The following is a 56293-nucleotide window of genomic DNA, read 5'->3' on the forward strand; positions in this document are numbered from 1 at the left end:
TCGGTGACTTCGATCGTGGCGTTGTCCCATGCGAGCGAGTCGGTGCTCTCGAATTCGAATTCGTAGACGTCAGGTTCGACGTCTTCGAATTCGAGTTCGAGTGCGTCACCATCGTCGACACCCTCGAGCGTCAGGGCGTCGTCATCGTAGGCCTCAACGTTGGTGAAGTCACCTTCGTCGATGACGTACTCTTCGAGATCGTCACCATCGAAGTCTTCGCTGGTGACGTTGACGAACATGTCGTCACGGTCGGTCGCGAACTCGATGTCGGCGTCGTCATCCTGTGGGACGGTGTTGACGCCGAAGTCAACAGCGAGGTCTTCCTCGGCAGTCCAGAACTCATCGCCGTGGAAGTCGTACGTGTCTTCGTCCTCGTCTACGTGGAAGTGGTACGCTTCGCCTGGCTCGAGTTCGTCAGTTTCGAACGTACCGTATGGGTGGGGATGGTCATCATCTTCCTGAATTTCGATCGATGCTTCGTGGGTGCGGTCGTCTCCAGAGAGGCTTGCCGGCCCTTCGTAGAGGATGACAGCACTCACGTCATCATTGTCAGGTCCTTCGTCATCTGCGAACTCTTCGGACATGATGGTGATTTCCTGTCCGATGTACGCGTTGTCGCCAGCTTCATCGATCCAGACCGGTCCAGCATCGTCGTATGCCTGCTCTTCGTCGAATGCGTCAGGGTCTTCGACGGTGACAGTTTCGGAGTCAGTGTCGAAGTCAGACCCATCGTCACCGGCGGTTTCCCAAAGTTCGACGTCGATGTTGACGTCACCTGGAGAGTCCTCGTCGATGACGTCAGTGTAGGTGATCGAGTCGTCACCTTCCGCAGCGAGGGCGACTTCTGCCGCGCCAGAGCCGTCGTACTCTACTCCGTCGTCTGCCTCGACGGTTTCACCGCCGATCTCGATATGCGCGTAGACATCGTGCGCGGCGTCTTCAGTGTTATCGATTTCTACCGTAACAGTACCTTGGTCATCGACATCAACCGTCGCCGGCGCGTCGATATCGTCAATTACAACGTTTCCGTCTGGCGTCGCTGCCGCGCTGCCCGCAAATGCTGCGGACATCGCAACGACAGAGACGATCATAATCGCTGCCAGGAACACTGCACGTCCCTTTTCGCGATATGAAGGTTCGCTTGTCATGTGTTGTGTATGTGTTGTGTTTTCGTTCGCTTAGGTTGGTTATCGCGCGATCAGATCGGAAGCGACCGTTATCGGCACGACCTGCACATCGTCGCGTCCCGACACAGCCTTCCGGGTAGGGGTGTTCGATGCAAGATACTACCCCGTAATAAGCTTTCTGTCTGATAGGTCAGAGAAAAGGACGGTTTCAATGTACGTTTTCTCTCGCGTAATTAGTCGTTACGAGCCTCTATGAGACATAGTACGCCGAATATAGACTGAAAACAGATACGTCAGAACCGTAGCGGTTTTTGGTATCACGCCACAAACAAATAGCAGTGCTATCGGTCTCGAACTCGAGTTCTCAGAACACAACGATCGATTACGACAACCGGTGCCGTCGCTACCGGGGACAACGAGCGTCGAAAGAAAAGCGAAATGCGGCGGAAACTGAACGCGGTGTTCAGTTAGTTAGTTAGTTAGTCCTGTCGGCGCAGCGCCAGCATCGCGGCTGCGAGCAGGGCGACGACAGCGACAGCGACACCGAAGCCGGGCGTTCCGTCTTCGTCACCGTCATCGTCGTCGTCATCGTCTTCCGGTTCCGGTTCCGGTTCCGGCTCTTCCTCTTCTTCGGCGACGGTCAGGGTACCGCTGTCGGATTCGTCTCCGGCAGTGACGTCCCAGTCGATGTCGCCTTCCTCGGCGGTGTCGAAGTCGAAGCTCTCGCTCCAGGTGTCACCGGCGTCGAGGGTGATCGTCTCGTCCGTGAGCTCCTCACCGTCGAGCGTGACGACGACATCGACGTCGTCGGCAGCACCGCCGTCGTTGCTGACGGTCACGTCGAGCGCAGCGTCCTCACCGGGCTCGACTTCATCAGGTGCGTCAGCGTTGAGGTTGATCAGCGGGTCCTCGGCATCGACGAGAACGGAACTCATGTCGTCCTCGAGGTCACCTGCGAACTCACCGAACTCCGAACTGTCGTCGTGCTCGGCCTCGAGGTCGAACTCGATACCAGCTTCGTAGTCGCTGAAGTCGTAGACGGCCGTGAAGGTACGGTCGTCGTCGACGACTGCGTCAGCACCGTCGGTGAAGTTACCAGCGGAGGACGCACCCGTGCTGATATCGCTACCAGGCGCGACGGTAGTCGTACCGATCACTTCAGCCTCGTCGCTGTTCGGAATCTCATCGTTGTCGGGGTGGAGGTCGAGTTCGGGTTCGACGACTTCGAAGCTAGATTCGATTTCGATCTCTTCGTCCTCGTCGTCCGCGAACATGCTGTCCTCGCTGATCTCGAGCGTCAGGTCGTAGCCACCGACGTCGAACTCGTCGGCCTCGGTGTAGTCGAGGGTCGCGACGAGGTCGCCGTCGTAGTACTCGAGGTCGGTGTAGACGGCGCTCACGTCGATCGCCTCGTCACCCTCGGCTGCAGTCGACCAGACCTTCGGATCGACGTTCGGACCAGGGTCTTGCTCTTCGACGGTGATCTCCATACCCGCTTCTTCGAGCATCTCGCCGACGTCGTCGGTGGTCATGCCGTCGACGGCACCGGAGAGACCGAAGTCCTCGATGGTGACCACGAGCTCGTCGTGGTAGGCGACTTCGGACGAAGACGTCATGTACGCCTCGTCGTACTCGTCGTAGTCGCCGAGGTCGGTCCCGGCCGGAGCGATCTCGAAGTCGACGTTACTGACCGGTTCCGGTTCGAAGACGCTGAAGAACGACGTGTCGGTCTCGGAGTCTTCCTCGACACCTGCGTGCGTTTCAGCGTCGCCTTCGTCGTACGACGTACCGGCGATAATCTCGTAGTCGTGGACGCCAAGCGGCTCACCCTCTTCGAAGTTGATGGCCGTGTAGCCCTCGAGGATCTCGGCGTCGTATTCGTCTGCGTCGTCGGGGTGGACGGACCAGGAGTCCTCGCCGTCGTTCGGCGCGTACGTGTCGAACCGCAGCGTGATCTCGTCTGCGCTGTAGTCGTCGACGTCGAAGTGGGCGGCAGCCTGGAAGTTGTCCTCGTCGAAGTCACCAATCTGGACGGCACCGGTCTGGACGTGCTCGAGGTCGAGCGTGATGTCGATCACGTCACCGCGCTCGCCACCGATGTCGTCGGCGAAGTCGACGGATGCGTCGTCGTCGACAACCTCGATCGTGGCGTTGTCCCACGCGAGCGAGTCAGTCGTCTCGAACTCGAACTCGTAGTCACCGGGTTCGATGTCGTCGAAGTCAACCTCGATGTCTTCGCCCGCCGAGACGTTCTCGAGCGTCAGGACGTCGTCAGTGTAGTCGTTCTGCCACTCGTCCGTGTAGTTGAACAGATCGTCGAGTTCGCCACCGTCGAACTCCTCACTGGTGACGTTGAGGTGCTGGACGTCGCGCTCGGAGTCGAACTCCAGGTCGACGGTGTCGTCCTGAGTGACGGTGTTGACCTCGAACTCGACGTCGAGTTCTTCTTCAGCCGTCCAGAACTCCTTCTCGTCGAACTCCGAGTCGCCAGCGACGAAGTGGTACGCTTCGCCCGGCTCGAGGTCGGCAGTTTCGAACTCGCCCCAGTGTCGGTCCTCTTCCTGATCGTGGTGGATCTGGATCGAGGCTGCTCGCTCCGGATCGTCGAGCGAGGCGGGGCCTTCGTACAGGATGACGGAGCTTTCACTGGCGAGGCTCTCGTCTTCGATCGTGATTTCCTGGCCGATGTAGACGGTCTCGACGTCACCGTCCGTCCACGTTGGGCCAGCAGCGTCGTATGCTTGGTCGAGCGTTTCTCCTTCGGGGTCCTCTGCCACCGCGGTGCCCGCAAACGCTGCGGACATCGCGAAGACAGAGACGATCATGATCGCTGCAAGGAACACTGCACGTCCCTTTTCGCGATATGATGGGTCGCTTGTCATGTATTGTTGTATTTCGTTCGCGTTGATCGGTTAACGGGCGATTCACTGGAGGGGACCGTTATCGGCACGTCCGACGCCTTCTCGCTAGCCAACTCGGCCTTTCGGGCAGGGGTGTTCGGAGAATATAATCATCCCATAATAAGCTTTCTGTTCAGAAGGTGCTTCTGAGAGTCTAATTAATAGTATATTGTTCGAAATATCCTCTATGGAGTCCTGTAATCCAGAATACTATATTGAAAGTGAATGGCCAAAATATATAAATGAAATAACCTTCTTGAAAAGGCAATCATTGGATGCTACCGCTTCGAAAGCTCAGGGCCCTCCAAGCTGAAACGGACTGCTGTGCTGATTTACCGGCACAACCGCAGGACGGGTCGCGGTTGCGGTAGAAATGACCCACAGTAGTCCGTCTGACCGCAGGCCCGTCATAGACCAGGCGATCTGACGATCGTTGTCGTCGGAGAAAGCAGTGCTACGATCGACTGAAACCCGCAACAAAAAAAGACCAAATATCGGTTCGACCGAGCCTACCACCGCGGTGAACCGTCAGTTTTCGCCGTCGAGCTCTCCGAAGTCGACTTCGAGCGTCTCACCTTCGACAACTGCCGTCTCGGGGACCTCCTGCTGTGTCTCGTACGTTTCGCCTGCCGACTCGACGACGATCTCGTAGTCGTCGATCGTCTCGACGGCACTGTCGGTGTAGCCGTCCTCGACGCCGAGTTCGTCGTTGGTCGCGTACGGCACCGTCAGTTCGAAGCTGCCGTCGGCCTCGAGTTCGACTTCCTGCTCGTAGACCGCGTCTTCGGTCTCGTCGCGGTCGACGCCGGTATCGAGTTCGGCAGTGGCGGTGACCGTCGCGTCGTCGGTAACGTTCGGATCGTCGATCGATCCAGTTAGCGTCGCGCCTTCGACGCGCTCGTAGGTCTTCACCTCGGAGCCGATCCGGTCGTCGAAGATCTCGTAGTCGAGTTGCGGATGCCGGTCGTAGAAGTTGAAACTCGACTGTGCCTGTGCGAAGTCCTGGTTGAGGACCACCTGCGGGGTGCCGTCGTCGACCAGAACGTTGCCGGTCTCCGCGTTGACGATCGCGTAACTGACGAACAACGTCTGGTCGTCGCTCTCGTGGACGAGCCGGTAGTTCTCCATGCCCGACGCGTCGTCGAAGTACAGCTGTGCGACGGTCGTGTTGTAGTACGGCATACCGTCGAGTTGCTGTGGGACCTCGTCACGCGGAATCTGGTCTGTCGGCTCGAAGTCCGGCGGCGTGGTGTAGTGGTCCGGTCCGGGATCGGTCCACGTGGCGATCGCATTGAATTTGCCACCGACCATCGAATCGTCGACCATCACGTACCGGATCTCCTCGCCGGAGTCGCCGTCACCGATCATCGCCTCGAGTTCCTCGTTGGACTCGTTACTCGGCGATTCGCCTTCGGCGATCGCGTCGAGGATCAGTTCGGACCGTTCTTCGTCCTCGGCGGTCAGGAACGCCGAGGACGACGTCGCTCCGGACTGGAACGGGTTCGAGTGTGGAATCCGTTCGGCCTGGGTCGTGATCAGGTGGCCGTAGTCCCACCAGGAGATGACGCCGTAGGTACCTTCGGGATAGTCATAGTTCCCGTCCTCGGGATGGTCGTAGGTGCCGTAGAGCTCGAGCTCGTCGGCGTACTCCGCGTCACCCCAGTTACCGGGTTCGGGGGTATTCTCCTGGAGCCAGTTGTTCGAGTCTTCCCAGGACATGGCCTCGTGATGGGGCTCTGCCGCCGCGCCACGGTCCATCGCAGTTGCACCCGAGGCAGCGACCGGCGGCAGGAGTGGTGCGAACAACAACAGGACGACCATTACCAGGACGATAATCTGGTACGTTTCGACCTGCCGCAGGGAGTCGATGCCGCCACTGACGTCGAAGTCGAAGTCAAAGAATCGAACGACATCCGCGACGAAGACCGCGTTGACGACCGCCACACCCAGCGCGAGATAGTACGCAAACCGGATCTGGGTCGCCGCCATACTCACCAGGAACAGCGACCAAACGATGATGAGCGTATGCTCGGTGCGATACTCACGTCCGAAGAAGGGACGGGCAACGAGCAGGGCGAGGCCGGCCAGCATCGTGTAGAAGGTCGCACCGAACTCCTGGAAGACGTGTGCGCCGAAGTTATCCGGTGGCTGGGCCTCCGAAATAGTCTGTGCACCAGTCCCTGGATCGAGCGGGAGCAGTCGACTCGTGAGATTCCCGACGAACGTACTGTAGAAGTCGGGAAGGACGACTGCCATGGCAGCGAACGCGCCGAGGATCAGCGCGCCGATCGCTGCAGGGTAGTATCGACGATCGACGTCGTACGTATTCCACTGGCGCGCGAACCAGGCCATGAACACACAGCCGGTTGCGACGAGGGCCGCACTGACGGGCTGCAGATAGCCGAAACTCGTCACGCTGGTTCCTGGCTCCTCGATGAGAAGCGCCGTGATGAGGGCCGTCACGCCGAGACTCACGGCTCCGACGTACGCGACGTGGTCCGGCGACACGTTCCGGACGTAGTCGAGACAGAGCTGGACGGTAAAGAACACTGCAAGGATACCGATCAGGACGATACCGGGCGGCCAGACCCAGATGTAGAGAGCGAGGGAAACCCCGGCGAGAACGCTGTAGATCGTTGGCTCCCGGAGCGTCTCCCAGTCGCGGTCGACCACGAGTTCGTAGATCGGCTGGTCACGTTCGGCGACGCGAAGCGCGACCATCATCGCGAGCACGGCGATCGCCATGAACAGAACTTCGGCGACGTGGTGTTGCAGCTGACCTGCCGTCGTCCGCGTGAGGAACTGTCCAGGCACGAGCGCGAGGATAACGACCGAAACGATTCCGCCGATCGTCCCGCCGAGCCGCCGTCCGATGTAGAAGACGGGGATCGCGACGAGGGCAGCCATCGCCGGGACAGCGAACAGCGAGACCATATACAGCGTCTCGGTCGACGGATCGCCGAGACCGACGATCATCGCGACCGTCACGATGATCTGGTCGAACAGGGTCCCGAACTGGCCGACGTATCGGCCCGTCGGGAAACTCGTCCAGACCTCGTAGGGCATCGTGTACGGGTAGTTTTCGGCGGTCCACTGGACAGTACGCCAGTGGTACCACGAGTCGACTCCAGCTAGAGCGGGCGTTCCATCCTCGGTAACGAACCTGTCGTACGACTGGGTTCGCACCCAGAACATAAACAGCATCACGGCCCCGATAACGGGGATGTGATACCAGTCTTCCCACGTCTCGAGGAAGGACGTCTCCGTGTCCTCCTCGACGCGTTCGGTCTCGGTACTCATCAGGTTGCAACAGACCCAAGCCAAGAATAAGCCTTGTCATATGTCTACGGTGTTCCATCGTTGACATTTGGCTCTTTCAGGGGGACCCTACGGCGAACACAGCGTGAGCGGCGAACGAAAAGGCTTATTCGCCGATCCCGGTAATCGATCGGTCAATGAAGATTTCCGTCGTCGTGTGCACGTACGCGATGGATCGGTACGACGTCTTCTCGGAGTGTGTCGACAGCGTCCTCGCACAGACCTACGAGTCACTCGAGGTCGTCCTCGTCGTCGACGGCAACGAGGACGTGTTCGAGCGAGTCCAGGACGATTACGGCGACCTCGAGGACGTCGTCCTCCACTGCAACGACGAGAACCAGGGTATCTCGTACAGTCGGACTCGAGGTGCCGAGATCGCGACCGGCGACGTCGTGGCGTTCATCGACGACGACGCCGTCGCCGAACCGGACTGGGTAGAAGAACTCGCACGAGTGTACGAGGAGACCGACGCGATCGCGGTCGGCGGCCATGTCGCCCCCGACTGGGTGACCGAGAAGCCGGACTTCTTTCCCGAGGAGTTCTACTGGCTCGTCGGCTGTGACGAACGCGGCTTCGGCGAGCACATGGAGGAGTTGCGAAACACCTACGGCTCGAACATCTCCTACCGGCGCGACGTCTTCCTGAACGTCGGCGGCTACGACGAGAACACGGGTCGCAAGGGCGACCGTCACATCCAGGCTCACGAGGCACCCGTCTGCATCCGGATCAACAACCAGTACGGCAAGGGCGTGATCTACAACACCGACGCCGTCGTCCATCACAAACTCTTCGACTACAGAGGCGACTTCCAGTGGCTCGTGAGTCGATCGTTCTGGCAGGGCTACTCGAAGCGGATCATGGACTTGCTGTTACCGGAAGCGTCGGGCGACAAAAACGAATATCTGAAACAGTTGTTACTCGAGTTCGTTCCGGATCGACTGTGGAAGCTCCTGCGGCGGCCGTCGGCGGCGAAGGCGAAACAGCTCGTGACGATCTTCGTCTTCACCGCGGCAGTCGGGTTCGGCTATCTTTACGGGCTGATCAGTGTCGACCAGTCGGAGCTGGTTACCGAACGCGACGCGCCAGTCGAAACCTGACTGCTTCTTACTCGAGTTCCGGAAGTCCGCCCTCGAGACCGTCGTGGCGCTCGCCGGTGGCGTACTCCTGATAGTACCCGAATCCGCGAACGCCGGTGAGAAACCGCGAGAGTACACCGAAGGCGAGTCGATCTTTTCGGGGGAGGTCCCGGTCGGGACGTTTGATCCCGCTCGGACGCGGTGGAATTCCGGGCGTACCGTACCGATCGGGATGGTGGCGCTGGAGCTGACAGAGACCACGGCCGACGCGGCGATCCTTCTTCACGAGTTCGGCGATCGAGTTACGTGTCGGGTGGAACATCGTGACGTCGCTGGCGTAGTGAAGGCCGTACCCTGCCTCGTGAACCCGGTTACCAAACTCCTTGTCGCCGCCGGACTCGAGGCGATGATCGAACACTCCCACGTCCTCGAAGACCTCGCGACGAACGAACAGACAGCAAGTCGGGGCGAACTGCTGGCGCTCGAGATACTGTTGGACGGGAAACCCGGTGTGGTGATCGTACCGGGCCGCGAGCGTGGGTTCGTCGGAAAGCGTGAGTTCGACGTTACAGCCCACGTAGTCGGCGTCCGTGGCGTGAACTGTCTCGAGAACCGACTCGAGCCAGTCCTCTGGGACGGTCATGTCCGCGTCGACGAACGCAAGGAGGTCGCTCGAGGTGTTGCGGATGCCGGTGTTGCGGGCAGCGTAGGAAGACTGGATCTCGGATTCGTGGCAGAGCGTGATCCGGTCGTCGTCGTAACTGCGCACGACCGCTGGGGTTCGGTCGGTGGAATCGTTGTCGACGACGACGATCCGGTAGTCGTCGATGGTTTGAGTGAGCAGCGACTCGAGAGTCGTTGTGATACCGTCGGGATCGTTGTAGACGGGAACGACGATCGAGACTGCTGAGCTTCGTTCGGTCGTCATTGGGGTTCGAACTCTGGAAGCGAGATGTTTTCCAACCGTGTTGCCTGATAGATCCTCGCCGTCAGCGTCTCGGGATCTTCAGTATTCCTATCCAGGCGGTTCGTTTCTGGATTGTAGTGACGCTCGAACTGTTTCGTGATCCAATGCCGGCGCTCCTCGAGCGTCCCGATATCGAACACCTCCATCGCGAACGGAACCTCGAACCCGACCGGATTGTATGGCGACCCGTATTCGTTTTGCCAGACGTTCTCGCGGTACTCGTCGGTCCTGACGTACTCGAGTGCACGCTGCCACTTCTCTGTCTCCCAAAATTCGTGGTCCGGATACTGTCGTTTGAGCAACGCGAACGCATAGAGGTTGAACGCGTGGTAGCCGATCGCCTTCCACTCGAGTTGTCGCCGTCGGGACGGCAGCGGGACGCTGCTCGTCAGAAACGTCAGGCCGATACGTCCTCGTTCGTCGGCACGGACGAGGTGCAAGCGTCGTCTCGTCGAGTCGGGCTTGAGCGGATGAAAGATCAATCCAGAGGGGTAAAGGCGGAGATTGGTCTCGAGTTCGTCGAGGAATCGGCGAACGCGGTCGTCGACTCGTTCGCTGGTCCAGGGAAGATCCGCGAGGATTGCACCGGCAGCCCCGAACCAGAGCTGGTGGTTGAACGTCGCATCGAAAGGTAACGTTTGGCCGTCAACTTCCACTCGCTTCCAGAGACCTGTCCGGCGATCCTGCGAATGCAACAAAAACACATCTTTGGCGAGATCACCGAGCGCCGAGTCACCTAACACGTGAGCAGCCACGGCGAGGCCCTCAATTGTCCAGGCCTGTCCAATGAGGCCGTTACATCTGTCCTTGTCCGTCACTTTTCTATGAAAAAAGGTATGCTCGCCCGGCCGCGCGTCGGAGGTATTCAAATATTCGCTTACTCGTTTTGCTGCTTCCTGGAACCGCCGATCGCCAGTCGACTCATAGAGAAGCGAAAACGTGAGAAGCCAGTGAGACGAGTTTCTGACCGGGGTTTCGTCGTCTCGATACAGACCATTGTGTCCCGAGGGAACCGAACCATCACTTCGGACGGCCTCGAGTTGGGTTTCGGCTATCTGTGAGATGATCGACGAAAGTTCCATAGCCGGTTGGACAGACTGCATGTATAAAATAAACCGTGATTTTCACCTCTGATCCATCGATAGGGAAGAGAGACTGAAAACCGGATAATGATAAAAAAGATTATTGGCACTATCGCTATTGGGTAGATAAATGAATCTCTGTAAACGAGGGCGCCTCTTCTGGGTTAAAGGGTGGGGGCTTCCGAGACGGAAAATCGACGAATTAGGCCAACAACGAGTCCTCGAATTGGCCCATGCCACGAAAGCACGACTTCGTCCGGACAAGTACACACCGATCAGCCCCTACCGGTACATCAAAATCAAACCATCGAGGGTTTCGTACGTTCAAACACTCCCCGTCAATCATCCTCTGGCCGAACACAGAGGACGATTTTACAAGTATAGTCCAGGCAGAATTATTTCGGGAGAGTGGGATCAAAAGATTACACCGATCGAAAAGGTACCGCTGTTTACTGGTCTTCGAGAACACTTCGTAGAAGGAAAAGACTGGGAAGAGACGATTCTACACCCTGAACGGTACGAAATAGACCACCCAAACCTCTCTGAGCGATACCATGAATATACTCTCGATGAATTTCACGAGCGCTGTGAGTATCTCGACGAGTTATACTACTCGCTGCAAGAAAGCGGATACGTCGTGCCGGACAAACGAAGTGCGCTCGACGAGCTTGCAGTTAACGTCGGCCGAAACGGACAGTTTATACGAAATTCAGAGGGGATACACCGACTTGTGCTAGCAAAGCTACTCGACCTCGATCACATCTTTGCACGTATCCACGTCGTCCACCCTGAGGTAGTTACTGAATCCCAATCTAACCTACAAACAAAACCTGGATGACATTATATAGTCCTTCGGCCAGCACTGTTCTGTCAATTATATTATGGTGTTCCCAGGAATTCCCTACTGGAAGAATGAACTCTGGTTGGAGAGAAATACTTTCAAAACGTAAAAACAGACTAACATCTCGTGTCGGAACTTATAGGTGAAATTCACCAGGTCGAGTATCTTTGTCTTAACCAGAGAGATTAAAGACTGAGGAAACATAAATGATAATAATGGATAGCATTTGGAAGTGATTATGTCTGCAATTGGACTCCTACAGCGGGCGCTACGAAAGTACAAGCAGGATGGTGTACGGTCATTCTTGAAGGAGGGCAAATATTCATTCTTCGAATCTAAACCGGTTAGATCCGTTCTCAGATACCAAATTCTCGAGAAAAACGGGATGAAACCGATCGTGTACGACGACCTACCAGAACTTTCACAGCCGGTGGATACGATCTGGGAGGTTTTTGATGACGATCAGCGAGCAGCAGTTCCCGATCCAATCCCTCCCAAGACACGGATTTCGAAAACACGCTCTTTCGATCAGGTCGAAACGCATTCACCCGTCTCTCCAATCGTAATAGAGATCCGTGATTGCAGACTTCTCCATCCTTTTGGTCTTACCCTGTGTGAGCAAGGCGTACTACCGGAGACGATTGCTAAGAGTACGTCACCGTCTTCTAGAGTCGGAAAAGCATTGTCCAAAAGCGTCTCCGATCATGGATACCGTGAAGTCGACAACTTCATTTCTGGACAATATCCGGATTCACTCGAATCACTGCCGGTCGCTACACCACTTCTTCCACTCTGGGGAAACTACTACCACTGGACGATAGAATGTCTCCCACGACTCGCAGGGGTCGAACGACATCAAAACAAAACAGGGGTAAAGCCGACCATCATTATTCCAGAGAATCCCTCCTCGTGGATGCTTGAGTCACTCGAGTTACTCGGTATCGATGACGACCGTCTCCACCCGCTAGAGGATCACTGCACCGTCGATCAACTGGTTGTTCCAACGCATCCCGGCCCAACGGTGGCGGAATGTGAGTGGGTCCGAGATCAAATGCACGACGCTGTCGATTACCCGACTATTGCCAACGACACGGCTAATAATCGGATCTATATTTCCAGACGAAATGCAACGAGGCGGCGGGTAAAAAACGAACGCGAAGTCGCCGATCTGCTTCGTTCCCGGGGATTCGACCGATACGTCCTCGAGGAGTTGTCTGTCTCGGACCAGATAGCGCTGTTCGCAAACGCTGAGGTTATCATAGCTCCACATGGTGCCGGACTCGCAAACATAGTCTATTCCGAGTTTAGCTCAATCATTGAACTATTCGGAGATTCCAAAAAGACGACGTTCTACCGATTAGCCGAACTACTCGGTCACGACTATCAGTATACGCACAATCCGACCAAGTTTGGTGACATCGTCGTCAATCTCGAGCGACTAGAACAGTGTCTTACCAAAGCAGGTCTCGAAGAGTAATCCAGTCAGCGAAAGGAGAAAGAATGGCATGGTACGATTCCTATTTTGCCCTGTCTTGGAAGATAGTAGCGAAAGTTTGCTTAATCAACAAGCTTATTCGTCCAACGAAAGCAGTAGAGAAAGATGGTAGGGATCTGTGGAGCAACAGGCTCAATACACCGTGACATCGATACCACACTCCTTCCTGTCCAAACAGGTAATGTGAAAGAAACGTTTTCAGAAGGAGATATTACAGTCCATACTGCCTTCCACAAATTCCTAGCAGAAGAACAACCAGTTCGAACCGACGATAACACACTCATCTGGCTGTGGGGCGACATCTATGGCCACGAGTCGCCAGATACCTATTTGTCGAAAGCATCGTTCGCCCCGGACGACTCAAACGCCACATACTGTGGGACCCTCTACAATGACTTTGGAGAAGAATTTCCAGAAATCCTAAACGGCGAATTTTGCGGAGTTATGTACCATGCGGACCAAAATACCCTGACTCTCTTCACAGATCACCTATCGAGTCGGCCGCTTTACTATATCAGTAGCAGTGATGGAATCGCCTTCTCGAGTTCGATCACACCTCTGGCTCCGTTTTCCAGGGGATTTTCCGGCGACCGGGTCGCAGAGTACATGCACTTCAGGCGAGTGTTCGGAACGAGAACTGTTTTCGAAGACGTGTGGCAGGTCCCGCCAGCCTCAATTGTTCAGTTCGACGCACAAACCGGCGAAAAGCTTCGAACCGAGACCTACTGGGAACCGACGTACAATTCCACCTCGAAACCGCTCGAAGACTACGTTGACGAGTTCGCCGAACTGTTTTCTGCCGCCCTCGAGGATCGAATGCGCGAAGACGGTGAGTACGGCGTATTTCTCAGTGGTGGAAGCGACTCGAGGTTGTTCGTGGCGAGTTCTGAAAGGCCCATCACCGGCCTTCACATGAACGACTGGATGAACGAGGAGGCCCAGGTCGCAAAGCAGGTCGCAGACACGTCGGGGAACGAATTCGTACTGCTGAAACGGGAACCGGATCACTACCCGTCCATTCTCGATACTGGCCTCCAATATTCGAACTTCAGCGGAGTATACACTGAAGGTCACGTCATCGGTTTCGAAGATAGGTTATGTGAGGCGGTCGACGTAACCTTTTCCGGCCATCTATCCGACGTGTTGTATGGGCGAAACAAAATCCCACAGTACGAGTTCAGGATACCTGGAACCGGCGAAGCAGCCGAGATTCCAATCTATAAAGATGCGAGTACGGAGGAAGAAGTCGTAGAAATCCTGTCCGATAAAGAAGACTATATTTTCGGTCCGACGTATAATGGGACGTTCCGCTCGGGTAATCCAGAGCGAGTTCCCGTCGACAGATCCGTGGAAGAAATTCTTGCGAATGCGTGTCGTATCGAGAATTCCGGCGCAATGCTTGGGGACATCGAATACAACAGTGTCGAAGACATGCTTCTGTACAACTACGTCTATCCGTTGACCAACGCCTGGTCTGCGTTCTGTCACTATGCATACGTTCATACCCACCCATACCGAAACCCGTTCCTCGACCGACGACTGGTAACACTCCAGACGAAAATACCACTCAAATACCGTCTCCGCGGAGAGATCGTAAACAAGGCGATAGCGAAGCTGTCACCAGAGCTGGCAAGCATCCCTCGAGCAGGAACTCGGACGCCACTCGACCGAAGCTTCCCAGTTCGATACGTGTGGCGACACTGGAGCGGTGTCAGACGGCTACTGTTCTCGTCCGAACCCGACGATCATCGGACGCATGGTCCCTGGCCGGACAAAGATATCGTTCGAAACGAGTACATGGACAGAGAACAGCGAATAGCTGGACACAAGGAGAGAATTCAGTCAGTACCGGGGCTGTCCTGGAACGACGTCGAGACGTCCAATGGTGGCACAACGCAGCTTCTAACGCTTATAGAGCATCCAGCAACCGAATTATTAGTCGAGAACGAAGTCTCCTCAGAAGCATAACTGATAGTGATTGTTATGAATGGGTTGTTATCGCGGGCGATTGATCAAATCAAATCAGATGGAGTTTCTGGATTGATAAACGGTGCTCTGAGTTTTGTTAGCAGTGGTGAAGCAAGATACAAAATAATCGGATCGATTCCAGGTACAACATCGATTATTAGATCGTACGTCAGTATCGGTCACGAGATCTTTCCTGGACAGTACACCGATGCTAACCCGTTCAAATTACTGTGGATAAGCCCCACTTGCATCCAGTACGAAATTTCTGGACGTAACCACTATCTTCGCCGTTTTGGACGCGTGTACGACGGCAACTGGGATCAGGATTTAGACGAGATTTCGCACAACACTGTCTACAAAGCTTTTGACAAACGGTTTAACGACGGGAAGGACTGGGAAGAGACCGAATACTACCGAAAGCTTCGGGCCAAAATAGTAGACGGAAAATCGACTCGAGCGGGCCATTCACAGTCAGAGTTACAGCAATACTTCGGCGATCTCGAGACGCTCTACGAAAATATTGTCGACAATGGATATCAAACGCAATCCGAATTGGAAGAGACTGCACCAAAAAGGACTCGAGTGAAGAATATGGATGCCCCGATCCCATCGATGAACGAGATCGGGGTCTGTATCGGTCGGGACGGAACCCTGATCCATCGGTATCGTGGGGCTCACCGACTTGCTGTGGCAAAAACTGCTGGTATCGATGCAGTCCCCGTTCAAGTCCTTTCACGCCACAAACAGTGGCAGTGTATCCGTGATACCTTCCGGGACGCACGAACCCTCGACGATGTGGACCAGGAGTACCGATCGCACTACGGGCATCCCGATCTCGAGGATGTAGCTCCAGAAACTGATTGAGGAACCGTCCGCCGTTGAGGACGCTGTACGATGGAAATAGGAAAAAGGAGTGTTTGCTGCGCTCGTTCGGCCTCAAGTAGCAATACCGACATCGTAGTCCCTGGTGGATGAAAAGGTCTATTTGTAGCACCTGAGTACTGTGAAACTGCTATAGATGCGACTTGGTCAAACGTCCGCTATTTATTTTCTCTCGAAAGTTCTCGCGTCGGTAGTTGGATTTCTCGCCACGATTTATTTTACTAGAACACTCGGAGAGGAGATATACGGCTTCTACTCGGTTACACTCGCTCTCGTCTCTTGGCTTGGACTCGTAAAAACCGTCGGCTTCGGGCAAGCGATCATCAAGCGAATGAGTGAGGAGGATAATCCTCACGCTTATTTTACTGCAGGAATACTCGTGAAAGGAGTGCTTACACTTCCGGTTATTCTGGGCGTTTTTCTCTTCCGTGATCACGTAAATTCATACGTTGGACAACCAGTCGCCGAATTCGTCATACTAATATTAACTGTCTCTGTCTTCAGAGAGTTGGTGAGTGCTGCACTGAAGGGAACACATAGAGTCCACATTTACGCTCCGCTCAATACGGCAAAGCAGGGAGCACAAAGCATCGCGATGGTAGCACTGGTCTTTCTTGGGTGGGAACTCACTGGAATGTTATTCGGGTATGCGATCGGGACGTTCGTAATCGCAATTATTGGATTGTGGATTGCAGGGCCAAAAATCGTGCTGCCACAGTGGAACCATATCGTTCGACTGTTCGATTTCGCCAAGTTCTCCTGGCTCGGGAATATGAGGAAGAAAACATATAGCAACATGGACATAATCATGCTGGGCATATTCGTTCCAGCAGGACCCATTGGGATCTATGCAGTCGCTTATACTATCGGGAGTTTTCTCGGTACGTTCGGAGATGCAATGAGAGGGACACTGTTTCCCGAATTGAGCAAACAGTCCGCGTCAAACGACGTCAGTATGGTGCGATCGCTTACTAACGATGCACTGTCTTACGCCGGATTGCTCCTGATTCCGGGTATCGTCGGTGCAGCAGTTATCGGTGACCGTTTGATGCTCGTATACGGCGATGGATTCGAGGTCGGTGCACAGGTGTTGACGATTTTGATAGTGGGGAAATTGATCTACTCCTACAACAACCAGCTTCTCAATACCCTCAACGCGATAGATCGGCCTGACCTTGCATTCCGTGCTAACGCCGTCTTTATCGCTGGCAACCTCGTTCTCAACGTTGTCCTTATATACAGCATCGGCTGGGTCGGCGCAGCGATTGCTACGGCAAGTTCGGCCGCGATCGGGCTGGTCTTCGGTTTCTACTACACTCGCCGACACGTCGGATTCCGGATTCCGCTGGGAGAAATATCGAGACAGTGCCTCGCTGCTCTGATCATGGGTATAGCAGTCTACGGCGCTCGAGCCGTCGGCGAAACCCATCCCATCGCCGCCTACAACGAGGTGTTCGTCGTGTCACTGGTTGGTCTCGGGGCGGGCATCTATTTCCTCGTCTTGCTCGCAATCTCGAGTGCGTTCCGCACGACGGTCTCGAGAAACCTTCCGTTCGACGTTCCGCTGGCTGGGAACTAACCAGGCCGATAGAGACACGTTAGCGATAGCGGTGGACTGTTATTTGGACTCGTCGTTCTCGAGGTCGTCCGCGTCGAGTTTGCCCTCGAGGTATGCCGCTCCAGTTTCCGTAAGTTGATACAGACCGGTATCGATATCTTCCAACAGTCCTGCTTCCGAGAGGGTCCGACAGCGTTTACTCACGTACTGACGGTCGTACCCGGTGTTTGCTGCGAGTACCCGGGGAGAGACCTGTATTGCATGCTCGTCGAAGAAAAGCATAATCTCGTAGTCGACAGGCGCCATCCAGGGAACCCGCTCAACCATCTATTTACGATGTCGGAGTGGCGAAACGGAAAAATCAGTACTATCCGCCGATGCCTAAACTACGTACGTAGTTTTACAAAATCTACGAACGTAGTAGAATTTATATCAAAGTGGATCATTATCACCTGGCATGGAAGCTATACGCGGCTCACTCGAAAGTAGAGTCACAAAATCTCGGACTCGAGTTCCCAAATACTGATCCGCGACAAGCTTCCGCACCCACCCTGAACCATGGCGAACGACGATTCGCGGGAGACTACGACTCCCGCCCGACAGAACGTATCGACGCCAGCCGACGTGAATTCGATTCGTGACGCCCTCGAGGTCCTCGACCAGCTCACGTACGCGATGCTCGAGCGACTCCACGATCCGTCGGCAGAGATCGATGGCGATCCTCGCTCCCCGGAAACTCGACGGGAGGCTCGCCGACGATGCCGGGAGATCAGGGCCGAGACGAGTCAGCTCGGGCTGTTGCTGTACGGCCCGGAGGCGGCGATCCCGTACCGTCCGGACGACTCGAGCGGGTGTACCGAAACCGACGAGTAGAACGATGACGGTTCGATGACGGCGACTCGTCGTTCGACGATACGAGATCCGTTTCCTGCAGCCGCGTGGCGCACAAAGTATATAGTCGCGGGTCGAAACCAGACGAAACATGCAAGCAGTCGTATTAGCGGCAGGCAAAGGCACACGCCTCCGGCCGCTTACCGAGGACAAGCCGAAAGTCCTCGTCGAGGTCGACGGCAAACCGCTCATCGAGGACGTCTTCGACAACCTGCTCGAGGTCGGCGCGACCGAGTTCATCGTGGTCGTCGGCTACCAGAAAGAACAGATCATCGAACGCTATGGCGACGAGTACGAGGGCGTTCCGATCACGTACTCACACCAGCGCGAACAACTGGGGCTGGCCCACGCGATCCTCCAGGCGGAGCCACACGTCGACGACGACTTCATGCTCATGCTGGGGGACAACGTCTTCCGGTCGAATCTCGGGGACGTCATCAACCGCCAGCAGGAAGACCGTGCGGACGCCGCGTTCCTCGTCGAGGAGGTTCCCTGGGAGGAAGCGAGCCGGTACGGCGTCCTCGACACTAACGAGTACGGCGAGATCGTCGAGGTCATGGAGAAACCCGACGATCCGCCGTCGAACCTCGTGATGACTGGCTTCTACACGTTCACGCCCGCGATCTTCCACGCCTGTCACCTCGTCCAGCCGAGCGATCGGGGTGAGTACGAACTTCCCGACGCGATCGACCTGCTGATCCAGTCCGGGCGGACGATCGACGCTATCCGAATGGACGGCTGGCGGATCGACGTCGGCTACCCCGACGACCGGGATCGGGCCGAGCAGCGACTCGAGGACGGCGACGAAATCGAGGCGACAGAGATCGAAGTCGACGACTGATCGGCCACCGTCGAACGGCGTTTGTACCCGATCGACAACACACGAAACGGCCTATTCGGGATACGAACACCCCACGAAGACCAAAGTACGTTCGACCCGGGGTGGGCGTCTACGAACGAATACGTGCTCGAAACCGAGACGACGAGACGCTCTTCGAGGCGGCCGAACGATTCACGCGGGAGTACTCTCTGGTTCGAGTTTCCAGCGACGAGGGCGCTAACGCACAGGGTGGCCTCCATGGGCGGTTCGAGACTGCCGCACTGGAGGATCGTCGCGAACTTCTCGAGCGGCGCGAAATCGACACCGAGTGTCAACGAGCTCGCTGTCGAACACTACGATCGATAGCTGTCGCTACAGATCGCTGCGCTCCGAACCCAAAACGTCTACCTTCTACCACCATACCTACACTGTATGAACGTCTCTATCGTCGGCAGCGGCTACGTCGGTACCACCGTCGCCGCCTGTCTCGCCGACCTGGGCCACGAGGTCGTCAACGTCGAGATCGACGAGGACGTCGTCGAGACCATCAACGCCGGTGACGCGCCGATCCACGAGTCCGGCCTCGAGCAGCGCATCGCCGACCACGCAGGCACGAATCTCCGTGCCACGACGGACTATGCCGAGGTCCGTGACACGGATGTCACACTCCTCTGTCTCCCGACTCCCCAGAGCGAGGACGGGAGCCTCGACCTCGCGCCGATGCGTGCCGGGACGGAGATGCTCGGTGAGGCCCTCGCCGACAAAGACGGCGACCATCTCGTGGTCGTCAAGAGCACGGTCCTCCCTGGCACCACCGAAGACGTCGTCGCACCGATCCTCGAGGAAGCCGCCGCCACCCCCATCGGCGAGGGAATCGACGTCGCGATGAACCCCGAGTTCCTCCGGATGGGGACTGCAGTAACCGACTTCCTCGAGCCGGACAAGGTCGTTCTCGGAACCCGTACCGACGACGCGGCTGCCACGCTCCGGGAGCTCTACGCCCCCATTCTCGCGAACGACGACACCCACCTCGTCGAGACCGACGTCCGCGAGGCAGAGCTGATCAAGTACGCGAACAACGCCTTCCTCGCGTCCAAAGTATCCCTCGTCAACGAACTCGGCAATATCGCCAAGGAGTACGGCGCGGACGCCTACGAGGTGCTCGAGGCGGTCGGCCTCGACGACCGCATCTCGTCGCGGTTCATGCGCTCGGGACTGGGCTGGGGTGGCTCCTGTTTCCCGAAAGACGTCGCCGCACTGCGAGCCGGCGCGCGCGAGCAAGGATACGATCCCGACCTGCTCGACGCCGTCGTCTCGGTCAACGACGAACAGCCGCGTCGACTCGTCTCCCTGCTTGCCGACCACGTCGACCTCGAGGGAGCCCGCATCGCCGTCCTCGGCCTCTCGTTCAAACCGGGAACGGACGATATTCGAAAGTCCCGCGCCCTAGACGTCCTCGAGCACCTCGAAGAGCGGGGTGCGACGGTCGTCGCCTACGACCCCGTCGCCATGGACAACGTCCGCGAGACGTACCCCGACCTCGATCTCGAGTTCGCCGACTCCCCAAAGGCGGCACTCGAGGGGGCAGACGGCGCGGTCGTCGCGACCGACTGGCCGGCGTTCGACGACCTCGAGTTCGACGGGATGCGCCGGAAGGTCCTCGTCGACGGGCGACGGATCGACGTCGACGAGGACGACTTCGAAGTGTACGAAGGGCTAACCTGGTGATCAGTACGATGTCCAGTCGACGACCGTAACGCCATCCATCCGCTCGAAGTGATCGACGTTTGCCGTCAATACCGGAAGCTGTTCGACTTTCGCGGTCGCAGCCACATAGACGTCGTGAAGGTCGTGAAGTGGCTTTCCGCTCCGTTGTAGCTCGGTAATGATGTCGGCTGCGGCAGTCGCCACTGCTCGATCGATCTCCAGTAGTTCGAATCGAGCGAGTAACCGATCGAGGTCATCGAGCGCATCCTGACGACTCGTTTCGTCCTCGTACCGTTTGTTGACTCCGTGGCGAAGCTCGGTCACCGTAACGCTACTAATTGCGTGGCAGCCTTCGTCGTCGAGCTTGGCTACGCGTTCGTCGACGCCGCCACGATCTATATCGACGAGTACCGACGAGTCACAGAGCTTCATCGGTCCTCGTCGAGTCGCGAGAACGTTCCACGGCTCAGCTGCTCGATGTCATCTTTGACTGCTTCGTGTGTTTCGTGATCAAGTACCCCTTTCCCCGTGACGTCGGCGAGCTTTCGTCGGTCTTCGAGATGGTCTCGAATCACGTCACTGAAACTCCGGTCTCCTTTCTCCTGCTTTAGCTCCCGATACACATCGTCGGAGATGGCGATGTTCTTGCTCATGTATTGTGTATATGTACTCATACGCAAAAATATTGTCGAGGGTCAGTTGCCGACTGATCCGTAAGAGACATCGAACTGATGCGCTCTCGAGTGGGGAACCACCTGCTTACCCTCTTTCGTCTCTCTGTTGAATAGAACCGTTACACCACGACGGCTTTCAGTAACCTTTTGCGGCCCGACGAAGGAGTGACTGGCGATGGAGAATGACGGGACGCTCGCGCACCCGGATCGTCGCGGGGAGGTCGTCGCCATGAGTGAGGCCGAAACGACGCGCGAGATTTCGTCCGAGGAGGTGTGCATACTCATCCCCACCCTGGACGAGGCAGCCACGATCGGCGACGTGATCGACGGCTTCCACGAGCAAGGCTACGGGAACGTCGTCGTGATCGACGGCGGTTCCGAGGACGACACCCAGGAGATCGCGAGCGAACACGGCGCACAGGTACTGGTCCAGTCCGGCAACGGGAAAGGGCAGGCCGTCCGCGAGGCCGTCGACTACATCGACGTCCCCTACGTCCTGATGGTCGACGGCGACGGCACCTACGATCCCGCGGACGCAGACGTGATGCTCGAGCCGCTCTCGAGAGGCTACGAGCACGTGATCGGTAATCGCTTCGCCGACATGGACGACGACGCGATGAAGGCACTGAACGGCTTCGGGAACCGGATGATCAACCGGTCGTTCCGCTTTATCCACGGCGCGGACTACGACGACATCCTCTCGGGCTACCGTGCGTTTACGGTCGACTCGTTCAGGCGACTCTCGCTGGACTCGGACGGCTTTACGATCGAGACCGAACTCGCCGTCGAGTGCGTGAAACACGGGATCGAGACGACCGTCGTCCCGATCAGTTACAGCGCCCGGCCCGAGGAGTCGGAGACGAACCTCCACCCGATCAAAGACGGCGGGACGATCATCCTCGCGCTGTACTCGCTCGCCAAGACGAACAACCCGCTGTTTTATTTCGGGAGTCTCGGTGTCTCGGGTATCGGCGCTGGGAGCGTCGTCGCAGCCTACGTCCTCTGGCAGTGGGTCCAGTACGGCCAGGGTCACGAGATCCTGGCGCTGGTCTCTGCTGCGGGAATTCTACTGGGCGTCCAGTTGCTGATGTTCGGTGTGCTCTCGGACATGCTCGTAACGCTTCACCGCGAACAGCGTCGGCGACTCGAGCAGATCACGCGCGAGCACCGCGAGACGAGATCGGACAGCGAACCCGACGACCGCTAGAAGGGTAGCAACGATCGGACTTGCTGGAAGACGCCGCCGGAGTGTTCTCGGCGGTACTCCTCGAAGGGGCCGTGGAGTTCGTTCAGCAGTTCCTGGCGGGAGCGAAACTCCTCGGCGTCGACTTCTGCCAGCATTTCGCCCAGTGAGACGTCGTTCCCGTGGACGTCGTAGGGAATGCGTTCGCTCCCGAGTTCGGCAGCGACGTCGTCTTTCGAGGCGGGAAAGGAGAGATCAGTACGTTCGAGTCGAGCGTCGACGGCAGCGATGCCGAACTCGACGCTTTCAGGTTCGTCGTCGTCGCCGTTCGATGGTGGCCGGACTCCCATGGCTCCCTATTGACAGTCGGATATAAAAACCGCTACGAAACCCATACCGGTCGCGCCGTCGACACGCATTTGGCGGGCCGTATCCCAACCACAGGTATGACCGAATACACCACGGTTTCGATCCCGAAGGACCTCGCCGAGCGCGTCGACGAGACGATCGAGGGGACGAGCTTCCAGAGCACGAGCGACCTCGTCCGCTTTCTGCTGCGCAGTATCGTCATCCAGCACCAGAAGGAAGGCCAGCTTACGGAGGCCGAGTTCGAAGAGATCACCGAACAGCTCCGGGGACTGGGCTATCTCGAGTAGACGGCGAGTGAATTTTCTAGCTCGAGCGACTAGCCACGACCGGAGGCTGAGCCTATGCCCAGCAACCCGGACTTCCCGTCTCCCGACGACGAGACCGACGACGAAGACCGGAATCGCGGTGGCATCGTCGATCGGATCATCGACGGCGGGTTCCCGACGCCGTCGCGGGGCTGAGCCCCGTCCGACCGCCTCGTTTTTGTACCGAGCGCTCGAGCCGGTAGCGTCACGGCTCGGGACGCTCCCCGCGCCTGAACAGCGTCTCGACGTTGTTCGGATGGAAGTCGTCGGGCCGAACGTCGCCGTCGTGGTCGAGCGCTCGAGCGAGATACGTTACGCTGTTTACCAGCCCGAGGTGGGAAAACGCCTGCGGGTAGTTCCCTAGCAGGGTTCCGTCTTCGGGGTCGATTTTCTCCGAGTAGAGCCCGAGCGGGCTGGCGTACTCGAGGACGTTCTCGAAGTACTCCTCGGCGCGCTCGAGGCGGTTCGAGAGGACGAGCGCATCGACGAGCCAGAACGAACAGAGGACGAACGCCTCCTCTTCGTCGCGGCGGATGTCGGTGTCGACGAACCGGAGTACGAGTCCGTCGTCGGTCGTCAGTCGATCGATGACGGTGTCGATCGTCGCCTGGACGCGGTCGTCCTTGGGTGGGAGAAACTCGTAGATCGGCAGCAAGAGTGCCGTCGCGTCGATCGCCTCGTCGGTCTCGAAATGTTGGACGAAGCTGTTCGCTTCCTCGCTGAAGCCTCGCTCTTCGATGGCCTCGCGGACCGCGTCGCGGTCCTCCCTCCAGGCCTCGAGTGGTGCTTCGAAGTCGTTCTCGGTCGCCAGCGCGATGCCGCGGTCGAGCGCGACCCAGCACAGCAGTTTCGAGTGCAGGAAGTGACGATGCTCGTCGCGGAACTCCCAGATGCCGGGGTCGCGTTCCTCCCAGTGTTCACAGACGTAGTCGACGATGTCGCGGATCGATTCCCACTCGTCTTCCATGAGCTCTCTCGACGCGTCGAACTGGACGGTCTCGTAGACGGCCTGAACGATCGTTCCGTACGCGTCGAGCTGGCGCTGGGGTGCCGCGCCGTTGCCGATCCGGACCGGGCCGGTATCGCGATAGCCCGAGAGATGATCCAGTTCGAGTTCGTCGACGTCGGCCTCGCCGTGAAGTCCGTACAGCGGCTGGATGTCGGCGGGATCCTGTCGGGCGATGTCGGCAAACCAGTCGAAGTACTGTCGGGCTTCCTCCTGATGTCCCGTATCGTGTAACGCCTGGACGGTAAACTTCGCGTCGCGAATCCAGTTGTACCGGTAGTCCCAGGTCCGGTCGGAGCCGATCTCTTCCGGAATCGACGTCGTCGCGGCCGCAGGGATCGCGCCCGTCTCGTGGTGGATGAGTAGTTTCAGGACGAGCTGCGAGCGGACGACCATCTCGGTCCAGCGTTCGGGCATCGTGTCCGTCACGTCGCTGTTCTCACAGACCCAGTCGCGCCAGTAGCGGGTCGTCTCGTCGAGCGTTGTCGCGAGGTCGATCGACGTCAGTGGCTCCCGACCGCCGTACTGGGCGCCGGTCCAGCACCCGTCGCCGGCCTCGAGCGAGACGGTTCCGGTGACGGTCGCGTCGGCGTCGACTACCTCGAGGTCGTCTCCGAGAGCGCCGTCGGCGTACAGATAAAGTGACTCGTCGTCACCGCTCGCCATCACACCGCCATCGGCGCGTTCGAACGTCGGCTCCGTCCGGGCGTAGTCGAACCGCGGCGCGAACTCGAGTTCGAGGTCGACGCTTCCCCGGTCGCACTCGAGGCGCCGGTACAGTGCCTGCTGGAAGTCCCCGCCGCCCTCGTCTCCGTTTCGAATGGGCATGAAGTCGGTGACTGTCGCCTGGCCGTCCGCCGTCTCGAACGTCGTCTCGAGGACGTTCGTCCGGTCGCGATAGTCGTGGCTCGACTCGTACGCCGCGGCTGGCGAGACGGCGAACTGACCACCTCTGTCGACGTCGAGGATTCGCGCGAAGACGCTGGCGTCCTCGAGGTGGGGGAAACAACACCAGTCGATCGATCCGTCTCTACTGACGAGGGCACACCGGTCGTCGTTGCCGACGATCCCGTAGTCCCGAAGCGGCGGGTACTCCATCGACTGGAAGACTATCGGACGCTCGAGGCAAGAAGCGTCGGCCGGCAGCCTCCGGGGGACGACCCCTGCGCTGTTCCGAGTGTGACGACACCCCTGGAGACGCCCCTGCCGGTGTCGGTTTTATGGCCCTCGTCGGGGTGGAACCCCGCGTGACGCCAGCCCCGAACCAGCGCAGCCGCAGAGAACTATTACGGACGGCCACGGCGACCGCAGTGGGCGTCGGCATCGTCGGCTCGAGCGTCGCGCTCGACGGCGACGAAAACGACAGCGATGCGGGCAACGAGACGGAAACGAACGGCGGCGAGGAACCGTACGCCGGACTCTACGAGGACAGCATCGACGACGTCGTCCTCGTCACGGTCTCGGGCGTCGACGAGGAGACGCCCGGCGGATTCGGTTCCGGGTTCGTCGTCGACGAGACCATCGTGACGAACGCACACGTCGTCAGGGACGCGGACGAGGTCGAACTCCAGTTTACCGACGAACAGTGGCGAACCGGGACGGTCCTCGGGACGGACGTCCACAGCGACCTCGCCGCGATCGAGGTCGACGACGGGGATCTTCCGGAACTCGTCGACGGCTTCTCGCTCGCCGACGAGACGCCCGCAATCGGTCAGGAGGTCGTCGCGCTCGGCAACCCGCTCGGTCTCGACGCCTCGATCACCCAGGGAATCGTCAGCGGCGTCGACCGCTCGCTGCCAAGCCCGACCGGGTTCTCGATCCCGGCAGCCATCCAGACCGACGCGCCCGTCAACCCCGGCAACAGCGGCGGCCCGCTCGTCGACCTCGAGGGTGAGGTGCAGGGCGTGGTCTTCGCGGGTATCGGCCAGACGATCGGATTCGCGATCTCCTCGCAACTCGCGAATCGGGTCGTCCCGGCACTCGTCGACGACGGCGAGTACCAGCACGCCTACGTCGGCGTCGGCGTCGACCCCGTCGGTCCACACGTCGCGGAGGCGAACGATCTCGCGGAGCCACGCGGCGTTCTGGTCCTCGAGGTCACGCCGAACTCGCCGGCCGACGGCGTCCTCGAACCGGCCGACGGGCTGGCGACGGTCGAGGATGCTCCCGGTCCCGTCCCAGTCGGCGGCGACGTGATCGTCGCCATCGACGGCGAGGAGATCCCGAACCAGGAACGACTCACGTCGTACCTCGCGCTTGAGACATCCCCTGGCGAGACGATCGAGATCGAAGTCGTCCGCGACGGCAATCTGGAGACGGGCGAACTGACGCTCGAGGAGCGGCCGGACGTCGACGGGCCTGAAGCGGACGGTCCGATGCCGTGAGCTTCGAACTGTAGTGTTTGTCTCCGAGCAGGTGTGATAGACTCTCGCGTCAGTCTTCGTCGGATCCTTCTAGGTCTTCCTCGGCGTCCTCCAGGTCCTCGATCTCCTCGTCGTCCGCTCGCGGAGCGTTCTGCGTGCCCAGGTCGTCGTCCCCGGCGTCGACCTCGTCGGGGTCGCGGCCGACCCGCTCGAGTTCGTCCTCGATTTCGGCTTCCCGTTCGGCTTCGATCTCGTCTGCCCGGTCGGTGTTGTCTTCGGCCATACCCGGCGCTACAGCAGCGAGCGGTTTGGGGACCGGGCCGTCGCCTGCAACGTTTCGACCTCCGCCAGCGAGAGATAGTGACGGAAACACGAAAGACAGATAAAAGGGCCCGCGCTGTAAATAGGTAGATATGGACGTTCCGTACGACCTCACCTCGTACGTCAGGGTGCTGAAGATGGCGACGACACCCACGACGAACGAGTTCCTACAAGTGTCGAAGATCGCCGGTGCTGGCATCCTGCTCGTCGGATTCATCGGGTTCATCATCGGCGCGATCATGCTCGTGCTGACCGGTGGAGCCGGTGGTGGCTTCTGATGGGCATCTTCGCCGTAAAGACGACCGCGAGCCAGGAGCGAACGGTCGCGGACATGATCATCAACCGTGAGGAGCCAGAGATCCATGCCGCACTCGCGCCGGACTCGCTTACCTCCTACGTGATGGTCGAGTCCGACGGCGACGCCGTCCTCGAGCGGGTACTCGAGGACATTCCCCACGCACAGAGCATCGTCCCCGGTAAGTCAGACATCTCGGAAGTCGAACACTTCCTCTCGCCGAAGCCGGACGTCGAAGGGATCGCCGAGGGCGACCTCGTCGAACTCATCGCCGGCCCGTTCAAAGGCGAGAAGGCACAGGTCCAGCGCATCGACGAAGGCAAAGATCAGGTAACCGTCGAACTGTACGAAGCGACGGTTCCAATCCCGGTGACGGTGCGAGGGGACCAGATCCGCGTGCTCGACAGTGACGAGCGCTAACGCGCTCGTCAAGCAGTCAGCGCGGCGCAGCCGCGCTGAATATAGCGACGAGCGATAGCGAGTCGGTTCGGCGCGACCGATTCCCGGCACTCATACGAGCGACGCCGTCTCCGTTCTTCTCGAGTCTTCGAACCCTCGAGCGACAGGTAGAACGTTCGAAATCGAATCGCAGATCTCAGCGTTTCAGTTCGCTGGCAATCGCCTTGATGTCCGCCTCGTCCTCGATTTCGTCCATCAGTTCCTCGCGTTCGCGGACGTCCTCGGCGTTTGCGCCGTAGGAACGGACGTACTCGGCGCGAGTGTGCTCGGAGAAGGCGTGGCGAATCGCGAGATAGCCGTCGGGAACGATAGTACCACAGACCTTACACTCGAGTCGTTCGTGTTCGGTTGCTTGATGGACGACGGCCGACTCGACGTCAGCGAACACTTCACTGCAGTCGTCGATTCCGCATTCCCAGACCATTTTCGGGAACTGGGTCGTCCGCCCTATTGGTCTTTTCGTCGGAACGGTCGTCGATACAACCACCTGTCAGTCACGAGAAATCGTTGGCGAGAGCGACGTCGTCAGCACGTCCACGCGAACCGTCACGATCAGATGAAGATCAGAATTACTATCTCACCTGTCCCATAACGACAGTCCGTGAGCGAACGCGATGGAGTGACGGGAAACGTCGACTGCCACGTGAAGGTCCTCGACGACTCGGTCGTCGAGCGAGCGAAACGCGCAGGCCTCGATGCGATCGTCTACGCACCACACTTCACTCGCCTGCCCGAGATCCGAGAGCAGGCGGAAGCCTACTCGAGCGACGACTTGCTCGTCGTCCCGGCCAGAGAGGTCTTTACCGGCACCTGGCACGACCGCAAACACGTCCTCGCGCTCGGCCTCGAGGAGCCGGTGCCCGATTTCATCCCGCTCGAGGCGGCGATGGCCGAGTTCGAACGCCAGGACGCGACCGTCCTGGCACCACACCCCGAATTCCTCACGGTGAGTCTCACCGAGCACGACGTCGAACGCTACGCGGACGTGATCGACGCCGTCGAGATCTTCAACCCGAAGCATCTGCCGTCCCACAACCGGCGAGCACGCGAAATCGCCGACCGTGTGGAACTGCCGCCGTTTACCTCGTCGTACGCCCACCTCCCGCGGACGGTCGGCGTCTGCCACACCGTCTTCGACACCGACATCGAGACGGAAGCCGATCTACTGGCCGCGCTCGAGGACGGCGTGGGACGGCGCGTCGTCTACGAGAACGGGTTCAGACGGTGGTCGACGACGGCAACCGAACTCGCCCATCTCGTCTACGAGAACACCTGGAAGAAAGGCGATCGACTGTTCCTGTCGGGTATCGAACCGACCCACCCCCGTCACATCGCCTACGACGGGCGATTCGACGACGAGGCCGTCTACTGAGGAAAGCGACGCAAGACTATTCGTCTCCGCATTCGACTCTCGAGAGCGTTCGCTCGACCCGATCCCAGTGGCTTCCCCGCCAGAAATATTGTCCACACGAGCGACAGCGTCGGACGTCGACTGCGTTCGTGTCGGGGACGTACTCAGGTGAATCGGACGATTCGTCGACGGCCTCGAGCGGGCCGTTGCACCGTCCACAAAATCGCGGCTCCGCGGCCAACTCGAGCGAGACGCCCGCCGTGGCGAGTTCCGATAGCTGTTCCTCCACGTTGCGGGACTCGAGCAGGATCGATCCCGGTTCCTCGACCGCCCGGTTCGCGAGCGCGACGTCACGCGTCACGACCGTTCGCTCCTCCTCGCGAGCGGTCTCGAGAAGGGCGTCGTCTTCCTCGAGGCCCCGATCCCCGGCGTAGGCGGTGTCGTGGTTGCACATCCGGAGATAGGAGACGACCCCGCCGCACATGACGTCGAGGAGGAGTTCCATTAGTGAAGGAACGCTCGCAACTGCTCGAGGTCCCAGGTGTTGATCACGTCTTCTGGTTCTGCCCAGCCGCGACGGGCAGTGTGGACGCCCCAGCGAACGAACTCGAGCGTCGTCGTCCGGTGGGCGTCGGTGTTGATCGCGATCGGTGCGCCCTGTTCGATTGCAGCTTGGACGGCGCTCCCCCACAGGTCGAGTCGGTGCGGGTTGCTGTTGACCTCGAGGGCGGTGTCGTGGTCGGCCGCGACCCGGCCGAGTTCGGCGGTGTCGAACTCGAGCCCTGAGCGTTCGTTGAGCAGCCGGCCGCTGGGATGGCCGAGCACGTCGATTGCTGGGTTCTCGAGCGCACGGACGAGACGCTCGGTCGCCGTCTCCGCGTCCTGGTCGAGACCGCTGTGGGGCGAAGCGACGACGACGTCGAGCGCGTCGATCACTTCCTCCGAGAGACCGATCTCGCCGCTGGCGTCGACGTTCGCCTCGATCCCCGCGAAGACCTCGATCTCGCTGTCGGTGTCGACCTCGCGGACGACCTCGACCTGTTCCAGGATTTCCTCCTCCGAGAGCCCCATGCCGCCGACGACGCCGGGACCTTCAGCGTGGTCCGCGATCCCGAAGTAGTCGTAGCCGCGTTCCTCGGCGGCTGCGACCATCTCCGCGACGGTATTGTTCCCGTCCGACCACTCGGTATGGGTGTGGAGGTCGCCCCGAATGTCCTCCCGGGTCAGCAGGTCCGGCAGCTCGCCGTTTTCCGCAGCTGCGATCTCCCCGCGATCCTCGCGGAGTTCCGGTGGAATCCAGGGGAGGCCGAGCGCCTCGTACATCCCTTCCTCGGTGTCGCCGGCGACGCGGTCGCCGACCCGCTGGCCTTCCTGGGCATCCTCGAGGTCGCTGACGTCGAACGCACCGTACTCGTTCAACTTCATCTCGCGGTCGATCGCGTAGTTGCGAAGCCGAACGTTGTGGTCCTTGCTGCCCGTAAAGTACTGCAGCGCGGAGCCGAACTCCTCCGGCGCGACGACTCGCAGATCGATCCGGATCTCGCCGACGCGGACGCTGGCCTTCGCAGGGCCGGACTCGATCTCGCTGTCGACGGAATCCCAGTCGACGAACGCCTCGACCACGTCCTCCGGCGAGTCGGTCGCCGCGAGCACGTCCACGTCGCCGATCGTCTCGCGCCACCGCCGGATCGAACCTGCGACCTCACATCGGTCGACAGTCTCGAGTCCCTCGAGAAAGGCGAGCACGTCGTCCGCGAGCGGTCGAGCCTCACCCAGTAAGTGTCGCTGTCCGACCTCGCGGGCGAACTCGAGGTTGTCGCGGATATTCTCCTCTGTCTTGGGACCGAACCCCTTGACCTCCTGAATCTCGCCGTTCTCGGCGGCTTCCTCGAGGTCGTCTAACGTCTCGATTCCGAGTTCCCGATACAGTTTCCCGGCCGTCTTCGGGCCGACGCCCTCGATCCGCGTGACGTCCGCGATGTCGATCGGCAACTCAGCGCGCAGTTCCTCGAGTTCCTCGATCGCGCCGGTCTCGACGTACTCGACGATCTTCGAGGCGATGGCGTCGCCGATTCCCTCGATCCCCTCGATGGCCTCGCGGTCGCCGTCGGCGACGTAGTCCGCGATCGGCGTCGGATGCGAGCGGACGTTCTCCGCCGCACGGCGGTACGCCCGGGGCTTGTACTCGACGTCGTCGGCCTCGAGCAGGTCGGCGAACTCCTCGAATCGGCCGGCAATTTCGGCGTTCGTCGCCATCAGCGACCCCTCCGTTTGCCCTGATCGTCGTCCTGTCCCAGCGCCTTCTTCAGGAACGACATCCAGCGTTTGCGATCCTGGGCCTGCTTCGCCTGCTGCTCGCGCTCTAAGTCGGTCGGCCCGAGACTCTCGAGAGCGTTCAGCGCGCGATCGATGCCGATGATACTGCCGGCGAGTTCCTCGCCTCTCTCTCGGGAGATGTCCCCCTCCTCGATTTGCTCGAGGCGCTCGAGCCGTTCGCGACGCAGGTTCTTTTTGGCCTGCTCGACGCGGTCGCGTTCCCCGGGCGGCACCGTCTCACGGCGCTTGATCTCGAAGACGAACGTCCTGAGATCAATCTCCTCCTCCTGGACCTCGATGGTCTCGGGAATGTCCGCGCCGACGGTCGCGCCCTCGCGCTCGACGCGCTCGAGCAGTTGCTTGCGCTCGTACTCTTGCACGCCTCGATATGGGTTCCGGGGAGCCAAAAGTGTACAGTACGCGGCAGGTCGGCGTGTCGGCCTCGAGGCAACGCGAACCCCAAATCCCTTAGCAACTCACCACTTACCCCAGCCCAATGGCCCAGTGCGACGTGTGTGGGAAAGACGAAAACATGCCGTACAACTGTCGGCACTGTGGCGGAACCCACTGTGCCGACCATCGGCTCCCGGAGAATCACAACTGCTCCGGGCTCGAGAACTGGAACGACCCCGGTGGCGTCTTCGGTAGCGGCTTCGACGAAAGCGTCCAGTCCGGGAGTTCGGGGACATCGAAGTCGGTCAGCTCGAGAGTCCTCGACGCGTTGCCGATCGACACCGGTCCGGGCGGCCCGCTGGCGTACTTCCGCGGGAACATGACCTACACGGTGTTGCTACTGATGTGGGTGACGTTCATCCTCCAGTGGCTGTCGATCCTGTTTGGCGGCGTGCTCGGAATACCGAACCTCCACCGGATGCTGTTCGTCCTGACGCCGCAGAATCCCGAGTACGTCTGGACGTGGGTGACGTCGATCTTCGCCCACGATCCGGAGTGGATCTTCCACATCGTCTTCAACAGCATCGTGATATTCTTCTTCGGCCCGATAGTCGAGCGGTACGTCGGATCGAAGAAGTTCGCGATCCTGTTCGTCGTCAGTGGTGCACTGGCGGGCCTCAGCCAGATCGCGGTCCAGATCGGCCAGGGTTTCGCACAGATCCCTGGCGTCGGCGGCGTCGTCGGAGCCAGTGGCGCCGCACTCGCGATTATGGGCGTCGTCACCGTCCTGAACCCGAAACTTCGGGTCTACCTGATGTTCATGATCCCGATGCCGATCTGGGTACTCACCGCAGGGATCGCCCTCATCAGCATCTTCTTCGTCGGTACCGGCGGCGGTGGCACTATCGCACACGCAGCACATCTCGTCGGCCTGCTCATCGGCCTCGGCTACGGCGAGTACGTCAAGCGAACCCAGAACGTCCGCACGCCGAATCAGTTGCAACTCGGCGGCGGTCCCGGTGGACCGGGTGGACCGGGCGGACCCGGCGGTCGACGTCGGTTCTAATCGAGACCGTCGTAGACCGATCCGCACGCTCTTTCTGTGCTTTCTGATAACTGGTACACGTAGGCCACGGATTGGGCAGATGACGGTCGATAGCTGTTCAGTTCAGCCGGATTTCGTTTCACGAACGACGAGTAGAACGGTCCCGATCGCGACAACGACGCCGATAGTTAGACGCATCGTTGGCGTAACGTCGACAGTTTGACCGACGGCGACACCTGCAGCGACAGAAACGAGGACCAGGAATGCCACGCCCAGTTTTTTCGCATCCATGGGGCGGAAGTACACGACGTTCGTCTTTGAATGTTAGGTAGCCAACATCAATACTGCGTTCAGTTCACGGAACAGCGAGAACCAGTCTCCGACACCCACACACCCTGCAACTGATTTTCCTCGAGCGGCAACGCCTCGGCAATGACCACACGCCCCGACCTCGCGCCCGAACCCGGACTCTCGCGCGACGAGATGGAGGCCCTCCAGCGCGAGATTGCCACTGCCGCCGTCTTCGAGGACGACTTCGCGTTCGACGACGAGGCCATCGCGCCGTCACGACGAGACGACCAGCAGTCGACCCTCTCCGACTCGTCGGCCGCGGCCGCGAGTCCCGACGACGACGACCGGCACGCGCTCGAGAACCCACCCATCGTCGCCGGCGTCGACCAGTCCTTCATCGACGACGACCGCGCGCTCTCCGCCGTCGTCGCAATGCAAGCCGGCGAGGTGATCGAACGCGTCCACGCCGTGACGCCCCTCGAGATCCCCTACGTTCCCGGCCTGCTCGCCTTCCGCGAGGGTGGGCCGATCCTGGCGGCACTCGAGGAACTGTCCGTCGATCCCGACCTCCTGTTGTTCGACGGCAGCGGCCGCATCCACTTTCGGCAGGCCGGGATCGCGACCCACGTCGGCGTCGTCCGCGACGTCCCCAGCGTCGGCGTCGCGAAGAGCCTGCTCTGTGGCGAACCAGCCGACTCCACCGAGAACCTCCCCGCAGGAACCCGCGTCCCGATCGAAGCGAACTCGAGGGTAGACGCCCCTGACGGCACCCTGCTAGGATACGCCGTCCAGACGCGCCAGTACGACTCCCCGGACCGGTACATCAATCCGCTCTACGTCAGCCCCGGCCACCGCGTCGGCCCGGAGACCGCCGCCGACGTCGTGCAGGCGCTTTCCTCACAGTACAAGCTTCCCGAACCCGTCCGACTGGCCGACAGCTACGCCGACGAGGCGAAGTCCCTCGTGGAGTAGCGCTCGAGAGCGTGCCAGAAATGCTGGACGTTGGTTGATGGAGGCCTCCGAGGAAGGAGTGGAACCAGGACGCCTCCGAAAGCCCCCAGCACGCTCGAGGGCTGTGATACGGACTGCTATAAGTCATTGACGGCGCAACCGCGAACCGTCTTGCGGTTGCGCCAGGAAATCGTTATAGCAGACCGTATGACTCGCTGCGCGCTTCGCTCGCGACGCTCGCTCCAGTGCTTGCATCGTCTCGCACCTCGAGCGTCCCGGCCCCTTTCAGTCCCACCCACAGATCCGCTTCCTCCCCAGCCGACTCGTTCGCTCCCTCCGGTCACTCACTCGACCACCGGGAGACGTAACCGTCTCCCGAGCCTTCGCTCGTTCCACTCACGAAGACCTCGCGCAGTGTAAGCGACGCGCCCTCGCAGTGCTCGAGCGCGTCGTCAGCGCGCGCCACGAGGCCGGGAGCGGGGCTCGAGCACCGCGAGAGCCGCGCGACCCGGGGAAGGGCAGGCTGCTACCGTCGGGCGGGACTGAAAGGGGCCGATCCGGTCGGGGAGCGTGCCGGCCGAAGCACCGCAGCGACCATCGGGAGCGAGGAGCGCACGTCGGCAGGCGACTCGAGCGGATCGGGGGCTTTCGGGTTGTTCGACTCCGCGCCATCTCGAGCGACAAACGGGTCACGATAGACGTGGGACTCGAGCGGAGAGAGGACTTTCGAGGTATTCGAACCCTTGCTGTCTTGAGCAACGAACGAGTCACGACGTCCATTCGAGAGTGAGTTTACGCGTAGCGCGACAAACCGTCGATACTTAGGTATCGTCTCACGAACGTATCGGATATGGCCACCGCTGACGACGAGGGGACCGACGACTCCGTCGGCGACGATCCGGGTGCAGAGAGCGAGGACCGCTACACTCGCAAGCGGTCCGTCCTGATCACCGGCTGTTCGTCCGGTATCGGCCGCGCGACGGCCGCAGCCTTCCTCGAGGAGAACTGGCAGGTGTTCGCGACCGCGCGCAACGTCGAGGACATCGAAGACCTCGAGGAGGCGGGCTGTACGACGCTCGAACTCGACGTCACCGACCCCGACCAGATCGCACGAGCGGTCGAGCGAACGGTCGACGTCGCCGGGGCGATCGACTGTCTGGTGAACAACGCCGGCTACGCCCAGATGGGGCCGCTCGAGGACGTCTCCACCGCTGACCTGCATCGGCAGTTCGACGTCAACGTCTACGGGCCCCACCGACTCGTGCGCGCTGCATTACCCCACATGCGCGCTCAGGGTGCGGGCCGGATCGTCAACGTCTCGAGCGTCAACGGCCGGATCGCCGTGCCGGGAACTGGCGCGTACGCTGGGTCGAAACACGCGCTCGAGGCGATGAGCGACGCGCTGCGGGCGGAAGTCGAGGAGTTCGGGATCGACGTGGTCGTCGTCGAACCCGGCCCGGTCGAGACGGAGTTCGTGGACCGGGTCGACGAGGAGCTGCCGGAGAACGAGCGGACGCCGGCTTACGAGACGCTGTACGAACTGATCGGCGAACTACAGCTGGTCGGCGGCGGAAAGGGTGGCCCGTTCGCCTCCAAACCGGAAGACGTCGCGAAGGCGATTCTGACCGCGAGCACGACGCCCGAGCCGCCGGCACGGTATCCGGTCGGGCCGCTCGCTCAGTACGGCGTCTACGCTCGGTTCCTCCCGGAACGGCTTCGCGACGCCGGTTACGCCGTTCTCCGAAAGCTCGTCTGAGCGCGGTCGTCTCCCCGAACTCGCCCACATCGACACCACTCGAGCGCGACAGAACGTTCTTGGTAGCGGAACGAAAACGACGGTGTAAGCGTGCCCTCCGATTCAGATTCTCCGTCCGGCGTCGTCGCCCTCGCGGATACCGTCTCGGACCTGCTGTACGGCATCACCGGCTGGTCGCTGGTCGTCCTCGCACTCATGATCGCCATCGCCGGCGTTCAGGTTCTCGTCTCGCTCGAGACGGCCACGACAGCGGTGATCGGCGCGACAATCCTGTTCGTCCTCGCGTTCGTCACCGCCGCGTTCGGCATCTTCGTCAATCCCCGGTTCCGAACGCGACTCGAGCGCCGACACGGACTCTCGACGTTCGGCCGCGTCCACAGCGTCGACCGGCGCACCATCAAGCCCGACGAGGAGTGCCACGAGCGATGTGTCTCCTGCCAGAAGCGAGTCGAGAAGGGGCTCGTCCGCCGCTACCGCGAGGAGTTCGCGCTCGCGGGCATTCCAGTCTACACGAGTTCCGTGGGGTACAACCACTACTGTCTCGAGTGTGCCTCGAGCGAGGTGCTCGGCGAACCACGGATCGACGAGTCCCGGGAATCGACGCCGTCGGTCGACGCCGAAGACGGCGAGAAAGAGCAGGCCCTCGGTACGGAGTAGCGCCGGTCAGTCGCTCGCGGCGTGGGTATCCAGGCCGGATTCGGGCCGTACGAGCGAGTCGGACGTCCGGGCGCGGTCGGTCGGCACGACCTTGCCGCCCGTACAGTGGCGAACGTATCCGTCCTTCTGTAGCGCGAGACAGCGTCGTTCGATCGTCGCGGGGTGAGTCTCGAGTCGCGCGGCTAGCTCCGGGATCGTCGCTGGGCTGGACGTCAGGAGGACCTCGAGGAGATGCGCTCGCTTTCCGTCCGGCGGTTCGTCGGTCGGCATCGGATGTGTGAACGGTTACCGTTCGTCGGTATCAAGCACGGCTTCGGTTCTCACTCGCTGGGAGCGTGATTTCCAGTGGTCATCGCTGGTGTGTCCCGTCCACGAGATCGGTGGAGGAATCCGCCGGAGAATCTCAGGGGTCGGTCGCTTGCCGTATTCGCTTCTCGCCGCGACCGGGAATGGGGCCGAACGCGCGCCAGACGACGCGCGGGCGAAACAGGACGGACGGCGGCCGCTCGAGCATGAAGACCGACCACAGGACGTCCGCCAGCCGAACGTCCGTGTGCGCCCGGCGAATCAGGCGGTTCACGTACCAGTCGTACGCGGCTGCCCCGCGAGGGAGTTCCCCCTCCGTCTGCGAAAAGGCGAGATCGCCCCCGACCGACAGATTCCACGCGACGTCGACGACGGCGGCAGCGTCGTCGAAAAACTCGAGTTCCAGCCCGTCACGCCCCGTTTTCACGAGCGCGTGGTGGAGGAGCAACGCCTCGAGCGCCGCCACCGACATTCCCTGCCCGTTGACGGGGTTGAAGCTGGCGATGGCGTCGCCGACGACGACCAGCCCGTCCGGAAACCGATCGAGTTTCTCGTACCTGTACCGACGATTCGACGGGAAGGGGTAGAACGCGACGTCTCCGTCGGTCATCGGGTGATCGCTCAGAATCTCGCTCACGATCGGGAACGGGAGCGTCGCCGCGAACGCTTCGAACCCGTCGGGATCGGTCGGCGGATGATCACCGTGGACCCCGTGCAGGTTGACGAGCCAGCGATCGCCCTCGACCGGGACGAGGAACGCACCCCGGGTTCGCGGTGCCTCCGCTTCCAGAGACACGCCGCGACGGTCGTCCGGCGGTCGCTCGACGAACGTCGAGGCGTACCCGATGTCAATTTCGACCTCGTCGACGGGTGGGCGGTCGTATCCGTGCGTCTCGAGCCATTCCGGTGTTCGGCTTGTCCGACCCGTGGCGTCGACGACGAGGTCGGCCACGAGCCGTTCTCGGTCGGACTCGCGATTCCGGATCGTCACTCCCTCGACGGCCGTCGACTCCCCGTCGGCGACGTAGTCGACGAACTGACAGCCCGACCGCATCTCGACCCCCTCGAGCGAGGCGACGCGCCGCCGAACTGTGTGTTCGTACAGGGCTCGCGTGGCGAGGTGTAACGACTGGTGGTCCGTCCTGAGCGTATCACCCTGGACGTAGATCCGGAACTCCGTCCCGCTCGTGATCACGCCACCGCTGGCCGTCACGTCATCGCTGAACCCTGGACACAGGTCGTCTATCGCTGCCCGCCCACCTTCCAGAAGGACGTGGACGTGATTTCCCTGTGGAACGCCGCGACGTGGCTCGGCGACGTCGGGTAAGGGATCGCGTTCGATCACCGTGACCGCCTCGAACGCGTCCGCGAGGACTCGAGCGGCCAGCAGTCCTGCGACTCCTGCACCGAGCACTACCGCGCGCCCGTCTCGGTCGGGGATTCGTTCGCCGTCGTAGGACGGAACGGTCGACAGGGTCATGTCGGTCCAACTGCTGTGCCGTCCGTTCTCGCTTCCGGGAGTTCGAGTACCATCGGGTACGCCCGGCGCTGTGGTACGATCCCGACGAGTAGATAGTCATCCGATGACGATCCGGCAACCCCTGCAACGGTTTCGGACGTCGGACGGGGGCCGAAACCGTCGCTCAGTCCGCGGTACTCTCCGAGACCGGGCCGTCGACGTCGTCCTCGTCGATGTACTTCTCTTTCCAGGTGCCGCGTGCGAACCAGGCCGCGCCGACGATCGCACCGAGGACGTTGCCGACGGCCATCCCGACCCAGACGCCGGTTTCGCCCCAGCCGAAGACGAACACGAGGGCAAAGACCGTCCCGACGCGGCCGACCCACAGCGTGAGAATCGAGATGATCATGGCGGTGGTCGTGTTACCCGCACCGCGGAACGCGCCGAGCATCACCTGCGAGACGCCGATGAAGGCGAACTCGACCGATCGAATCCGCACGTACTCGACACCATAGGCGATCGTCGCCGGCGCATCGGGGACGTCGCCGAGGAATGCGCTTACGATCGGTTCGGTGAACGTCACCGCGATCACGGCGACGAGCAACATGACGCCCGCTCCCGTCGAGGCGGCAAGCCAGGCCGACCGTTCCGCCCGATCCGCTCTGTCGGCACCGAGGTTCTGTCCGACCATCGTGTCGATGGCCCGCCCGAGCCCCATCGCCGGCAGGAACACCAGCGAGATCAGCCGGTTACCCAGGCCGTACGCGGAGACGACCGGCGGCGAGAAGGTGACGACCATCGCCGTCAGCGTGATCATCGCCAGCGCGCTCGTACTCTGTTCGACCATGCTCGGCGTTCCGAGGCGGACGATGTCCCCGATGATCTCGAAGTCGGGTCGAAGATGCTCGAGGCGAACCTCCGGCCCCAGTTCGGTCGCGAACAGCAGCCAGAGACCGATCCCGGTGCCGACGCCGCGGGCGACGACCGTCGCGATCGCTGCACCCTCGATTCCCCAGCCGGTAAAGCCGACCGTCGCGAACAGCGTGGCCTCGAGACTCGTCAGTCCGAGCCACGCGAACAGCGGGTTGTCCTGGAACCCGAAGATGAGAAACGGGTCGAGGACGACGTTGACGACGACGGAGACGACCATCACGAGCATCGGCGTTCGCGTGTCGCCGTAGCCGCGCATGAGCGCGGAGAAGACGAAGAAACCGAACATCAGGGGCAGGCCGAGGAAGATGACCTCCATGTAGTCGGCCGCAAGCGGGACGACGGTCGCAGCTGTGTCGGCGTCGCTCGGGAGGATCTCGAGCGCCGGCCGGGTGTAGAAGTAGCCACCGATCCCGATGACGACCGAGAGGATGCTGATGAACGAAACGGTCTGCCCGGTCACCACCCCCGCAGAGCGGCTTCCTTCGGCACCCGTATACTGGGCGACGAGAATCGCACCTGCAGTAGTAAACCCGCCGGCGACGGCGATCAGCAGGAAGATAAGCGGGAAGGCGAGGCTGATCGCGCCGACGGCCTCCGCGGAGAGCCGACCGAGATACAGCGTGTCGACGACGTTGTACGTGACCTGCAACAGCTGGATGACGACGATCGGCCAGGCCAGATGAAAGAGCGGCCAGACGAGGCTTCCCTCGGTGATCGATCCTTTCGACGGAGCGAGATCGCGATCCGCTCCGCCGTCACTGGTGGGTTCGGTATCGGCGTCGCTACTCGCCCCCTCGTCGACCGACGAGTCCGGGTCGGTATCGGACGGCGGTTCGTCCGGACTCATCGGTTACTCGATCGACCGGACTCGGTTCGATGGAGGTCGCGGGCGAAGCGGCAAGCAGCGGCGAAGAGCTGCCCGGAGACGGCGGCCTCGAGCGGATTCGGAAGCCGAGACGCCGCTAACCGGGCTGGGACCATCGACTCGACACTCACTGTCTATTGGTCAGTCAGCGTAACTAAAGTTCTTTCGAAGGACGGCAACGCCCCGCCGGAACACCGAAGCGACCGGGCACGCTATCCGTGGTATGCCACTGCTCCAGTTCGACACCACGCTGTCGCTGTCGGCCGACGACAAGGAGACGCTTGCAGCACGCGTCACCGATCTCTACACGGACGAGATGGCGACCACCGCTGGCCACGTCGCCGTGACGATTCGCGAACGCGACCCGGCCGACCTCCACCTCGGGCGGGCCGTCGACGGCCCGCTCCTGTTTCTCGACGCGGAGATCAGGCAGGGCCGACCGTTCGAGCGAAAACGGGCGTTCGCACTCGAGACGCTGACGTTCGTCTGCGAGCAGTTCGACCTCCCCGAGGAGAACGCGAAGGTCGTATTCACCGAACACCCGGGCGAACACATGATGGGGGTCGATCGGGTCGGTGGCGAGTGGACGGACAATTAGTGACAGCCAGAATTACTTTTCTCTCGAATGTCGAATAGGGGACGAACGTGAACGAGTGACAACTCGATACAACATGTAAGATGTTTTCATTTTCGACGCTGCGATAAAAACCGTGAGTAGTATTACGGCGACGGCGAAACGAATCGGTCGATGGCTACCGAGGCGACGTTTACGCTTCCGTCGGATGGATTTCCGCTCGGAAGCATCTTCGAGCAGTTACCGGAAGCGACAGTCGAGCTAGAACGTATTATTCCTTCTCGAGATACCGTAATTCCATACTTCTGGGTACGAGGTGCCGAGACGGACGACATCGAAGCGACGTTTTCCGACCGGCCGGAGGTAAAGCAAATTCGGCTCGTCGACTCCGTCGAAGACGAGTACCTGATGCGAGTCGAGTGGGAACAGGAGTACGACGGAATTCTGGCTGCACTAACCGAGACGGACGTCCCGCTGATCGAAGCGGTCGGGACCGAAACGCAGTGGACGTTCGACGTCCGTGGGGACGACCGAAGCGACATCGTCTCCTTCCAGGAACAGTGTCGAAAGCGAGAGATTCCGATCACGCTGGCGAACTTGCAGCCGCTCACACCGATCGAATCGGGGGTCGAGGCCGCACTGACCGAACCACAGCACGAAGCGCTGGTGCTCGCGTACGACCGTGGGTACTTCGACTCGCCGCGAGCGGTCACGATGGAAGAACTCGGCGACGAACTCGGAATCTCACAGCAGGCGGTCGCGTCCCGTCTCTGGCGCGGCATCGACAAAATCCTCAATCTGACACTTTCGGGGACGGAGACGACGACCGATACGACTCACTAAAACAGATTGTATAACTAACGGTAAAATTAAGTGAGCTAGCTGTTTGCTGTTGGGGGTATGTGTGATACTCCGAACAGATTCGATACACTTCTGAATCTGTGTCGAAACGTCCGTCGCCGTATCATTCTCGGAGCGTTCGTGGGGCGTACGGAGCCAGCAACGCTGACCGACCTCGAGCAGGTAATCCTCGAACACGACCAGCACGCGTCGAGCGAACAGGAGAGGACGATCCGGATCGCACTGATCCACAAACACGTTCCGAAACTCGAAGCTGCGGCGCTCCTCGAGTACGATTCCGATCGCCGGCTGGTAACGCCGACGTCGACGTTCGAGCGGTGGCAGCCCCAGATTTCGACGATTCTCGAGGCAGACCCAACGCTCGAGACGCCGATCCGCTTCTGACTACCGCAGGCAGGCCGCGACGACCGCGAGCATCCGTTGGCCACGGACTTCGTCGGCGAACAGCGGGACGCGTTTGACGTCTGTTCCGCGGAACAGTTCCTGTGCCTCCGAAAGGGCGCTCTGCTGAACGTCCCACCGCTGCTGGCAGAACGCACAATCGTCGAGGTTGGGCTGGAGGAACTCCGCGTCACCCTCGACGTCGTCGGTGACGTCCGACAGCGGCTCCATCACGCGGTTGACGACGACCGTCCCGACCGGAATCGAGAACTCCTCGAGTTGCTCGCGCAGTCGTTTGGACTCGAAGACGCTCATCTCCTCGGGCACCAGCACGATCCGGAAGTCCGTCCGCGCCGGATCCTGCAGCGCGGCACGGAGTCGCTCGATGCGCTCGCGAAGCACCTGCAGATCCTCGAGGTCTTCGGGTTCCTCGGGTGGTTCCTGGCCGCCGAACATTCCCTTCATGTTCTCGAACATCCCGCCGATTCGCTGGCGGAACTGGAGGATACGCCCGACCATCGTGTCCATGATCTCCGGCAACTCGAGCAGCCGCAGGGTGTGGCCCGTCGGGGCCGTGTCGACGACGACGCGGTCGAACCGGTCGTCGTCTAAGTACTCGAGCAGGAGTTGCATCGCGGCGGCCTCGTCCGCGCCGGGCATGGAGCCGCCAAAGAGCGCGTCCATCGGGGAGTCGTCGCCGAACATGTCGCCGAGACCGCCGAGCGGTCCTGCACCGCCACCCGGACCGCCGTCGCCGAGGAACGCCGCCTGCCCGCGCTCCATGGCGGCTTCGGGGTCGATCTCGGCCCCGTAGAGGGGGATGTCCTCACGGAGTCGTCCCGGGTCGGAGGGAACGTCGGTCTCGAACGTATCCGACAGCGAGTGTGCCGGGTCCGTCGAGACGACGAGCGTCCGGACGCCCGACCGGGCGCTGTCGAGCGCGGTCGCGGCCGCCATCGTCGTCTTCCCGACGCCACCTTTTCCGCCGTAGAGGACGTAGTCCGGACCCTCGATCGGTTCGTCCGACGGCTCGACGTCGACGGTCCGGCGTTCGTCTGCCTCTTCGACGGACTCCGTCGGCGTCACCTCGATGGTCGTGTCGTTGTCCGCGTTCTCGGCTTCCTCGTCGACCGGCTCGACGTCGATTCCACTCATACCCTCTCGTTCCCCGCGCCCACACGAGTATTCGTCGGTCTCGAGCGATCAGTCGAAGTACGCCGCCAGCCGATCCGCGGCCTCCTCGACCCGTGGCGTCACGAGCGCGAACCGGAGCCAGTCGGACCGGGAGTCGCCGAACGCGTTACCGGGCATCCCCGCGACGCCGGCCTCGTCGATCAGTTCGAAGACGTTCTCGAGCGTCCCGGGATACCCCTCGAAACGGGCCATCACGTAGAACGCGCCCTCGGGCGTCGTGTACTCTGCGCCCGCCGCGTCCAGGGCGTCGGTGAAGGCGTCGACGCGCTCGCGCAGGCGGTCGCGGTTGCGCTCGTAGTAGTCGGGATCGGTCTCGCGAAGCGCCTGCAAAACGGCGTACTGCGACGGTCGGCTGCCGGCAACGTTGACCAGCATGTGTCGGCTCTTCGCGTTCGCGACCAGTTCCGGCGGGAAGATGGCGTAGCCGACCCGGAAGCCCGTGATCGCCAGCGACTTCGAGAAGGCGTTGGTGACGATCCGGTGATCCGAATCGACCTCGAGCGCACTCGAGAACGTCCCGGAGAGGTCGAAGTGGTCGTACACCTCGTCGCTGACCAGGACGGCGTCGTACTCCTCGGCGATCGCGACGAGTTCCCGGACCGTCTCTTCGGGGTAGACCGCGCCGGTCGGGTTGTTCGGCGAGTTGGCGACGATCGCAGCCGTCTCCTCGCTTGCCGCCTCGCGAACGGCGGCCGGGTCGAGCTGGCCGTTCTCGGCCGCCGCGACGAACGACTGAGTCCCGCCGAGCATCGTCGTCTTCCCCGGATAGTAGGGGTAGACGGGGTCGGTCAGAACGATCTCGTCACCCCGGTCACGCTCGAGTGCGCGGGCCATCGCGAGGTAGTTCGCCTCGCCCGCGCCGTTGGTGACGACGACCTGTTCGCGGTCGACGCCCCGTCGCGCGGCGATCTCCTCCCGGAGTTCGTGCAACCCCGGGCTCGGCGGGTACTGGAACGCGTCTGGCTCGAGGTCGGCGTACTCGTGGAGGCCGTCCCGAAGCGCCTTCGGAGGCTCCCAGTCGGGGTTCCCGCTGACCATGTCGATGACGTCGCCCTCGGCCTGCGAAGCGTACTCCATCACCCGAAAGAAAAGCGGCGTCTCGTACTCCATACGGGTACGTCCGGCGGGGGCGTACGTCGTCTTTTCGTTCTGGCCGGTCGTCGGACGGCGCTTTGACAACCCCTCGCCCCCTCTATGCGAGCATGAACGACGACGTCGACCGCGAACTCCCGATGGAGGTCGCCGACGTGCTCCGGGAGCGCGAAGAGACGCTCGCAGTCGCCGAATCCTGTACGGGCGGGCTGATCGGTGCGGCGATCACCGCAGTACCGGGCGCGAGCGACTACTTCGAGGCGGGGCTGACGACGTACGCCTACGGCGCGAAGCGCCGCGAACTGGGCGTCAGCCGCGAGGCACTCGACGAACACGGAGCCGTCTCCGAACCCGTCGCCCGCGAGATGGCCCGTGGAGTTCGGGACGTCGCGGACGTCACCTGGGGCGTCGCCACGACCGGCATCGCCGGCCCCACCGGTGGCACCGAGGACAATCCCGTCGGAACGGTCTACATCGGCGTCGCCTACGCGGGGCCGTGGGGCAGCGAAACCTCGTACGCCACCGTCTCCCGGTACGTGTTCGACGGCGACCGCGCCGACGTCCGCGCGAAGACCGTCGATCGAGCGCTCGAGGACCTCCAGAAGGAGATAGCGAGCCAACAGTAACGATCAGTGACTGTCGGCCGAGCAGAAAGTTATTCGGCACTCGACTCTCGAGTAGCCCGTAATGAACAAACGAGGACACGTTCTCAACGCCGTGTTGCTCAGTATCGGACTCGGATACTTACTCGAACCCGCGGGCAACCTGGAGACGTTCGAAATGATCGTCACGATCGGGGTTCCCATCACGCTCGGAGCGATGGTCCCCGACATCGACACCGCCTTCGGCAAACACCGCAAGACGCTGCACAACCTGCCGCTACTGATCGGATTCTTCCTCTTTCCCGAACTGTTCGACAACCTCGAGTACGTCTGGATCGGCGTGTTGACTCACTACGTCCTCGACGTCGCGGGGAGCAAACGCGGCATCGCGCTGTTTTACCCCGTCTTCAAGAAAGAGTACGGCCTCCCCATCGGCGTTCCCGTCAGTAGCAGTCGTGCCGACCTGATGACGGTGTTCGTGACGGCACTGGAACTCGTGGTCGCCGCAATAATCATCTACGATCTGCCTCGACAGGGCTTCGAGATGGTCCGCCAGTCCGTCGGCGTCTGATTGGCCGACTGTAGCGAATCGCCAAATCCTTATTCGAGAAAAATTAGATATATGATACGTTATGGCCTCCAGGAGCCTCCGACTTCTCGCCGTCGCTGCGGTCGCCGTCCTTCTCTCGATCAGCGGTGCGGTCGCGTTCACTGCCCTCGAGGTGGACGTCCTGCCCGTCGACCAGGGACCCGACGCCGACGCCCTCGTCGCGGACGTACTCGAGAATCACGGCGACGTCGAGACCGTCCAGGCGGCCAGGATCTCCGAATACGAGATATACGATTCCGAGGGTGACGAGCCACGAACCGGCGAGATGACGGGTGACGTCTGGAAGCACCCACCCGACCGGTCACGCGTCGACGTCGTCTCGTCCACCAGACCGGGCGAAGGAGCCGGCGACGTCTGGGCCGTCGACGGGTCGACGCTGTACAGCTACGATGCGTCGGCACAACGACTGATAGTCGACGATAACTGGCGCGGCGAAGCGATCTACTACTGGCCGGACGTCTACGAGACCGACCTCGAGGCCGAGTACGTCGGCACTGACACCGTCGACGGCCGCGAAACGTACGTCCTCGAGATCGAACCCGCCGCGGGCGAGACGGCGACCGGAATCAGCCTCCTCGTCGGCGACACGGAGTTCACGTTCGGTGCCGGAGAGCCAGCGACACGAAACGCAACCCGGACGACGACCTGGTGGATCGACGCCGAACACCGGTTCCCGATCAAAGAGCGACTCGAGGCCGACTACGACGAGTCCGACGAACACCCCCTGCAGTGGGACCGAAGCGTCTGGACAGTCACCTACGAGGACGTCAGGTTCGACGAAGCGATCGACGACAACCGGTTCGAGTTCGAGCCACCGGCCGACACCGAGACCGACGGGCCGACCGAGCCACTCGACGTCTCGACGGTCGCGGAAGCCGACGCTGCCGCTCCGTTCACCGTTCGAGAGCCGCCGGTCCCCGACCGGTTCGATCCGGCTTACGTGAGCGGAACCGAGTTCGGGAGTGACGTGAGCGTCACGCTCCTCTACCGTGACGGTGACGAAGGTGACACGATCGCGGTCCGTCTCTCCGAGTCATCGTTCGACCGAGCGGACGTTCTCGAGGAAGAGGTCGGCGAACACGACGGGACGCTGGCCGAGACCGGGCTCGGAACGGGCTACAGCTGGCAGTGTGACGGAACGTACTACGAGATCGTTGCGGACGACGGGAGGGTCGCCGTCGAACTCGCAGAATCGGTCGACTGTTCGTAACGGGCACGACAGTTCGTCACTCGCGGTTCGGTTCCCACTCCTGGCAGGCGTCCATATCGTCCATCGCCTCGCTCTCGAGCGTACAGTAGGGGACGATGCCGGACGACGAGCGGGCGTACTCGAAGTGCTGGCAGTTCCCGCAGTAGTGGTCGGCCGACTCGAGGTCCCGACTCGACTGACCGCGTGAGGATCCGGACTGGACCTCGGCGTTGCCGGCTTCTGCGTCGAGCGGCGACGTGATGTCGGCGGTCGTCGAGCCGCCATCGCTCGTCGCGGGGCCACCGGCGCTTCCGGGCGTCGGGCTGGCGGGCCGACCCCCGAACGATTCGTCCACGTTCGTCTGCGTCTCGACGTCGCCGTCGGGCGAAATCCCGAAGAGGCCGACCCCACCTGCACCCGCGGGCTCGTCCTCCTCGTCATCGTCGTCGACCGCGAGGATCGTGTTGTGGCGGGTGACGTTCATCTCGAGCATGCCGCCTGGATCGTTTCGCGTCTTGAAGTTGACGATAGCGGTGAACAGACACCAGACGGCGGTAAAGAGTCCCAGGAGGTAGATGGCCGAGACCTCGAGGGTGAGCTGATCGCTGCCGTAACGCCAGTTTTCGGGATAGGCGTACCAGAAGAGGCTGACCCCCAGCAGACAGAGACTCGAGCTAATCGCGGCGGCAGCGCGGACGCGGTGACTGGCGGGCAAGACGATGAAGACGCCGACGAGCGCGGCTGGAACCCCAACCCCCGCGAGGACGCCGGCGACCCGAACGACGGCGAAGTTGTCGGCCATCCCCCAGTCCGCGAGGCCGACGACGAGATCGGCGAAGAGATCGGTCGTCGCCACGAGCACGGCGACGACCGACAGGACTGCCCCGAGCATGACCAGTGCCGTTCCCGCGTACAGCCGCCGGAGGCTCGTCACCTGCCGTTCGTTCCCCTCGTAGACCTCCGTCAGGCTTGTCATACCCGTGTCGTTTGACCTCCCTGCACAAAACGGTACGTCAGACACGTTTCGGCGCACGGAGATGTTCGAAGCGAAACCGCCAGGAAGCGAGAGCGACGGATCCGGTCCAGGATCCGATGGGGGAGAGGCTTCGAGCCAGCGGAAGCGAAACCTTGAATCGACGCGCTCGCGAACCCCCGGTCATGAGCGACGACGAGGACGAAGAACCTGCCGTGACGCTCGGCGAGAAAACACCCGTCGAGGGCGCACCGCTCGCCCGGGTTAGCTCCCGGCTAACCTGGCCCAAAGAGAAAAGCGAGATCGACCGTCTCGAGGGTGACAGCGTCGTTCGGACACCCGACGGCCCACGCGAGCTATCGAACGTTCTCGAGGAAGTCGACGAGACCTACTTCCAGCGCCGTCAGGAGTTCGAGGGCGAGGTTCGCGACGTTATCGGCACTGGACCGGTTCCGACCGCGGACGACTAACTACCTGTGGCAGGCGAGGAGCGACAGAGCCAGCATCGATCTCGAAGCACCAGTGACTGGCTCCGTGATCAGTTCGACCGGCTCTCCTGGTTCCAGAAGTCACTGCTCACGGGTGCTGCCCTCACACTGCTGTGGATGCGGTACGTCCCCAGTGGCGACCTCACGGGTCGAGTCGTCGTCGACGCGATCTTGCTGATCGGCGGCCCGTTGACGCTGGGGTTGACCCACGGCAACCACATCGGTTGGACGATAAACCGGGTCGCCGTCCGCAACGCCGTGTTGCTCTCGCTTTTCGTGTTACCGTTCTACCTCGTGGGCTCGACGCTGCCGACGATCAGGGCGTTCTACCCGATGTGGGAGACCTCGGCCGCGCCCGGCGAGTTCATCCCGCACGCCATCAAACTGTTCGTGCTGGCGCTGGCCGCGGAAACGTACTACCGCGGCCTGCTCTGTGTCGGCGTCAGAGAGATCGGATTCAAGGCCGTCCTCATCAGCCCCATCGTCTACATGATCCATCACTCCTCGAAACCGCCGATCGAGTTCCTGCTGTCCGGGCCGACCGACGTTCTCTTTGGCGCGGTCGACTACAAGTCGAACTCCATCCTGCCGTCGGTGATCGCACACGGGGCCGGACTCGTCTTGCTCGACTGGCTCGTCCTCCACGATCCGCTGTTCGATCCGACGCCGGCGCTCGAGGCGATAGCCTGGCTACCGATTCCGCTCTAGATCACGGCAGCAATCGACCGAGCTACCGATCTCGTCGAACCAGTGCAGCGACGGCCGCGACGATACCGACCGCGGCGACGACGGCTCCGAACCCGGGTACCGTGTCCGCCGCACTCTCGGTTGCTGGCTCGCTACCGTCGTCGGCCTGGACGACGGCCTCGAAGCCCTCGAGGGCGGCCCCGTCGCTCCAGGTCGCCTGCGCTCCGTTCTCTGTCGTCGGTTCCGGCGTCGTTGACTCGAGCGTCGCGCCCGCTGGAACGGTCAAAATAAGCGCTCGATCTGTCTCGAAGCCGCTGGCAAACGGTTCGTCGACGACGAGTTGGCCGTCGCCGGTCGCCGCGAGCCCGGACCAGGTCACCGACAGCGTGACGATACCTCGGTCGTCGTCGATTCGAACGTCGACCGAGTCGGCGGTAACCGACATCTCGCGGTCGACCGCGTCGTCGGCTGCGACCTGCGTCGCGACGCTATCGAGGCGGTTGGCAAACCGCTCGAGCAGTTCCTCCTGGGTCGTCTCGTCGGTACGAATCGACTCGAAGGCGTCCCGTTCGTCGTCGTCATTCGGGTCGTAGACCGAGACCAGGCTCACCGTCGCGTCGCCGTCTTCCTCGAGGTCGACGACGAGGGACGGGTCGTCGGCTGAAACGTCGTCGCTCGAGGCGGCGACCGGCGTCGTGACCCCGCTTATCAGAAGCAGGGATGCAACGGCGACGGCGGCAAACGTTCCCAGCAATCTCATCGGTTACCGGAGTCACCAGTATCGCTATCCTGTTCGTCAGAGACCTCGGTTTCCGAACTCTCGGTTTGGTCGTCGTCTTCGCTAGTCTCGTTGCCGGGTTCGTCGTCAGCAGGCGTCTCGTCTGCAGGGTTGTCGCCACGCTCCTGTCCGGGCACGTCGATCGGTGCGCCCGGCTCGCGGTCCGCTGCGGGCGTCTGACCGACGCGGTCGCCGGCGATCGACTGTGCGATCTCGGCGACTTCGGGTCCGGTCAGTTCGTTCGCGCGTTCGCGGAGTTCCGCGAGCGCGTCGACGTCGACCGCGTGTTCGGGAGGCAACTCGCTCGCAGTCGCGTTCGCGTCCTCGGCCAGTCGTTCGACCGTCGCCCGTTCCGCAGCAACCGTCGCTACCTCGGCGCGGTACTGCCCTTCGGTGATCTCGCCCGACTCGCGGGCGTCCTCGAGGTCGTCGAGTCGCTGCTCGACGTCGTCGAGTCGCTGCTCAACGTCGTCGATCTGTTCGTTCACGACGTCCGCCTTGGCCTCGTCTGACTGGGCGTTGGCGAGTTTGACGCCGTACGTTCGCTCGGTCACTTCACCGTCGATCTCCGCGTTCTGGACTGCGACGACGCCGGAAAGCCGTTCACCTGGCGTCGTCTCGTCCGAATCGTCTGCATCAGTCTGTGGCTGTGCGTCCGTGCCGACGCTGGCCGCGCCGAGCGGGGCTACCGCCAGCGCGACGACGAGTGCGCCGACCAGTGCGACGATCGTTGCTCGCTTCATTACACTCTCCTCTGAGAATCCCGGGAGCATATATACTCGAGACGGTAGCTCCGGTTCAACGATCGTTAACGCGATTTTCGTCGCCGCTCCATCGTGCGATTTCGTGCAATTGAGGGAGATCGGCGCGGAGACGAAATCGGGGTTCTAGTCTGGAGCCGAGACGAACTGCGACCGCGGAATCGTCGAAACCGATTCGCGGCCTCGGTACCGGATTACCGATCCGCCGCTACCGGGGCGGAACGAAACGGCCACCGTCGCTCGAGCGAGCGCGGCTGCTCGCCTCGTTGCCGCCGAGGATCTCGTCGATATCGTAGTAGTGACCGGGGCCGCCGCCGTCCCTTCCGCGGGCGGGTTTTGCCGATACGTCGAACGTGTACGCGCCAGTATCGGAATCCGTAACGAAAGCGAAATCGCGTTCCTCGTTGTAATGGGCTCCCCAGGCGTACGGCACGGCGTCGATTCCGTCGTCAGTGGCGTACCGTTCCGTCGGCGTCGGATCGGTCGGATCGGTGATGTTTGCGACCCACGCACCCTGGGTGTAGCCGCCGTCGATCAGTAACACCTCGCCGCGGTCGTAGACCACGTCGTGGAAGTGCCCTGTCCAGGCTCCGGGTTCCTCGTCCTGATCGCGGGCGTCGGGCGAGTGCGTGAAGCCGATCGGAACGGGATCCCCGAGGCTGCCCTCGCCCCAGCCAGTGTCGAAGACGTGTTTGCCGCCAGGAATGCCGCCGAACTTCTCGTCGCCCATGATCGCGAGTTCCCGTTCGGGCTCGGGGTGGATCTGGTGGGCCAGTTCGAACCCCGGCTCGCCGAGTTCGGTGTAATCCGGCTGTTCTTCGTAGTCGAAGAGCCCGAGCTGTCGGGGGTCGTAGGGATCGTCGCTCAGGTCGAACGTGACGTAGCCGACCGTTTCGCCGATGATGTAGGCCGCGTGGAGCGCCTCCCGACCGGCCTCGACCTCGACGTCGTGGCAGTATCCCGGCGGGCCGAACTGCTCGACGATTTCGGGGTCGTCGGGCTCGCTGAAGTCGACCGAGATGATTCCCGGCTCGTTGGCGACCTTGTCGATCACGTAGAGGATCGGCTCATCCGGGTGTTCCGTGAGTTTGTGGACGCCCATGTTCGGCGTCTCGAGATACGCGATCACCTCCGGCTCCTCGGGGGTTCCCTCCTCCCAGCCGAAGTCGACGACTTCGATACCGAACTTGCCGTCCGGATCCGGTTCGGGATCGAAGAACGATCCCTCGTCGTTGGCCTCCAGCGCCCGGACGTAGATCCCCTCCCGGTGGGGATCGAACTTGACGTCGTTCGATCGCGTCAGTTCGTTCGGAGCGTCGAGTTCGTGGACCAGCTCGGGGTTCTCGAGATTCTCGAGGTTGTACAGGCTGCTCGCGGCCAGGCTTTCGCCAGGGAAGCTGCTCACTGCACCCCAGGTGCCGGCCTCGTCGACGTGTCCGAACGTGTACGTCACGTGGCCGGGGTCGTCTTCCGGTGGCAGGACCTGTCCGAGTTTGTCGAGCCGACCGCGCGTCCGTCGCCGGTCGCGGCCTTCTCGACCTCGTGAGCGGGTTGCAGCTCCGGTTGTGCTGGCAACTCCGATCGCCGCGATGCTTGCGATACTGACCTCTGTTACGAATCGTCGTCGCGATTTCCCGGTCATTTCGATCAGCCAGTGCGAAACACTGACGATCTATTGGTAACCACCACATCTAATAAACACACGAAAAGTATTTCATATTTTGGAAGATCAGGGAGAATATTACCCCTTGGGCCGAGTATAGCGACCGTTCGATATTGGAGAGAGCGACGTAGACACTCTCGGTCACCGGATCTCGACGGGACAGCTCGGCGATCGATCGGATCCACTCGGTAAGCGAAGCCACAGAACGAAAGGGAGAACCGGACTTGCGGTTCACGCCTCGAGTTACTCGTCGTCCGGCAACGAGAGCACGTTCTCGCGGCCGAGCCGGAACGACTCGAGTTTGTCCTCCTCGCGCAGGCCGCTAACGACCTTGCTCGTCTTGGCGTCGGTCCACTCGAGTTCTTCGACGACCGTTTGCTGTTTCATCCGGCCGTCGTACTCCTCGAGCAACAGCAGGACCTGTTCTTCGTTGCTCAGCAGATCGTCCCGTGGGTTCGGTCGCTCGTCTCGCCGTTCGTCCTCTTCGGGCGGTGACGATGGCACCTCGGCCGACTCGTCGCTCGAGTCAGCCCTGCCCGACGAACGCGATCGATACCACCACGCTGTACCGAGACCGATCGACGCGATTGCGACGAGGACGCCCGCTGTCGTCCCGATACCGACCCCGCCACTCGAGACGACGACCCGGGGTTCGCCGGTGACGAAGTCGGTCTCGCTGCCGTGCCAGATGACCGTCCGGTCGCGCTGATCGTCCGGTTCGGGCGCAGCCGACGTCAGTTCGTACTCGTCCGGCCAGCTAACCAGCAACTGCGTGCCGTCGTCGAGGTAGAGTCCCTCGATCGCGTCACCGGCTCGTAGCTCGTCGCCCTCGACGTCGGCGAACCCGTCCCAGTGGAACGAGTACCTGACGACGCCGTACTCGGGTCCGAACGACTGGCGCTGGGTCGACACCTGGAACTCGTCGGCAGCCATCTCGCGGTCCGTGGCGTCGCTTGCGGCCTGGACGGTTCCGTCCATGCGCGTGGCGAACTCCTCGAGGAAGGCGTCAGGGTCCTCCTCGATCTCGGCCTCGAGCGACTCGAAGGCTGCAGTGCTCTCCTCGTCGTCGAGTTGGACCCAGAACTCGACGGTCCACTCCGCGGAGCCGTCGGACTGGAGCGCGACGTCCAGTCGAACGTCGTCCGCATCGACCTCGTCTAGCTGTGCGGACAGCGATCCGGTCTCGACCCCGTCATCCGTCCCGGTCGCGATCGGACCAGTTCCCACCACGGTCGCCCCGACGACGAGTACGACCAGACAGACGATCCGGAAATTCATACGAGTGCCAGTGACCTCCGTCGGTTAAAGAATACGAATTTCGGACGGTACATCAATCAGTTCACAGGATTACTATAGTGGCCACTGAAAGTCAGTGCGCACCCGATCGCACGACAGCGGTGCGATCGGTGTGCAAACAGTTTCAGTTGTTACTATAGCGATTCGTCACGTCGACACCATCCCCTACTGCGACGGCGCTGGCAGGGGTGAGATTACTGACGGCCTGTCCGAGCGACGACGCCACACTGGAGACGCCGTCACCGATCGCCTCGAGTACGTCCGTCACGAACTCCGGAACCGGGTCCGGCAGGTCACTCGGCGGTCCGTTCCCCTGATCTGCCATCGCGACCCCAGTCGTTCCGACTAGGACGGCGACGGCGACCGTCAACGTGAGTATTGCGATGCGTGACATCACGTCAGGTTCGAGAAGAGTCACGGTATTCAATCAGATCCTTTGTCTCGGCGACTTACAGCGATTTTCGACCGTTTTCGGCGATTTGAACGGAATCGATCGGAGGACCTGCCAACAGTATAAGGGCAGTGACGGTGAAACGCCACTCATGAGTCTCCCGATCGACCCCGCAACGATCGACCCCGACGAGTACGGCGAGAAACAGGCCGTCCTCGAGATGGACCACGAGGAAGCGATCGAACACGTCCGTGAGGTCTGCGAAGAAGTCGGGTTCGGCATTCCCGTCGAGTTCTCGCCGTCGGAACTGCTCAACGAGAAAGTCGACGCGGATCGGGACCCGTACTACGTGCTGGGTGCCTGCAACCCCAACATCGCGGATCAGGCGCTCGACGAGACGATGCGCATCGGCGGTCTCTTCCCGTGTAACATGATCATCTGGGAGGAGGAACCGGGTCGACAGCGCGTCTACCACGTCTCGATCATGAAGATCGCCCGACTGCTCGGGACGGCACCGGACAACGACGCCTGGGCGGAGATCATCGACACGACGGGCGACCTCACCGAGGAGACCTTCGAGCGACTCGAGTCCGTCGAAACTGACGGTGCCGACTAAGGGATACCGGCTCGTTCTATCCTGACGGTCACTAGCGGGCTATCGGCTCCTTCTCTCGTCGTCTGCCGAACCGATAGTGTTCCGCCGGGAAAATGTCAACACTTACGTCCCGAACGGAACAGTTCGAGTCATGGACGTCCGAACCGCATTCTTCGCTTTCTTGCTCGTCGCCCTGGGAACGATCGGTGCGCTTCTCGTTATGCCGCTGTTACAGTACTTGCTGGCAGCCGGCCTCCTCGCGTTCATGCTGTATCCGGTCCATCAGCGCCTCAAGACACGAGTCAACGAACGGATTTCGGCGCTCGCGTTGACGGCGTTCGCCATCGTTGTCGCCGTCGTTCCCATCCTCTACTTCTCGATCGTCATCCTGCAGACGATCTTCGAGTTCATCGAGGAGTTCGACGAACTGGCCGCGATCGAGACGCTCCGGGAAACCGCACTCGAGGCCGGAATCGAAGAGGAGGTCCTCGACTCGATCCAGGCGGAACTGCTCTCTGAGATCGAGGGATCGATCGGCGGCGCTGTCGAAGTCGTGCTGATGGAAATTGTCGGGTTGTTGAACGCGAGCATCCAGATGAGTTTCGGGCTGCTCGTTCTCGTGTTCGTGCTCTACTATTTGTTGGTCGACGGGGACGCGTTCATCGGCTGGGTGAGTGCCGTCGCTCCGCTTACCACGGAGGTTCGCGACGAACTCTTCGGCGAGATCGAGAACGTCACCTGGGCGGTGATTCAGAGTCACGTCCTCGTCGCGCTCGTCGAAGGATTGCTCGGCGGACTCGGCTTCTATCTGCTTGGCGTCCCGAACGTCGCGTTTTGGACGGTCATCATGATCGTCGTCTCGTTCCTGCCGGCGATCGGCGTCTGGCTGGTCTGGGGGCCGGCGGTCGTCTATCTCGCGTTTGCTGCGGATCCCCTGCATGCGGTCGCGATGTTCCTGTACGGCATCGTCGTCCTCTCGCTGGTCGACAACTACCTGCGGGCGTTCTTCGTCGATCGTGGCTCCGGGTTGCATCCGGCGGTCGTGCTCGTCGGCGTCATCGGCGGCATCTACCTGCTGGGCATTATGGGGCTGTTCCTCGGCCCCGTCCTGCTCGCGGTGTTCAAGGCCGGACTGACCGTCTTCAGTCGGATAAACGGCTACAGCGACGATCCGGAGGCACGACCGTCGAAAATCGAGGGAGAGCCCGACGCCGAGTGAACGACTCTCAATCCGCGTGGTGTGGCCGGTCGGTTCGGACGGTCGTCGGAATACCACGGCCACTCGCCGCATCACTCCAAAGAATGTCGTCTGGTATCGATGGTCACAACCGATCGGTAGCGATTCGAAAGGCTACTCTAGACGATCGAATCGGATGATCGAGCAACTGTGTCGAACGGGTTGGTAACAGCCGTCGAGTACTGACAGCGAGGAAAATCAGGGCTCGTGGCGTCGAACGATTTCAGGACTCGGTGTCCGAATCCGGAGCGGTGTCGTCTACTGTCGCGTCGGTCTCGAGAGCCTCCGCGGACTGCGTACCCCGTTCCGGCGCGTTCTCCGTCTCCACGGGGTCCGTCTCGAGCGCCTCGAGTGACTGGTCGGCGTCGTATCGGACGTAACCCGCGTAGAACAGCACGAGGCTGAAGATGATCAGCGGCAGTCCGAACAGGGCAAACAGCGCCAGCAGGAGGGTTCCGGGATCGCTCGGGATGGCAGAGAGCAGCATCGTGTACGGGTCGGGACCGATCGTGGAAATGCGTTGTCCTTACGTTCCGCGTGGAAGCTGTCGAATGCGACGACTCTTCGATCAGTTCGACTCCGAGAACGCGGCGAGGTTCGACTGGACGCCGGCGGCGAGTTCCGACTTGCGCTGGAGTCGCCGATACGAGACCGGCAACTGGTTCGAGACCTCTCGTATCGCGCCGTGGAACGTCTCCGCCCGGCCGTACTCGCCGTCGAAGGCGTTACGAACGCTCTCTCGCACCTGCCAGACGCCGACCGGGGCCCAGTAGTCGTCCGAGACCTCCCGCAGAACGAGACACTTCGCCTGGCGACCGATCGACTCGAGGTACTCCAGCACGCCCAGGCGTGCAGCATAGTATGCTCCCGCAGTCTCCTCGACGTAACTCGAGCGACCCTCGTATCCTTCGCTTGCGGCCTGGAGCCAGACGTCGTCCTCGGGGTTCGGGTTCCAGATGCTGCCGGGGGCTTTCATCTCGACGAGTTCGAA

Annotated in this window: 57 protein-coding genes (2 of these 57 cut by a window edge); 29 read left to right on the forward strand and 28 right to left on the reverse strand. The window is 61.2% G+C overall.

Translation table 11 applies throughout. The features are described 5' to 3' along the window. The 3 genes from BLR35_RS11745 to BLR35_RS11755 form a co-directional block, all read right to left on the reverse strand. Positions 1-1148: the beginning of a BGTF surface domain-containing protein gene (locus BLR35_RS11745; protein WP_090381978.1), read on the reverse strand. It extends 1750 nt beyond the left edge of the window; 1148 of the gene's 2898 nt are visible here — the first part of the coding sequence; its start codon is at positions 1146-1148; the stop codon falls past the left edge of the window. A 458-nt stretch (positions 1149-1606) separates the two neighbouring features. After that, complete coding sequence (locus BLR35_RS11750; RefSeq protein ID WP_244510235.1) at positions 1607-3970, reverse strand: BGTF surface domain-containing protein; 2364 nt, start codon at positions 3968-3970, stop codon at positions 1607-1609. Between the two features lie 585 nt (positions 3971-4555). Then, positions 4556-7327 carry an oligosaccharyl transferase, archaeosortase A system-associated gene (locus BLR35_RS11755; RefSeq protein ID WP_090381983.1) on the reverse strand — a complete coding sequence of 924 codons (2772 nt, stop codon included), beginning with the start codon at positions 7325-7327 and terminating at the stop codon, positions 4556-4558. 155 nt (positions 7328-7482) lie between these two features. Between BLR35_RS11755 and aglG the strand changes: the two genes are divergently transcribed. Beyond that, entirely contained in the window at positions 7483-8442 is a 960-nt protein-coding gene (gene aglG, locus BLR35_RS11760; RefSeq protein ID WP_090381986.1) for a glucosyl-dolichyl phosphate glucuronosyltransferase, read from the forward strand. Positions 8443-8449: 7 nt separating this feature from the next. Here the strand turns inward: aglG and BLR35_RS11765 are convergent, their stop codons facing one another. Together BLR35_RS11765 and BLR35_RS11770 are read right to left on the reverse strand one after the other, a co-directional pair. Beyond that, a complete protein-coding gene (locus tag BLR35_RS11765) occupies positions 8450-9349 on the reverse strand; it encodes a glycosyltransferase family 2 protein (RefSeq protein WP_090381989.1) in 900 nt (299 codons plus the stop codon). Continuing rightward, on the reverse strand, positions 9346-10044 hold the full coding sequence (locus BLR35_RS11770) for a hypothetical protein (RefSeq protein WP_090381990.1): 699 nt from the start codon (positions 10042-10044) through the stop codon (positions 9346-9348). Before BLR35_RS11770 ends, BLR35_RS11765 begins: the two co-directional genes overlap by 4 nt. A gap of 556 nt (positions 10045-10600) precedes the next feature. Here BLR35_RS11770 and BLR35_RS20300 point away from each other — a divergent pair. From BLR35_RS20300 to BLR35_RS11790, 5 genes are all read left to right on the forward strand, one after another. After that, entirely contained in the window at positions 10601-11308 is a 708-nt protein-coding gene (locus tag BLR35_RS20300) for a hypothetical protein (protein WP_139169283.1), read from the forward strand. Positions 11309-11549: 241 nt separating this feature from the next. Continuing rightward, complete coding sequence (locus BLR35_RS11775) at positions 11550-12788, forward strand: glycosyltransferase family 61 protein (RefSeq protein WP_090381992.1); 1239 nt, start codon at positions 11550-11552, stop codon at positions 12786-12788. Positions 12789-12911: 123 nt separating this feature from the next. Beyond that, positions 12912-14774 (forward strand): asparagine synthase-related protein, encoded by a 1863-nt coding sequence (locus BLR35_RS11780; protein ID WP_090381995.1) that lies wholly within the window; start codon positions 12912-12914, stop codon positions 14772-14774. A gap of 300 nt (positions 14775-15074) precedes the next feature. Beyond that, positions 15075-15638, forward strand: coding sequence for a hypothetical protein (locus BLR35_RS11785; RefSeq protein ID WP_090381997.1), 564 nt, complete (start codon positions 15075-15077; stop codon positions 15636-15638). A gap of 154 nt (positions 15639-15792) precedes the next feature. Next, a complete protein-coding gene (locus tag BLR35_RS11790) occupies positions 15793-17235 on the forward strand; it encodes an oligosaccharide flippase family protein (protein WP_090382000.1) in 1443 nt (480 codons plus the stop codon). A 39-nt stretch (positions 17236-17274) separates the two neighbouring features. Here the strand turns inward: BLR35_RS11790 and BLR35_RS11795 are convergent, their stop codons facing one another. Continuing rightward, positions 17275-17541: a MarR family transcriptional regulator gene (locus tag BLR35_RS11795; RefSeq protein WP_090382002.1), complete on the reverse strand. Its 267-nt coding sequence runs from the start codon at positions 17539-17541 to the stop codon at positions 17275-17277. A 231-nt stretch (positions 17542-17772) separates the two neighbouring features. Between BLR35_RS11795 and BLR35_RS11800 the strand changes: the two genes are divergently transcribed. The 3 genes from BLR35_RS11800 (at position 17773) to aglM (ending at position 20653) form a co-directional block, all read left to right on the forward strand. After that, positions 17773-18087 (forward strand): hypothetical protein, encoded by a 315-nt coding sequence (locus BLR35_RS11800; protein WP_090382005.1) that lies wholly within the window; start codon positions 17773-17775, stop codon positions 18085-18087. 109 nt (positions 18088-18196) lie between these two features. After that, positions 18197-18946, forward strand: coding sequence for a UTP--glucose-1-phosphate uridylyltransferase AglF (aglF, locus tag BLR35_RS11805; protein ID WP_090382007.1), 750 nt, complete (start codon positions 18197-18199; stop codon positions 18944-18946). 411 nt (positions 18947-19357) lie between these two features. Then, positions 19358-20653 (forward strand): UDP-glucose 6-dehydrogenase AglM, encoded by a 1296-nt coding sequence (gene aglM / locus BLR35_RS11810; protein WP_090382008.1) that lies wholly within the window; start codon positions 19358-19360, stop codon positions 20651-20653. On the opposite strand, the gene BLR35_RS11815 is transcribed toward aglM, so the two are convergent. Both BLR35_RS11815 and BLR35_RS11820 read right to left on the reverse strand, forming a co-directional pair. Then, a complete protein-coding gene (locus tag BLR35_RS11815; RefSeq protein ID WP_090382011.1) occupies positions 20654-21064 on the reverse strand; it encodes a type II toxin-antitoxin system VapC family toxin in 411 nt (136 codons plus the stop codon). Then, positions 21061-21285 carry an antitoxin VapB family protein gene (locus tag BLR35_RS11820; protein WP_090382014.1) on the reverse strand — a complete coding sequence of 75 codons (225 nt, stop codon included), beginning with the start codon at positions 21283-21285 and terminating at the stop codon, positions 21061-21063. The genes BLR35_RS11815 and BLR35_RS11820 overlap by 4 nt, the downstream gene beginning before the upstream one ends. A gap of 196 nt (positions 21286-21481) precedes the next feature. On the opposite strand from BLR35_RS11820, the gene aglJ reads away from it, so the two are divergent. Then, positions 21482-22513, forward strand: coding sequence for an S-layer glycoprotein N-glycosyltransferase AglJ (gene aglJ / locus BLR35_RS11825; RefSeq protein ID WP_090382016.1), 1032 nt, complete (start codon positions 21482-21484; stop codon positions 22511-22513). Here the strand turns inward: aglJ and BLR35_RS11830 are convergent. Next, positions 22510-22839, reverse strand: coding sequence for a DUF5789 family protein (locus BLR35_RS11830; protein ID WP_090382018.1), 330 nt, complete (start codon positions 22837-22839; stop codon positions 22510-22512). The genes aglJ and BLR35_RS11830 overlap by 4 nt on opposite strands. A gap of 96 nt (positions 22840-22935) precedes the next feature. On the opposite strand from BLR35_RS11830, the gene BLR35_RS11835 reads away from it, so the two are divergent. Beyond that, a complete protein-coding gene (locus BLR35_RS11835; protein ID WP_090382020.1) occupies positions 22936-23145 on the forward strand; it encodes a ribbon-helix-helix domain-containing protein in 210 nt (69 codons plus the stop codon). A 223-nt stretch (positions 23146-23368) separates the two neighbouring features. Here BLR35_RS11835 and BLR35_RS11840 read toward each other — a convergent pair whose 3' ends face one another. Beyond that, positions 23369-25267, reverse strand: a complete 1899-nt coding sequence (locus BLR35_RS11840; RefSeq protein WP_090382022.1) for a glycoside hydrolase family 15 protein — start codon at positions 25265-25267, stop codon at positions 23369-23371. 122 nt (positions 25268-25389) lie between these two features. On the opposite strand from BLR35_RS11840, the gene BLR35_RS11845 reads away from it, so the two are divergent. After that, on the forward strand, positions 25390-26553 hold the full coding sequence (locus tag BLR35_RS11845; RefSeq protein ID WP_090382024.1) for a S1C family serine protease: 1164 nt from the start codon (positions 25390-25392) through the stop codon (positions 26551-26553). A 49-nt stretch (positions 26554-26602) separates the two neighbouring features. Here the strand turns inward: BLR35_RS11845 and BLR35_RS11850 are convergent, their stop codons facing one another. After that, positions 26603-26815: a hypothetical protein gene (locus BLR35_RS11850; RefSeq protein ID WP_090382026.1), complete on the reverse strand. Its 213-nt coding sequence runs from the start codon at positions 26813-26815 to the stop codon at positions 26603-26605. Positions 26816-26945: 130 nt separating this feature from the next. On the opposite strand from BLR35_RS11850, the gene BLR35_RS11855 reads away from it, so the two are divergent. Both BLR35_RS11855 and BLR35_RS11860 read left to right on the forward strand, forming a co-directional pair. Continuing rightward, positions 26946-27131, forward strand: coding sequence for a protein translocase SEC61 complex subunit gamma (locus tag BLR35_RS11855; RefSeq protein WP_090382028.1), 186 nt, complete (start codon positions 26946-26948; stop codon positions 27129-27131). Continuing rightward, the gene (locus BLR35_RS11860; RefSeq protein WP_090382030.1) at positions 27131-27568 is read left to right on the forward strand and encodes a transcription elongation factor Spt5; all 438 of its coding nucleotides are present in this window, start codon (positions 27131-27133) and stop codon (positions 27566-27568) included. The genes BLR35_RS11855 and BLR35_RS11860 overlap by 1 nt, the downstream gene beginning before the upstream one ends. Positions 27569-27743: 175 nt before the next feature. Here the strand turns inward: BLR35_RS11860 and BLR35_RS11865 are convergent, their stop codons facing one another. Then, the gene (locus tag BLR35_RS11865) at positions 27744-28031 is read right to left on the reverse strand and encodes a DUF7565 family protein (protein ID WP_090382032.1); all 288 of its coding nucleotides are present in this window, start codon (positions 28029-28031) and stop codon (positions 27744-27746) included. Positions 28032-28226: 195 nt separating this feature from the next. On the opposite strand from BLR35_RS11865, the gene BLR35_RS11870 reads away from it, so the two are divergent. Continuing rightward, positions 28227-28979 carry a PHP-associated domain-containing protein gene (locus BLR35_RS11870; RefSeq protein ID WP_090382969.1) on the forward strand — a complete coding sequence of 251 codons (753 nt, stop codon included), beginning with the start codon at positions 28227-28229 and terminating at the stop codon, positions 28977-28979. A 16-nt stretch (positions 28980-28995) separates the two neighbouring features. On the opposite strand, the gene BLR35_RS11875 is transcribed toward BLR35_RS11870, so the two are convergent. From BLR35_RS11875 to BLR35_RS11885, 3 genes are read right to left on the reverse strand one after another with little or no spacing between them, the layout of a single operon-like run. Next, complete coding sequence (locus BLR35_RS11875; RefSeq protein WP_090382035.1) at positions 28996-29463, reverse strand: Mut7-C RNAse domain-containing protein; 468 nt, start codon at positions 29461-29463, stop codon at positions 28996-28998. Beyond that, positions 29463-31214 (reverse strand): DNA polymerase/3'-5' exonuclease PolX, encoded by a 1752-nt coding sequence (gene polX / locus BLR35_RS11880; RefSeq protein ID WP_090382038.1) that lies wholly within the window; start codon positions 31212-31214, stop codon positions 29463-29465. The genes BLR35_RS11875 and polX overlap by 1 nt, the downstream gene beginning before the upstream one ends. Then, entirely contained in the window at positions 31214-31654 is a 441-nt protein-coding gene (locus BLR35_RS11885; RefSeq protein WP_090382040.1) for a DUF5788 family protein, read from the reverse strand. Before BLR35_RS11885 ends, polX begins: the two co-directional genes overlap by 1 nt. Positions 31655-31770: 116 nt before the next feature. On the opposite strand from BLR35_RS11885, the gene BLR35_RS11890 reads away from it, so the two are divergent. The 4 genes from BLR35_RS11890 (at position 31771) to BLR35_RS11905 (ending at position 36367) form a co-directional block, all read left to right on the forward strand. Beyond that, positions 31771-32733 (forward strand): rhomboid family intramembrane serine protease, encoded by a 963-nt coding sequence (locus tag BLR35_RS11890; RefSeq protein WP_090382042.1) that lies wholly within the window; start codon positions 31771-31773, stop codon positions 32731-32733. Between the two features lie 411 nt (positions 32734-33144). Further along, positions 33145-33975, forward strand: coding sequence for an endonuclease V (locus tag BLR35_RS11895; RefSeq protein WP_090382045.1), 831 nt, complete (start codon positions 33145-33147; stop codon positions 33973-33975). Positions 33976-34804: 829 nt separating this feature from the next. Next, entirely contained in the window at positions 34805-35710 is a 906-nt protein-coding gene (locus BLR35_RS11900) for an SDR family oxidoreductase (protein WP_090382047.1), read from the forward strand. A 90-nt stretch (positions 35711-35800) separates the two neighbouring features. Then, on the forward strand, positions 35801-36367 hold the full coding sequence (locus BLR35_RS11905; RefSeq protein ID WP_090382049.1) for a DUF8108 domain-containing protein: 567 nt from the start codon (positions 35801-35803) through the stop codon (positions 36365-36367). Positions 36368-36373: 6 nt separating this feature from the next. On the opposite strand, the gene BLR35_RS11910 is transcribed toward BLR35_RS11905, so the two are convergent. The 3 genes from BLR35_RS11910 to BLR35_RS11920 all read right to left on the reverse strand — a co-directional run bounded on the left by BLR35_RS11910 (position 36374) and on the right by BLR35_RS11920 (position 39912). Next, the gene (locus BLR35_RS11910; RefSeq protein ID WP_090382052.1) at positions 36374-36637 is read right to left on the reverse strand and encodes a helix-turn-helix domain-containing protein; all 264 of its coding nucleotides are present in this window, start codon (positions 36635-36637) and stop codon (positions 36374-36376) included. 133 nt (positions 36638-36770) lie between these two features. After that, positions 36771-38153, reverse strand: coding sequence for an FAD-dependent monooxygenase (locus BLR35_RS11915; protein ID WP_090382055.1), 1383 nt, complete (start codon positions 38151-38153; stop codon positions 36771-36773). A gap of 163 nt (positions 38154-38316) precedes the next feature. Next, positions 38317-39912, reverse strand: coding sequence for an MATE family efflux transporter (locus BLR35_RS11920; RefSeq protein ID WP_090382058.1), 1596 nt, complete (start codon positions 39910-39912; stop codon positions 38317-38319). Positions 39913-40153: 241 nt separating this feature from the next. Here BLR35_RS11920 and BLR35_RS11925 point away from each other — a divergent pair, with 241 nt between their 5' ends. The 3 genes from BLR35_RS11925 to BLR35_RS11935 all read left to right on the forward strand — a co-directional run bounded on the left by BLR35_RS11925 (position 40154) and on the right by BLR35_RS11935 (position 41749). Further along, on the forward strand, positions 40154-40528 hold the full coding sequence (locus BLR35_RS11925) for a tautomerase (protein ID WP_090382061.1): 375 nt from the start codon (positions 40154-40156) through the stop codon (positions 40526-40528). A gap of 150 nt (positions 40529-40678) precedes the next feature. Then, on the forward strand, positions 40679-41347 hold the full coding sequence (locus BLR35_RS11930) for a helix-turn-helix domain-containing protein (protein ID WP_090382063.1): 669 nt from the start codon (positions 40679-40681) through the stop codon (positions 41345-41347). A gap of 57 nt (positions 41348-41404) precedes the next feature. Beyond that, positions 41405-41749, forward strand: coding sequence for a DUF7344 domain-containing protein (locus tag BLR35_RS11935; protein WP_090382066.1), 345 nt, complete (start codon positions 41405-41407; stop codon positions 41747-41749). Here the strand turns inward: BLR35_RS11935 and BLR35_RS11940 are convergent, their stop codons facing one another. Then, entirely contained in the window at positions 41750-42901 is a 1152-nt protein-coding gene (locus BLR35_RS11940) for an ArsA family ATPase (RefSeq protein ID WP_090382069.1), read from the reverse strand. A 48-nt stretch (positions 42902-42949) separates the two neighbouring features. Next, positions 42950-44050, reverse strand: coding sequence for a pyridoxal phosphate-dependent aminotransferase (locus tag BLR35_RS11945; RefSeq protein ID WP_090382072.1), 1101 nt, complete (start codon positions 44048-44050; stop codon positions 42950-42952). A 92-nt stretch (positions 44051-44142) separates the two neighbouring features. On the opposite strand from BLR35_RS11945, the gene BLR35_RS11950 reads away from it, so the two are divergent. From BLR35_RS11950 to BLR35_RS11960, 3 genes are all read left to right on the forward strand, one after another. After that, positions 44143-44658 carry a CinA family protein gene (locus tag BLR35_RS11950; protein WP_090382075.1) on the forward strand — a complete coding sequence of 172 codons (516 nt, stop codon included), beginning with the start codon at positions 44143-44145 and terminating at the stop codon, positions 44656-44658. Between the two features lie 61 nt (positions 44659-44719). After that, positions 44720-45205, forward strand: coding sequence for a metal-dependent hydrolase (locus BLR35_RS11955; protein ID WP_090382078.1), 486 nt, complete (start codon positions 44720-44722; stop codon positions 45203-45205). Positions 45206-45266: 61 nt separating this feature from the next. After that, on the forward strand, positions 45267-46454 hold the full coding sequence (locus BLR35_RS11960) for a LolA family protein (RefSeq protein WP_090382079.1): 1188 nt from the start codon (positions 45267-45269) through the stop codon (positions 46452-46454). Between the two features lie 16 nt (positions 46455-46470). On the opposite strand, the gene BLR35_RS11965 is transcribed toward BLR35_RS11960, so the two are convergent. Then, on the reverse strand, positions 46471-47409 hold the full coding sequence (locus BLR35_RS11965) for a cell division protein CdpA domain-containing protein (protein WP_090382082.1): 939 nt from the start codon (positions 47407-47409) through the stop codon (positions 46471-46473). Positions 47410-47591: 182 nt separating this feature from the next. Here BLR35_RS11965 and BLR35_RS11970 point away from each other — a divergent pair, with 182 nt between their 5' ends. Both BLR35_RS11970 and BLR35_RS11975 read left to right on the forward strand, forming a co-directional pair. Continuing rightward, positions 47592-47876, forward strand: a complete 285-nt coding sequence (locus tag BLR35_RS11970) for a DUF5789 family protein (protein WP_090382084.1) — start codon at positions 47592-47594, stop codon at positions 47874-47876. Positions 47877-47882: 6 nt separating this feature from the next. Then, a complete protein-coding gene (locus BLR35_RS11975; protein WP_090382086.1) occupies positions 47883-48602 on the forward strand; it encodes a CPBP family glutamic-type intramembrane protease in 720 nt (239 codons plus the stop codon). Between the two features lie 22 nt (positions 48603-48624). Here the strand turns inward: BLR35_RS11975 and BLR35_RS11980 are convergent, their stop codons facing one another. From BLR35_RS11980 to BLR35_RS12000, 5 genes are all read right to left on the reverse strand, one after another. After that, positions 48625-49341, reverse strand: coding sequence for a DUF7345 domain-containing protein (locus BLR35_RS11980; RefSeq protein WP_090382089.1), 717 nt, complete (start codon positions 49339-49341; stop codon positions 48625-48627). Then, positions 49338-50102: a hypothetical protein gene (locus BLR35_RS11985; protein ID WP_090382971.1), complete on the reverse strand. Its 765-nt coding sequence runs from the start codon at positions 50100-50102 to the stop codon at positions 49338-49340. The genes BLR35_RS11980 and BLR35_RS11985 overlap by 4 nt, the downstream gene beginning before the upstream one ends. A gap of 226 nt (positions 50103-50328) precedes the next feature. Then, the gene (locus tag BLR35_RS11990; RefSeq protein WP_090382093.1) at positions 50329-51762 is read right to left on the reverse strand and encodes an LVIVD repeat-containing protein; all 1434 of its coding nucleotides are present in this window, start codon (positions 51760-51762) and stop codon (positions 50329-50331) included. Positions 51763-52026: 264 nt separating this feature from the next. Beyond that, the gene (locus BLR35_RS11995; RefSeq protein ID WP_090382096.1) at positions 52027-53061 is read right to left on the reverse strand and encodes a DUF7345 domain-containing protein; all 1035 of its coding nucleotides are present in this window, start codon (positions 53059-53061) and stop codon (positions 52027-52029) included. 142 nt (positions 53062-53203) lie between these two features. Further along, a complete protein-coding gene (locus BLR35_RS12000) occupies positions 53204-53473 on the reverse strand; it encodes a hypothetical protein (RefSeq protein WP_090382099.1) in 270 nt (89 codons plus the stop codon). A 148-nt stretch (positions 53474-53621) separates the two neighbouring features. Here BLR35_RS12000 and BLR35_RS12005 point away from each other — a divergent pair, with 148 nt between their 5' ends. Next, positions 53622-54086, forward strand: a complete 465-nt coding sequence (locus BLR35_RS12005) for a DUF302 domain-containing protein (protein ID WP_090382102.1) — start codon at positions 53622-53624, stop codon at positions 54084-54086. Between the two features lie 130 nt (positions 54087-54216). After that, on the forward strand, positions 54217-55284 hold the full coding sequence (locus tag BLR35_RS12010; protein ID WP_090382104.1) for an AI-2E family transporter: 1068 nt from the start codon (positions 54217-54219) through the stop codon (positions 55282-55284). Between the two features lie 241 nt (positions 55285-55525). Here BLR35_RS12010 and BLR35_RS12015 read toward each other — a convergent pair whose 3' ends face one another. Beyond that, complete coding sequence (locus BLR35_RS12015; RefSeq protein WP_090382107.1) at positions 55526-55789, reverse strand: hypothetical protein; 264 nt, start codon at positions 55787-55789, stop codon at positions 55526-55528. Between the two features lie 81 nt (positions 55790-55870). Next, positions 55871-56293, reverse strand: partial view of a DNA repair protein NreA gene (gene nreA / locus BLR35_RS12020; protein WP_090382111.1) — the 3' end only. It continues 879 nt past the right edge of the window; 423 of the gene's 1302 nt are visible here — the last part of the coding sequence; its start codon lies beyond the right edge, outside the window; it ends in the stop codon at positions 55871-55873.

Origin of the sequence: Natronobacterium texcoconense, from assembly GCF_900104065.1 — an archaeon.
GTDB classification, from domain to species: Archaea; Halobacteriota; Halobacteria; order Halobacteriales; family Natrialbaceae; genus Natronobacterium; species Natronobacterium texcoconense.

Excerpts from the sequence above, each read along its gene's own strand:
- BLR35_RS11910 (WP_090382052.1), bottom strand. The coding sequence starts at position 36,637 with ATGCCGACCGACGAACCGCCGGACGGAAAGCGAGCGCATCTCCTCGAG.
- BLR35_RS11755 (WP_090381983.1), bottom strand. The coding sequence starts at position 7,327 with ATGAGTACCGAGACCGAACGCGTCGAGGAGGACACGGAGACGTCCTTC.
- BLR35_RS11865 (WP_090382032.1), bottom strand. The coding sequence starts at position 28,031 with ATGGTCTGGGAATGCGGAATCGACGACTGCAGTGAAGTGTTCGCTGAC.
- BLR35_RS11790 (WP_090382000.1), top strand. The coding sequence starts at position 15,793 with ATGCGACTTGGTCAAACGTCCGCTATTTATTTTCTCTCGAAAGTTCTC.
- BLR35_RS11890 (WP_090382042.1), top strand. The coding sequence starts at position 31,771 with ATGGCCCAGTGCGACGTGTGTGGGAAAGACGAAAACATGCCGTACAAC.
- BLR35_RS11860 (WP_090382030.1), top strand. The coding sequence starts at position 27,131 with ATGGGCATCTTCGCCGTAAAGACGACCGCGAGCCAGGAGCGAACGGTC.
- BLR35_RS12015 (WP_090382107.1), bottom strand. The coding sequence starts at position 55,789 with ATGCTGCTCTCTGCCATCCCGAGCGATCCCGGAACCCTCCTGCTGGCG.
- BLR35_RS11800 (WP_090382005.1), top strand. The coding sequence starts at position 17,773 with ATGGCGAACGACGATTCGCGGGAGACTACGACTCCCGCCCGACAGAAC.
- BLR35_RS11980 (WP_090382089.1), bottom strand. The coding sequence starts at position 49,341 with ATGAGATTGCTGGGAACGTTTGCCGCCGTCGCCGTTGCATCCCTGCTT.
- aglG (WP_090381986.1), top strand. The coding sequence starts at position 7,483 with ATGAAGATTTCCGTCGTCGTGTGCACGTACGCGATGGATCGGTACGAC.
- BLR35_RS11895 (WP_090382045.1), top strand. The coding sequence starts at position 33,145 with ATGACCACACGCCCCGACCTCGCGCCCGAACCCGGACTCTCGCGCGAC.
- BLR35_RS11830 (WP_090382018.1), bottom strand. The coding sequence starts at position 22,839 with ATGGGAGTCCGGCCACCATCGAACGGCGACGACGACGAACCTGAAAGC.
- BLR35_RS11850 (WP_090382026.1), bottom strand. The coding sequence starts at position 26,815 with ATGGCCGAAGACAACACCGACCGGGCAGACGAGATCGAAGCCGAACGG.
- BLR35_RS11840 (WP_090382022.1), bottom strand. The coding sequence starts at position 25,267 with ATGGAGTACCCGCCGCTTCGGGACTACGGGATCGTCGGCAACGACGAC.
- BLR35_RS11960 (WP_090382079.1), top strand. The coding sequence starts at position 45,267 with ATGGCCTCCAGGAGCCTCCGACTTCTCGCCGTCGCTGCGGTCGCCGTC.
- BLR35_RS11925 (WP_090382061.1), top strand. The coding sequence starts at position 40,154 with ATGCCACTGCTCCAGTTCGACACCACGCTGTCGCTGTCGGCCGACGAC.
- BLR35_RS11815 (WP_090382011.1), bottom strand. The coding sequence starts at position 21,064 with ATGAAGCTCTGTGACTCGTCGGTACTCGTCGATATAGATCGTGGCGGC.
- BLR35_RS11950 (WP_090382075.1), top strand. The coding sequence starts at position 44,143 with ATGAACGACGACGTCGACCGCGAACTCCCGATGGAGGTCGCCGACGTG.
- BLR35_RS11765 (WP_090381989.1), bottom strand. The coding sequence starts at position 9,349 with ATGACGACCGAACGAAGCTCAGCAGTCTCGATCGTCGTTCCCGTCTAC.
- BLR35_RS11780 (WP_090381995.1), top strand. The coding sequence starts at position 12,912 with ATGGTAGGGATCTGTGGAGCAACAGGCTCAATACACCGTGACATCGAT.
- BLR35_RS11795 (WP_090382002.1), bottom strand. The coding sequence starts at position 17,541 with ATGGTTGAGCGGGTTCCCTGGATGGCGCCTGTCGACTACGAGATTATG.
- BLR35_RS11940 (WP_090382069.1), bottom strand. The coding sequence starts at position 42,901 with ATGAGTGGAATCGACGTCGAGCCGGTCGACGAGGAAGCCGAGAACGCG.
- BLR35_RS11855 (WP_090382028.1), top strand. The coding sequence starts at position 26,946 with ATGGACGTTCCGTACGACCTCACCTCGTACGTCAGGGTGCTGAAGATG.
- BLR35_RS11920 (WP_090382058.1), bottom strand. The coding sequence starts at position 39,912 with ATGAGTCCGGACGAACCGCCGTCCGATACCGACCCGGACTCGTCGGTC.
- BLR35_RS11935 (WP_090382066.1), top strand. The coding sequence starts at position 41,405 with ATGTGTGATACTCCGAACAGATTCGATACACTTCTGAATCTGTGTCGA.
- BLR35_RS11985 (WP_090382971.1), bottom strand. The coding sequence starts at position 50,102 with ATGAAGCGAGCAACGATCGTCGCACTGGTCGGCGCACTCGTCGTCGCG.
- aglF (WP_090382007.1), top strand. The coding sequence starts at position 18,197 with ATGCAAGCAGTCGTATTAGCGGCAGGCAAAGGCACACGCCTCCGGCCG.
- BLR35_RS12000 (WP_090382099.1), bottom strand. The coding sequence starts at position 53,473 with ATGTCACGCATCGCAATACTCACGTTGACGGTCGCCGTCGCCGTCCTA.
- aglJ (WP_090382016.1), top strand. The coding sequence starts at position 21,482 with ATGGAGAATGACGGGACGCTCGCGCACCCGGATCGTCGCGGGGAGGTC.
- BLR35_RS11835 (WP_090382020.1), top strand. The coding sequence starts at position 22,936 with ATGACCGAATACACCACGGTTTCGATCCCGAAGGACCTCGCCGAGCGC.
- BLR35_RS11995 (WP_090382096.1), bottom strand. The coding sequence starts at position 53,061 with ATGAATTTCCGGATCGTCTGTCTGGTCGTACTCGTCGTCGGGGCGACC.
- BLR35_RS11820 (WP_090382014.1), bottom strand. The coding sequence starts at position 21,285 with ATGAGCAAGAACATCGCCATCTCCGACGATGTGTATCGGGAGCTAAAG.
- BLR35_RS12010 (WP_090382104.1), top strand. The coding sequence starts at position 54,217 with ATGGACGTCCGAACCGCATTCTTCGCTTTCTTGCTCGTCGCCCTGGGA.
- BLR35_RS20300 (WP_139169283.1), top strand. The coding sequence starts at position 10,601 with ATGAATCTCTGTAAACGAGGGCGCCTCTTCTGGGTTAAAGGGTGGGGG.
- BLR35_RS11955 (WP_090382078.1), top strand. The coding sequence starts at position 44,720 with ATGAACAAACGAGGACACGTTCTCAACGCCGTGTTGCTCAGTATCGGA.
- BLR35_RS11900 (WP_090382047.1), top strand. The coding sequence starts at position 34,805 with ATGGCCACCGCTGACGACGAGGGGACCGACGACTCCGTCGGCGACGAT.
- BLR35_RS11930 (WP_090382063.1), top strand. The coding sequence starts at position 40,679 with ATGGCTACCGAGGCGACGTTTACGCTTCCGTCGGATGGATTTCCGCTC.
- BLR35_RS12005 (WP_090382102.1), top strand. The coding sequence starts at position 53,622 with ATGAGTCTCCCGATCGACCCCGCAACGATCGACCCCGACGAGTACGGC.
- polX (WP_090382038.1), bottom strand. The coding sequence starts at position 31,214 with ATGGCGACGAACGCCGAAATTGCCGGCCGATTCGAGGAGTTCGCCGAC.
- BLR35_RS11845 (WP_090382024.1), top strand. The coding sequence starts at position 25,390 with ATGGCCCTCGTCGGGGTGGAACCCCGCGTGACGCCAGCCCCGAACCAG.
- BLR35_RS11875 (WP_090382035.1), bottom strand. The coding sequence starts at position 29,463 with ATGGAACTCCTCCTCGACGTCATGTGCGGCGGGGTCGTCTCCTATCTC.
- BLR35_RS11965 (WP_090382082.1), bottom strand. The coding sequence starts at position 47,409 with ATGACAAGCCTGACGGAGGTCTACGAGGGGAACGAACGGCAGGTGACG.
- BLR35_RS11970 (WP_090382084.1), top strand. The coding sequence starts at position 47,592 with ATGAGCGACGACGAGGACGAAGAACCTGCCGTGACGCTCGGCGAGAAA.
- BLR35_RS11915 (WP_090382055.1), bottom strand. The coding sequence starts at position 38,153 with ATGACCCTGTCGACCGTTCCGTCCTACGACGGCGAACGAATCCCCGAC.
- aglM (WP_090382008.1), top strand. The coding sequence starts at position 19,358 with ATGAACGTCTCTATCGTCGGCAGCGGCTACGTCGGTACCACCGTCGCC.
- BLR35_RS11775 (WP_090381992.1), top strand. The coding sequence starts at position 11,550 with ATGTCTGCAATTGGACTCCTACAGCGGGCGCTACGAAAGTACAAGCAG.
- BLR35_RS11990 (WP_090382093.1), bottom strand. The coding sequence starts at position 51,762 with ATGACCGGGAAATCGCGACGACGATTCGTAACAGAGGTCAGTATCGCA.
- BLR35_RS11945 (WP_090382072.1), bottom strand. The coding sequence starts at position 44,050 with ATGGAGTACGAGACGCCGCTTTTCTTTCGGGTGATGGAGTACGCTTCG.